Source organism: Sphaerochaeta halotolerans (assembly GCF_003429665.1).
Taxonomy (GTDB): domain Bacteria; phylum Spirochaetota; class Spirochaetia; order Sphaerochaetales; family Sphaerochaetaceae; genus Sphaerochaeta; species Sphaerochaeta halotolerans.
This window is the reverse complement of record NZ_QUWK01000004.1, coordinates 110,665-166,308: the sequence shown is the minus strand read 5'-3', so window position 1 is coordinate 166,308 and position 55,644 is coordinate 110,665. Positions and strand designations below refer to the sequence as shown.

Genomic DNA, 55,644 nt, shown 5'->3' with positions numbered 1-55,644 from the left:
TCTCAAACAAGGATTGGGATTAAGTGAACCATTCTCATAGTCAGCTACCCTATGAGATAACACCTATCTCAAACAACCTCTGTGTCACCAAAGAGAGTAGACACAGTCAGCTACCCTATGAGATAACACCTATCTCAAACAGCATGTACAAGTAAGGCAGGCAACTGTAAGGTCAGCTACCCTATGAGATAACACCTATCTCAAACCAAAGGGTCCCTTTGCTGTTTCAGGCTCTGGGTCAGCTACCCTATGAGATAACACCTATCTCAAACATAGGGATGAGAATTTGATTGAAGAAAAAAGGTCAGCTACCCTATGAGATAACACCTATCTCAAACTGTACATGACGGCCAAGGCCGGCGGGATGCGGTCAGCTACCCTATGAGATAACACCTATCTCAAACTGCTGATAACTGGTAGCGCTGTCAATCTGTGGTCAGCTACCCTATGAGATAACACCTATCTCAAACCCAAGAACCATCGGACGGGAAGGTATCAGTGGTCAGCTACCCTATGAGATAACACCTATCTCAAACATATCGCAGGTTGGGATATGCCGGTGTCAAAGTCAGCTACCCTATGAGATAACACCTATCTCAAACGTGTATGGTTGCAGAAGAACGTGAACGACAAGTCAGCTACCCTATGAGATAACACCTATCTCAAACCGATACCTTGTACATTTTTACAACTTTCGGAGTCAGCTACCCTATGAGATAACACCTATCTCAAACCAAGCAAAGAGTATACTGTCTCACCATAGAGGTCAGCTACCCTATGAGATAACACCTATCTCAAACTCAGAGAGATATCATTTCTCCCTGTTTATCGGTCAGCTACCCTATGAGATAACACCTATCTCAAACCGATCAACTGCTTTGCAGCATGGACTCCCTGGTCAGCTACCCTATGAGATAACACCTATCTCAAACAGAAACAAAACGATACAAAGATTGGTTTAAGGTCAGCTACCCTATGAGATAACACCTATCTCAAACGAGATTTCATCACACTGCTTGGTGATAATTGGTCAGCTACCCTATGAGATAACACCTATCTCAAACGATAAGCACGTTTATAGTTTTTAAGACCCGGGTCAGCTACCCTATGAGATAACACCTATCTCAAACCTCATTGCTCCTGAAAGGATTGTACCTATTGGTCAGCTACCCTATGAGATAACACCTATCTCAAACTGAAAGGCCCTGTTTTGTGCGTCTGTACCCGGTCAGCTACCCTATGAGATAACACCTATCTCAAACCATGGGACAAGCTCATTCCCACAATAAGGGGGTCAGCTACCCTATGAGATAACACCTATCTCAAACAGAAGATTTTCGCACAGTCAGCTTCGGAGGGGTCAGCTACCCTATGAGATAACACCTATCTCAAACCCCATTGTCCTGTCTCCTATTTGCCGTAGGGGTCAGCTACCCTATGAGATAACACCTATCTCAAACATCGGCACTCGGCATCATCACCGTAAGTGGGGTCAGCTACCCTATGAGATAACACCTATCTCAAACAGAAACAAAAAGATACAAAGATTGGTTTAAGGTCAGCTACCCTATGAGATAACACCTATCTCAAACGCAAGGAGGAGTAAAGATGCCTACTATTTTGGTCAGCTACCCTATGAGATAACACCTATCTCAAACACAACATGCTGACCCTCATCGGCAGGCAGGGGTCAGCTACCCTATGAGATAACACCTATCTCAAACTGCCTTGGCGCATCTCGCAATCTACGCGACGGTCAGCTACCCTATGAGATAACACCTATCTCAAACTCCTGGAGAAGGCGATGGACCTTGGCATCAGGTCAGCTACCCTATGAGATAACACCTATCTCAAACCTATGTGCATGTAATCAGAAACGAAGTCGTGGTCAGCTACCCTATGAGATAACACCTATCTCAAACTTACCTTGTTACCTTGTTACCTTTGGAGGTGGTCAGCTACCCTATGAGATAACACCTATCTCAAACTCCATGTTCCCCTCCTATACGACGAGCTGTGGTCAGCTACCCTATGAGATAACACCTATCTCAAACTCAAGACTGGACAAATAAAAGCAACGACAAGGTCAGCTACCCTATGAGATAACACCTATCTCAAACATCAACAACGTGCGTATTTTGATGTTTTACAACAGATGCCTGATTTATGTAAACATACGTTAGCTGTTTCAGTTTGAGCATTTTCAACCTTTCCTTCTCTAGAAAATCTCACATTGATCTATATCTATTATACTATATTTTTCCTTATTATCAAAGGGTTTATGGTAATAACTCTCCAAAAAAAGAACATTACACTTCATTCCATGTATAGTATCAACAAGATAGCTGAGCTCTTCATCAGTAAAAAAACTCTTCACGTTCACTAAAACAAAAAGGTTCTTTTCCAAGTACTTATTTGCAACTTTAACGTAGGTAACGAGATTTTCAATTGGGCTGGGATCATCAAAATCAAACATAAAACTAAAAACCTTCAGCAATGTACCGGTATCTATCTCATCCTTATATGTGAGAGATTCATCGCAATCCTGCATGATTGTCAAAGCATACTGCAACAAAGCAGATTTTATCTGAGCTGTTCGTTCAAAGAAGTCCTCCTGATTGGCAACCATTTTTAAAGATTGTAATAATTTGGAGGCGAATTTCTTGTTGTCGTCTGCAGACACAAACGGATCTATAATCAGTTCACATTCAGCAGCAATATCTACTTCTTTAAGATTATTCTCTGAATATACAAACCCGCCTTCTTCACCCCGAATTTGTGATTTTAGATCAGATACAAGCCTGTTCATGACAATGGGCGATTCAACAACTAGCGTATAGGACGTTTCACAATCGAAGTATATCTGTGTTTCAATTTGGTTATGAATAAGTTTCACAGAATTACAAGCCTCCTCATATCCGAAAGGGTATCAGACTGAACTTCCCCTACAATGAACTCTATGTTCTCATATTGCTTTTCGCTAATCACCATGACCTGAACGATTCCTTCTTTGACTTCTTGACTACGTATTTGTGCTTTCAAGAATTGCGCTGCAGTTGGATTCAATACCAGCTTTGAATAGATTGACTCCTGCAACATAACAAATCCGGCACCAACTAGCCATTTTCGGAACTTCCGATATGCTTTCCGTTGAGCACTGGTCAAAACTGGGAGGTCGAACATTACAATCACTCTCATAAAACGGTACCTATTCATATTCCATACACTGAATCAAATCGAGATTCTGTTCACTTAAGGATTCCAAGACACTACGACAATATATTCCCAGTGCATTCACGAATTGCATACGTTTATCAGCCATATTTACCTGACAATTCATAACATCCACTAGGCGCATCTTTTGATTACTAGTAAATTCTTCAAAGGATCCCCATGAGACAACCTCCTTGTCTATAAGCGATCGCAATGGCTCAATAAGGTCACTTGAAAGATTGAATTGATTAAAAGCATTGTCATGGAATATTCCTAGTTGGGTAAGATATCCATTTATGACAATCTCCCTGTTGATGGCAGATAAGAGAATTGTATACCCATAATTCAATGCAGCGTTGATCGGCGAATCCTTATGCCTAGAAAATTCATTACCAAAGAGTGCATTAAAATATACCTTTGCTGCATGCGCTTCACGGTTTGTCCTATCTCCTGCTGTTATTGAGCTTGCATACCCTGTAAGCTTCTCAGCTAAGTCAGGACGTGTCTGCTTTAATACATTTGCTTGATTTGTAATTTTCTCGTAAATTATTCGTGTCCATACCTGATCTTTGATCTCTCTCTTCCAAGCAATCTGACTTTTCACCTTTTCTGTGGCATTATGGCAACCATACAAAGGAAGAACATTACTCAATGGATTACGATGGTTGTCACAAAAAATGATATTAATCTTGCGCTCCTGTAATTGCGCAACCAACATAGCAGTTAGAGATACTGCTGTTGACTCTATGATCAACGTATGGATCTCACTCAAATGAATCCGAAGCATTTCAGTATCTCTGACCACGAGATAATTCATCTTATACTCAAGCTTTGCACGCTTTGATATAACAACTATTCGCCAACTCATATCTCATATACACGTCTTGACTTAGTAAAAATACCAGTGGGAGATTGATGAATCAACCTAGCTTCTTTATCAGTAATCTGAGACTGGAATTTCACAATACCGGAACTTGACCCTCCTCCTAGTTTCGTTAAGTTTGCACTTTCCGGGGTGCAGGTAAAAAGATTGATGATCTGAACTAATACCTCACACTGTCCCTTTATATCCAAAGACTCAAATATAGATCTTTTTTCTTCCAGAAATTTTGCTTGGTTCGCAGGACGATACCTGTAAATAGAACCTCGTTCCTTGGCTAACAGTAGTTCATACAAAGTGAGATTATCCTGCTTGCAGATATGGAGACTCTCGGCAAGAATCTCAGCATTCTCTTGTACTTCGGGATCCTTCACCTTCTTCAATAGAGAAAGGTATTTTTCTATTTGGGCTACATAGTCATAATCCTCATCTGAAAGTACAAGTTGAATCTCATTATTCGCAACAGTCTGAGGTCCAGTAATACCACTTAAGCTCATAGTATATCCTTTCAATTGCACAAGTTCGTGAAGCAAAATCTGAGGAATTACTATCTTAGCATTAATCAAATCAAGTTCTTCCTCACAGTATTTCAAAAGAGTTCCAGGGTTCTGCTTGAACAGTTCAGCATAAAGGATGGGCACAGGAACAAATTGCCTCACTTCCTTACCTTTCTTTTCATGTTGAACTAATGCGAAGTAGGCCGTCGCAGGCGCATTATATCCTCCATACTTAGTAGTGTCTTGTAGAGTTTGACTTGAACCTTTTAAAGGAAGCAAATTCTTTTTCTTCCTTAGTGGCTGCAACTTGAACAGAGCTCCTGATACCTCCACCGCTTGCCTTGTCACCAAGACCTGATGGTTACGTAACATTTTTCTGATTGTCGCAATGGTACCGGTCTCTTGCTTTTCGCTTTTAGGTCTACCTTTATTAGCGTCATACCTTTCATCAGCAATCCAGGCTAATCTTCCATTACGTTGAATAGAGCGTGAGAAAATGTTACTGGCATTGTAATACTGATCCCCTCTTTTTAGCTCCTTGATGAAATTACGCGCATCCCCTGTAAACTTGGTATGGTATGCATTTCCAACAACAATATTCAGATACGCATCATGTGCATGGTGATGATCATTTACCAATCTTGATTTCTTAATTTCAAAGTCGGTTCTGAAACTTGAAACATTCCTTGCCTTCACATACACAATTTCAGTCCCCTCGTCCTGGAACAGATTCTTCAAGATACTCGCAACAACCTTAGTACTTTGCCGAGTTTCTACTAATTGCCTATTGATGAACGCAAAAAGCTCTTCGTCACTTAGAGGAGTTGTGCGGGTAAGACGAGCATATTTTTCCTTGGAAATAAGACTACGGTCTAGCAACACTTTCCAAAATCCAATCATCGTATTCTGCCACTGTGGATTGATTGGATAGCTATTACCTTTCTCGCCATTACATGCCTTATGCGCTAGTACCCTATTTTTCAAAGAGTCGTCTTTAATAAGCGATTGAGGATAAATATGATCGATATCGTAGAGCTGAGTATTATTCATCTGATCAAGTTCGATTTTACCACCACAATAGGGACATCGTCCCATCTGTGTGTAATAAAAATAGAGTCTGTCATTCCTCAACTCAGTATCAGTCTTTGTATCAAGACTTTCCAGCAATGCTTTATTGAAGGAGATATCATTCTTACAACGATCATAGAGTATGCGAAGACTCTCCTTCCTGCTTGTGGTTCGTTTTTTCTCACGTTCTTCACGAGCCATCTCGATAAACACTCTCTTAGGCGCTTTTCCCATTACTTTTTTCAACTCATGTACGATGAGAAGCGTCTGCCAGATCTGTCGCTTGACAGGAGGAGAGACAGAAAGTGGTCTGACCAATGATTCGTAGGAAAATTTCTTGTTGATAAGTGTTTCATTATTAATTCTCTGAATCTCATCCAGATAGTCGTATTTACTGCTCAGCAACTCCATGAGATTCTCATTCGTTTCCCACATCATATGGATAATTGAGTATCCTTCGCCGGTTGCACGATCTACATGATAGATATCTTCAAGAAAAGCCCGTGACAAACGCCCCCACCCCTTATAATTCCTAACTAGTTTGGTAATATCATCAATTTGTTCTGATGTAAGCTTTTCATGAAGCTCTTGTGTAATTTTCTCTTTTAAAATTGTTGCATCATCAACGTAGTAGGCTTTCCATTCGATAATCTTCTCAACATCTTCTACAGAAAGTATATTCGCCTCAAGATATGGTGCAAAATCAATGTGGCTTTTTAAGGAATTTGCAAAACCGTTATCAATTCCTTCGATCGTTGTAACATCTCCCTTATTAACAATATTATTAACCACCAGGAATTTCTGTAACATCTTCAAAGTAATTGTTTTCTTGCCAGAATGCAGAAACAGCTCATTGTAAATCTTCTGTTTCAACTCAACCGATATGGGTTCGCCATTTACCTTAAGATTATTCAACTCATTCAGAACCATATAACGGTTATATAGCAGTGAGAATTTTGGTAATACTTCCTCGTTGAAGAGATAGGTACAAGAATTAGTCATTCTTGTGATAAATTTCTCTGCCGAAGCATTTTTATCGACCACCTCAGTCCAGTTCCAAGGAAAGATTGGCACATCTTCCTTTCCCTGTTGTCTAACCATCCAGCAGAATCCTTCCTTCCCCTCTTTCTCCATATGAGAGGTATTTAGAGGCCCTACATAGTAAGGAATGCGAAAGGTCATCATGCTGATAATTTTCTGTGTTGGTGTGTATCCATCATCATCTGGAATTGTCAAAAATGGGTAATATGCTTTTGCATTTTCAAGGATGATCTGCAGTTCTTTCAAATGTAGCTGGTGGGGTATCACCCTGTTGTCTCTTACTCGCTGTTTTGGAAGAGCGCTCTTCTGCTCTAGCTTTTCCAGCATATTATCCAAGTCTCTATCCTCATCATTCTGATAGGGCTTCAGGAGATTGTGAAAATATTTATTTACATCCTCTTGCAAACATTTACCCTTGTGAGCAACCTGAACCTTCTTTCCGGATTTATTCCCTGTTCCAATATAGTGGGCGTAGTTGTTTTGTATAGAAGGATCCTTGAACGCCTTGTAGTATGCACTCCCTGCATATTTTTTTACCAATAGCTTTAGCTGCTTCAAGTCATCTTTATGATTTCTGTAGGAAGCTACTTTTGCATCACTGATAAACTTCTCTCCGTTTAAGATATCTGACAAAAGTGTCCAGTTATATATTCCTTCAAGAGTCTCTATCAGGGCGTATTCTTCCGGCTCAAGCAACACCTCAATGGACTCTTTCAAGTCTTCAAAACCTTCTTTATCAAACTCAATCTTGTCTTGTTCACTATCTTTATAACTATCGTTTTCGAAAAGCATAGAAAGTAAAAACGGAGTCCCTGAGAGCGCTTTTATCAACTCTGATGTAAGTTTCTTTGGTGTTTCCTCTATCTCTTCCTCTGTTGTACGGGTGAGTGTTAGAACTTCCTGCAAATCATTCTTTTTATCTGTCCTTCTTTTCTTTTTCAGTATTGTTCCGAAGGTCTCGGGCGTACATGAAACATGAAGTGTGCATTGTAGTGAGGTTTCAATGTTCTTCAGTAACTCGTCAAAAAGGAGGCTGAATGAAGAAATACTCTCCAGAGACTCCCCTGGGAATAAGAAATGACCACGATGCTTCAAGATGCTATGAATAGCCAGATAGAGAATTCTAATGTCAGGTCTTTCCTCAGGATGATGAATAAGATGACTTCTCAAATGGAAGATTGTTGGGAACTTCGCAAAATAGTCAGTATCTTTGAATGATTCATCATTGAACAGAGTAGAAAGGAAGTTTCCACTTCGGTCTTCTCTATGATAAGAACTCTCCTTCAATCGTTCAAAAAAATGAGGGTCTACTTCACTAATTTTATCTTCAAAAATCTCTTTCAAAAGCCTTTGTCGTTGCAGTCTTCTCTGATGCCTACGACGTGCTGCTCGGTGAAGCCTTCTTTCAGCAGCAGTATCTGCAGTATCAAAGAGTCTTACCCCCCAGAGATATTTCCTATGCTCCTTTACCAGCTCATAATCTGTATTTGCCACGGCCCAACCAACAGAGGCTGTTCCAATATCGAGTCCTAGGTAATAATCAGACCCACGGGAATCTTTGCTGACAGCTGTATTCATCCTTGACATCTCCTATCTATTGGTGTAAGACTAACTCAACACCTAGTGTTCAAATAAAAATTTATTCAAACCGTCCTTCGGGACCACGCAATGTGCGTACAGGGAGCTTGCTTTTGCAGGCTTCTTTGTTTGTTAGCCAAATTATACCACTCAAAGTATTGGTTTACCAGTTTAATCACAAATAGCTATATGAACTATTATCTATTACTTTCCTCATTGCATTTGCGTAGATTAGGTAGTATAATCTACGCAAATATTGCGGAGGTTATATATGTATATCTATGAAAATCCAACATGGCCACATTTTACCTGGGAAAAAGAAGCCTTACTTGAACCTCTAGCAAACACCACCTTTTTGCAGGGAGAAGTTCTGGGTCGCATGAAAAGTCTTGGATTTGAACTGCAGAGAGAATCGAATTGGCATGTAGTCTCAGAGAACATCATCAGCTCCAGTGCCATTGAAGGCGAACACTTGAATTATGGACAAGTGCGTTCTTCGGTAGCCAGACATCTGAATATTCCATACGCTCAATCAGAAATTTCTGACCATCATATCGATGGTATTGTATCCATGATGTTCGATGCCATAGAGAACTACAATAGTCCACTTACGCTTGAGAGACTCTTTGGTTGGCATGCCTCCTTATTCCCCACAGGGTTTAGTGGAATAAGAAGGATACACGTCGGGCAACTCAGAGGTGATGAAGAAGGACGTATGCAAGTAGTTTCAAGAAGTCAGGGGCCTATGGAAATCGTACACTTCCAGGCTCCTAAGGCAGTACAACTCCCCTATGAACTTTCTCAATTCTTGTCGTGGATCAATGCTCCATCAGAGGAACACCCTATCGTAAGATCTGCAATTGCACACCTTTGGTTCATCACACTCCACCCATTCGAGGATGGGAACGGAAGACTTGCAAGAGCCATCACTGATATGATGCTTTCCAGATCTGATGGTACAGGAAAACGCTTTTATAGTATGTCAGCACAAATCCAGAAGGAAAAAGATGGCTACTATGCAATCCTTGAGAAAACACAAAAGGGCACACTCGATATCACAGGATGGCTTCTCTGGTTCCTCGATTGCCTTTCACATGCAATAAAGGCATCAACAAGTACTGTAGACAGTGTCCTGATAAAAGCAAGATTGTGGCAGAAAGCAGCGCAATACACTGTTACGGATACCCAAAGGAAAATGCTTTCATTGCTCTTAGAAGATTTCAAGGGTAATCTGTCATCATCAAAATGGGCAAAGATCTGTAAGGTGTCACAAGATACAGCAATACGAGAGATCAAGGATTTGGTGCAAAAGGGACTTCTAGAACAGAAAGGACAGGGACGAAGCACCCACTATGTTTTGAAACATCCGTCTGAAGTGCTGTGAGTGTTAAAGGTAAAGAGTACATAGTTGAGTTGATATCAGGAACTTCTATGTAGATTTTTTCTAAGATTTCAGAATTACTGTAATTGGAGAGGAACGACTGACTACTATAAAGTCTCATATATGCATATCCCTTCACATTCAAAGTAATAATCTTAGAAAAAGCGTTGTCATCAGCTGTAATTATCCTCAGGTTTGCTAATAACCAATTTCTTACCTTTTCCATATCTGACCAACCCGAGTGTTTTTGTCGAAACCGTTATTGATTTGTTGAAGGCATTTTCAAATAGGAATGAAATCAGATTATCAGGCACTTTCCAACTTTCCTTATAGAATAATTTAGGAGTACTCATAATTACTCTACCAGTGAAGAGATGAGACCTCTCTTTCCCATAGAGAGATTGACCGTTCCTCTTTCTTGGTGCAAGCTCATCCCATGGACAGTAATGCATTTGGATTAGACACAGGCCAGCTTCGTGCTATTGAGGATTTCCTGCAATCAAATACGTTAGGCAGAGACCATGCTAAAAGGGTTGCAGATCTCTCTGCTTCCATCTCATACAGAGACACCGGCAAGACAGCAACCATACTAAACGATGCACTACAAAGCTTTGGCGTGCTCTATCCGCTCGTATTAATCCGAGAGACTGAAGATGCAGTCATATCTGTGTACGAAAAGGCTGGAATTGACGATGCTGTCAGGGATGCAACATTGAGTGATGTTCGCCTCTGGGTGGACCAGTATGCATCCCAGCATAATGGAGCTATTGGATTAGACCAAGTGTTCTGGATCTGCAGACATCTCTGTGCAAATATCCTCCGCCTTGGCCGATTGCAGTTTGAGCCAAAGGTATTTGGATATCCGTATCAAATCTTCCTGAACCTCAAAGATGATATGATGATTATGTTTGCCAACAGAGGACTCTTCTGTGATGAGGACGGGTATCTCACAAGTGATCAGAATGCAGTATTTCGTACTACATTACTCGAGGATACAAATCACATTACAGGTCATCTGGTGGATACCAAGCTTGGCATAATCGAGAAGGAGGAAACGCAAAAGATCAAGACAGAACTGTTGCGTATTCTAGGCCCCGAAACCTCAGTATTGCATCTGCACATCCCCTCCGGTAGCCCTCTCACCCCGTCATCTGTTGACGACTCACTAACACTAGCCAAGGCATATTTCCCTTCAATTTCAATAGTAGCTTGCTCCTCTTGGCTCCTGGATCCTGCTCTGGATTTGGTAGCCAGCCAAGAGAGCAATACCAGAGATTTCATGCATCGTTTCAAGAAATTCCCGGTTTCTTATACAGTCCCACAGATTTATGAGCGGGTCTTCGGCTTTGGGCTTGGTGAAACTGAGGTGTTGACATACAATGCAACCACCAGCTTACAGAAGAAAGTGCAGCAAGCGCTGAAAAATGGAGTAAAGTTCCATACTACTGGTGGATATCTCATAAATCTTTGATTAATCATCTTCATGTACGTACACACCATATCAATATCGACAGCTTCTTCCCTGATACAGGAAGACTCAAGTGCTTTGTACTCATCCGTATTTGTCGTAGCTATCCACTGGTTGTTACAGTCGGGGTTCCGGTTCCCCCCATAATTGTGGACGCACCACAACAAAAGAGATTGGGAAATTCAGTTTTGATGTGGAGTCGCTTGAACATGCGGTTTCCCAGCATCTATTTTGGACCGGCTACTGCCCCACCATTTTTCATTGTATACCGTTCAATGGTTCTATTAGTATCAATCTCTACATGTCTTATTATAATTCCTAATCTCTGGCAAATGCTTCTTCCAGACAGTGAGCAATCGTTCTGTTTCCTTCATTTTCCGCTTCTATTTGGTCTTGTCATCCACACGTGGGAGGTAGTCAATCACTTCTGTTTCATTAATCATCATACCCCCATTCTCTTAGCAAGCAAGGTAGCAGCGCTCAGACAACCCCAAACTACCAGTACCTCAGAGTTCATGCACTTCCCCCCTTACTCACTTAGCTATGCTCTTGTACCACACTACATATCGATTCAATCTGTGCTTCATCCCGCTCCTGCGTTTGTTCACTTGGATGTACAAATCTTTCTTCACCCAGAATAGATGCTCCTTTGGCGGTTTTTCGCATTCGCTCGAAGCAACGCTTGGTAGAACCTCCTCTACAGGTGGCAATGAGGAAAAGCTTCTTGGAAGAGAGATCTGTCTGCTTAAGAAAGGAGTACACCGGTGCGCTTGTTGTTCCAGCCCAAACCGGTGTACAGAGCACCACAGTATCGTAGCTTTCAAGTTCGGGAAGCGGTTGTTGTAGTGCAATGTTCCATTTAAGGATGGCATCCCTTCCTGCACAGAAAAATTTCGCGAATCCTTTGGTAGGATACGTTTTTTTTGGTTGAATCGGAACAAGGTCAGCACCTAGCCTCTCAGCAAGCTGCTCTGCCAAATACTTTGTATGACCTTCCAGTGAATAGAAAACAACTGCAACGGTATTCATGTAGTGAGTGTACCATGAGTTATGCTGGCGGACCATGGGATATTTTACTCCCTTGCAACAAAGTTTGGGCTGCGTTATAACAGTGCATATGCAGACACTACCCCTTCATATGATTGATTCTCACTTCCATCTGTTGTCCATTGAGCGTAAAGGCATTGAAGTGGATTCCCTTCTTAACACCATGCAGGAACACTCCATGGAAGGCATCGACATCGGGCTCGAAGCCGATGACCTGACTGCGCGAGCAAAGCGTTTTGCCGCCTATCCTTTTGTGCATCTGAGCGGTGGGATCGGGCCATGGGGAGTGAAAGAAGGAGAAATGCCAGTAGAGAGTCAGCTGGAAACACTGCAAAAACAGCTCGATGAAACCCACGCGGTCGCCATTGGCGAGATTGGGCTGGATAACCACTGGGACTACGGGACCAAAACTGTACAGGAAGGGCTGCTCCTCTCGCAAATTGACCTTGCAGAACAGAGAAACCTTCCCGTTATTTTCCACAATCGCGAAGCAGACGAGCAATTCTTAACACTGCTTAGAAGTCGTGGTTTCTCCAGAGAGGGAGTCTTCCACTGTTTCCAGGGCAGCGAAGAGCTTGCAAAGCTCGCCATCCATAAAGGATTCTTCCTCTCCTTTGCAGGGCCTCTAACCTACAAGGCAAACAAAGGGATGCAGGAACTCTTTGTAAAGATACCTGCCGAGCGCATCCTCTTGGAAACTGACAGCCCTTATCTCAGCCCAAATCCCATGAGGGGGAGACCCAATACTCCCTTGAACATGGAGCATATCTATCGATTTGCTGCTGAATTACGGGGTATGGAGCTAGCTGATCTGATCAGGCAGGTACAAAGCAACTTCCATTCCTTTCTTAGAGGCTGATCATCCTCCACGTAAGTACGTGGATCTCATCTTTGCCTGAGAACAATGCATGTACCCCAGCTACAAGATCTGGTACCAATACCCCACTTTGTTGTTTCTGAGGGATCATGGAGAGATATTCTGCAGGAACCACCCATTGTATGGATTCATCCTTCAGCAACGGGATTGCCCAAGGACCGAGAGACGGGGCTACTATCGTAATCACTTGACGTTCCTTCAACATCCGACTCACACGATCAGCGAAAATACTATCTTGTTCATCTTTCCCTTTGAGGAATACTAAATCACTTGGGAAAAAAGCAGCAAAGCGTTCCGCATCTGCCTCGCCTACCAAGGCAGTGAGCAGGTCGGGATATTGCATAGTATCTAGCATGACTTCTTCGTCAATTTGCCAAAAGTGTTCAAAAAAAGAAGCATACTCTGTACTTCTTCCTTGCCCAACCAGCATTGCCGGAACATTCGTATTTTTCAGCTTCATACTCACCAAGGGGGAAGCAATGATGAATCGGCTTCGTTTATTCACTGAATCAAGCAACTGGTCCGCATCCAATGTGAGAGAGACTTCCTCAACATCGAGCAAATAGCCAGATTGCAACTGCGTGAAAAAGAGTTCGCGTTTTTGGACTGCTAGCACTGTATCACTGTAAGGGACATCCACAAGAAAGGTTACCCGGGGCAAGAAGAGGGGAAACACGAAGAATGTTGCAACAAGCAACAATACAAGGGACAAGGGCAACACAATCCTTCTATTCATGCCAAAAACTGTACCAATCGCGTTGCCTACAGTCAAGAAACAAACGGATACTGGTTGACCAGTTTTGCCATATTGGCTACATTTGTAGCGAAAAGAACCTACCATCATACAAGGAGTAACTAATGACATCCTATAAGGAACTCGGTCTGGTAAACACCAAGGACATGTTCGCAAAAGCTATCAAGGGTGGGTATGCAATTCCTGCCTACAATTTCAACAACATGGAACAGCTGCAAGCTATTATTCAGGCTTGTGTTGAGACCAAATCCCCAGTAATTCTTCAGGTTTCCAAGGGCGCTCGAGACTACGCCAATATTAATCTGCTGAGAAATATGGCCCGCGGTGCTGGTGAATACGCTAAGGAACTCGGTTGTGAGATTCCCATCGTCCTGCACCTTGACCACGGCGACAGCTTCGAAACCTGTAAGGAATGTATCGACAATGGTTTCTCCTCTGTCATGATTGATGGTTCCCACCTCCCTTATGAAGAAAACATTGCAGTCACCAAGAAAGTGGTTGAGTATGCACACAAGCATGATGTAACAGTTGAAGGTGAATTGGGCGTGCTCGCCGGCATTGAAGATGAGGTGGTGGCTGAAGTCAGCCACTATACCAAACCGGAGGAAGTCGTCGACTTCGTCAACCGCACCGGTTGTGACTCACTTGCTATCTCCATTGGAACGAGCCATGGCGCAAACAAGTTTGGGCCTAGCCAGTGCACCCGTAATGAGGAAGGAGTACTTATTCCACCTCCACTTCGTTTCGACATCCTTGAAGAGGTCGAGAAACAGCTTCCTGGATTCCCCATCGTCCTTCACGGTTCTTCCTCTGTTCCCATGCAGTATGTAAACATGATTCTGCAGTACGGTGGGCAGCTTAAGGACAGCGTCGGTATTCCTGAGGAACAGCTTCGCAAGGCTGCCAAGAGTGCTGTTTGCAAGATCAATATCGACAGCGATGGAAGACTTGCAATGACCGCTATTATCCGCAAGACCCTGGCCGAGAAACCCGGAGAGTTCGACCCTCGTAAGTATCTTGGGCCCGCTCGTGATGAGCTTAAGAAGATGTACATTCACAAAAACATCAACGTGCTTGGCTCAGCTAATCACGCATAAGTTTCTATAGATCGAGAAAGGCCACTGGATACCCTAGTGGCCGTTTTCGCATATTCCCTAGGGGAGATACTTTGACATAGTTCCTAGGCATGTGTTATATTGTTTTGCGTCGGCCCTTTAGGCTGACTTACCTTCAACGAAATGGTTTTCACCGAAAACAAAGGAGCTCGATTGGCTACAAAGGATTTGAGGATCAATAAACAGATCCGTGCACGAGAAGTATTCGTCATTGATGCAGATGGCAATCAAAAAGGTATCATGAGCGTCTATGACGCTGTCGCATTTGCAGATGAACAGGGATTGGACTTGGTAGAGGTTTCTCCAAATGCAAGACCACCGGTTTGCAAAATTCTTGATTATGGTAAGTATCGCTATGAGCAAGAAAAGCGCATGAGAGAAGCCAAAAAGAACCAGAACATCATAAAGATGAAGGAAATCCGGATGCAGCCCAAGATCGAAAAACACGATCTTGAGACCAAATCAAAGTTCATCGGTGACTTCCTTGACGAAGGGAACAAGGTCAAGGTAAGCATACGCTTCCGCGGCCGTGAACTTGCCCATACTGAATTGGGTAAGGTTGTCCTGGACAAGATACTTGCCCAGCTCACCGAAAATGGTGTAGGGTACAACCTTGATCGAGGAGCGGTGATGGAAGGAAGGATGATGAGTATGATTGTCAGTCCATCCAAGAGCAACGCCGGATCGACCAAGAAAAAGAATTAGCAACAGTATCCCGCATGGGATGGTGAATATGCAGCTCCAAGGGGTTCTTGTTCCTTGCGAGCGCAACAATGGAAGGTGCAAAACAATGCCCAAGATGAAAACAAGAAAATCCGCTGCAAAGCGGTACCGTGTGACTGGAACAGGAAAGGTCCGCTTTAAAAAGCAGGGTCTTCGCCATATCCTCACCAAAAAGAGCAGCAAGCGCAAGGCTAACCTGCGTGCAACTGGAATCCTAGCAAACATGGAAGCAAAACGAGCGAAATCGATGCTTCCTTACGCGTAAGGAAGGTGGGATATGCCTAGAGCAGTAGACGGAACGAAACACAAAGACAGAAGAAAGAAGATTCTTGAGTTAGCAAAAGGCTATTATGGTCGCAGAAGCACGAACAACCGAGTTGCAAAAGACGCTGTTGCAAAGGCTGGGCAGTATGCCTATCGTGGCCGTAAAGAGAGAAAGCGGGATTTCCGCAAACTCTGGATTGCAAGAATCAATGCGGCTGTGCACGCTGAGGGTCTCAACTACTCCCAGTTTATGCATGGTATGAAACTTGCCAACATTGAGATCAACAGAAAAGCCCTCTCCAATATGGCTATTGAAGATAAGGCTGCATTCTCTGCTCTTGTTGCACAGGTCAAGGTTGCCTTGGAGAATTAGCTCCTGGCAAATCGTTCAAATGCCGTAAGGAGGAACCATGTCAGTTGTCGATTCGGTAAAATTGCTTGAACTGCGAACCAAGAAGGCTGCAGGCCTGATTGCAATGCTCCGCAAGGAGAAGGAAGAGTTGCAGGAAAAGTTTGATTTGGTACATGCACACAATGCTGAACTTGAAGAGTACGTTGAGAGTTTCCAGACGAGCAACAAACTTATTGAAGATAGTATTGCAAACGCCATGGACAATTTGTCTGCCATCGAAGGACTGGATGACGTTCCCCTCCTAGATGATGCTCAGATTGAGTTGGAAGCCGCAGATGGATTTACCAGTGGTGATGCCCTTATTGATGAGGAAGTCGATCTGGATGCCCTTCTAGAGGACAGTCCCTCTTTCTGATCCTTGTCCAAGTGTTTGGACACTGTCGTAAACGGGACCTACGGGTCCCGTTTTATTATCTATGCCCCCTTTTACAAAGTGGGTTCTTATTGTACGATGTAGGTGCAGCAGTCACCTGCTCTGATATTTGACAAGTTATTTTCCTGCGGTGTGCACTTGGAGCCATAGTCTCTTGGCTCAACATACACAAACGGGATGCGGTATAGCTGATTTGCATTGATCCAACTTCCTTGGGAGTTTAACGGAACAGAATTTTCAGCCAAACTAGTTTCCCCCTTGAACCACAGGTTCAAGAGCAATCTCCGGGTACGACACCGCAGGTTTTCACTTGCTTACAGGAATATAAAATCCATGCCAGAACAACAAAACCCTTTGAAGCATTGTATCTTCATTTCCCTTCCCCCCTCCATGGAACGAGACATTGGTGATTTCCATGTCGATAGCTCCATTCAAATCCCAGTCCAACTTCCCGATGGGAAGACCCAGATAGATTCAAAGACCGAAATTTCTTTTGAATTGATCGTTGCGGGAATGTTGAAAGTAATCGCCTTCAACTGGGAACACGAGCATGCCTCATATTACCGGGATTTCGTACTTGCAGTACAACCTGATGCGCCACAAGAACTTACCTTGGCAGCAATTGCCCAGGAAAAAAAAGGCAACTATACCTTTGCTGAAGAACTCTTTCTTTCGGTGATTCGACTTGCACCACAGAGTGCTTCGTTCATCAACCTCGCGACACTCTACAGCAGTATGGCTACCCAAGATAGCAATAAAGGAGAGGTCTACGACTTATACCAGCAGAAGATGATCAACATCCTTCAGGAAGGTTTGGAAGTAGTGGGGGAAGATGCCACTCTCTATAGTGAAATAGGGTTCTTCCACCTCTATCAAGGCAATGTTGAACTAGCCAAAGAGTATCTCGATCACTATCTGGAACTCGCAGAAGATGGTGAGAAAAAGAAGCATGTGCAGAATATTATGAAAGACATCAATACCAAACTGAATGATGATGCAAATCTCATGCAAGCGTATGATGCCATCCAAATGAATGATGAAGAAAAAGCATTGGTGCTCTTGGCTTCCTATATCAAGGACAACCCAAAGGTCTGGAATGCATGGTTCCTCAAAGGTTGGGCACTACGCAGACTCACTCGCTTTCAGGAAGCTGAAGAGGCATTGGTACAGGCCCTTGCCTTGTCTAAGGGAAGCAGCGACATTTACAACGAACTCGCTCTTTGCAGCCTTGAAACCGGTAAGACGGAACTGGCGAAGACCTATCTCAATACAGCCGTTGATCTCGATGATGAAAACATTACCTTGGTAAGCAATCTCGCCTACCTCCATCTGAAAGACGGGGAATTCGATGAAGCACGCAAGTTTCTCGAAATGGCACGCGTCATCGACCCGAAAGATCCTGTGATTATCCAGCTGATGAAAGACTACCAGAACCAGAGCGGAGAAACACTCTCCTCCCCTGTAGTGGAAGAACTTGTCAGCACAGAAGAAGTCATCACACAAAGCAAGGAAGAACACCCCTTCTTTATTCAGGGAAAAGAAGAAACCGACGACATAGAGGCATCCTTTTCTCTGGAGGATGTGGAGCGATGACCGTAACTACCCGCTGTGAAGAGGAGACAAGGAAACTTGGAAGAAGCATTGCAAAGCAATGCAAACCAGGCACTGTCATTTCCTTACGCGGTAGTCTAGGATCAGGAAAAACCGTCTTCGCCAAGGGCTTGGCAGAAGGACTTGGAATCGTGGAATCTATTGTCAGCCCTACCTTCACTCTAATCCAGGAATATAAAGGCTCATTCCCCCTCTATCATATGGACCTCTACCGCATCGAAGGCATCGAAGAGTTTGAAATGATTGGCGGAGAAGAGCTCCTCTATGGCAATGGAGTCACCATCATTGAGTGGAGTGAAAAGATTGAGGAGTTACTTCCCGATTCAACAATTTTTGTGCATATTAACATTATGCCAAATCAAGAGAGAATCATTACCCTTGAAGGGGTCCAGGTATGAACGTCCTCGCTTGTGACACTGCAACAGCAGTGATGCACCTAGCTCTTGTACGCTTTGAAGAAGATACACCTGTTTTCTATGAGACGAGCGCGACTACATTGGGTACCAAACACTCAGAGTTGCTGATTCCCCGGATTCTTGAATTGTGTGCTCGCTGTAACATTGACATGAAGAATCTGGACTTGCTTGTATGTACCAGCGGACCTGGTTCCTTCACTGGACTCAGAATAGCCATGAGCACCCTTAAAGGAATTTCTCTCGCGACTGGCATACCCTTGGTTTCCGTCCCAACCTTGGATGTATACCAAGGGTGTGTCAAAATGTACCCAGGAGCAGTACTTGCAACCATCGATGCAAAAAAACAGAGATTTTACGTAGCCTTGTTTGTAGATGGGAAACGTACAAGTGAAGATCTTGATGTCAGTGTTGAGCAGATTGAACAACTGCTTGCCGGATATCCTACTGCACTGCTTACGGGAATCGATGCACCCCTCCTTGCACAAAAACTCAGCAATGAAACTCAAGATAAAATACGCGTCGATGCCTATGCGGGAACCAATCTTGCTTTGGTGCTCGCAGATATGGGAAGGGCGCAGTATTTGTCACAAGGGAGTGATGATATTGGAAAAGGTCCTTCCTATGTGCGTAAAAGTGACGCTGAAATTGCATTACAAAAAATAATCCATTCATTGGAGGTTTCACATGATTGAACAAGATATACTGATCATCGGATCAGGGGTTGCGGGAATGACTGCAGCCCAATATGCAGCACGTGCTGGTCGCTCAGTTACCCTATTGGAGTCAATTGCTCCAGGTGGACAGACCATGTACATCGATATGATCGAGAACTATCCCGGTATCGATAAGCCGATCAGCGGCTATGAAATCGGTATGAAGTTTCATACCCAGGCAGAGGCTTTTGGCGCCAACCTTGTCTATGCAACGGTTTCCTCGCTCAAAAAAAAGGGAGATATCTTCACTGCAGAGACGGCTGATGGAGAAACCTATCAGGCAAAAGCTGTTATTTTTGCTACAGGAGCAAAACATCACCATTTGGGAGTTGAGGGTGAAGAGAGGTACAACGGCAAGGGAGTCTCCTATTGCGGAACGTGTGACGGGCCTTTCTTCAAAGGAAAAAAAATCTTGGTCGTTGGTGGCGGTGATACCGCACTTACCGATGCCATATACCTTTCTAAACTCAGTGAACATGTCACCCTGATCCACCGTAAGGATCGCTTCAGAGCGCAGGAACATCTCGTTAAGCAAATTGAACGCAATAAGAATATTGAAAGGGTGATGCAGCATACGGTCGAGAGGATTAACGGAGATGGAAATAAAGTCACCTCTGTATTACTCAATGATCTTGCAAATAATAAGCAGTACGAACGTGAATTTGATGCTGTCTTTATCTTTGTCGGAATGATCCCCCAGACGGAACTCCTTGACAAGAGTGTGCTCAATGAAAGCGGATATATTCTTACCAACGAACGGATGGAGACAGCTATTCCCGGCCTTTATGCTGCAGGGGATGTGAGAGACACTGTGTTCAGACAGTTGGTCACTGCAGCCAGTGATGGTGCCATTGCAGCCCACTGTGCAAGTGAATATATTGACGAATTGGAGGGAAATGCATACCGTTAGGGTGCATTTCCTAACTCATATATCACACAAATCTCCTTGACGATGGCATTACGTTAGTGTTCTAATTAAGCCATGAATATATGTATGGTATCAAGTGAATCTGTACCCTTCTCTAAATCAGGTGGGCTTGCAGACGTAGTTGGGGCACTATCGGGCGCCCTCGCCATAATCGGCGAAGAAGTGCGAGTAGTGCTTCCTCTCTATGGAAGTGTTGATAGAACTTCTTTCACTGATTTGCCCTTTCAAGGAGAAGTCTCCCTCTTGGGGAGCATAGAAACAGTCACTTTTTGTGAGACTCGTTTGGGAAAGGTTACCTATTACTTTGTCCAACATCCTTTTTTCACTGACAGAAAAGGAATATATGGAGATACTTCATTCACTCCGTATCACGACAACCTCAAACGTTTCACTATTCTGAACAAAGCCGCTTTAGTCCTTTGCAAGCTTCTTGACTGGAAGGTTGACATCATGCATTGCCATGATTGGACGTGCGGATTTCTTCCCTATCTCCTCTCTCTACATGATGATCCCTTCTTCCAGAAAACAAAAAGTGTAATTACCATTCACAACCTTGCCTACCAAGGGGAGTTCTCTCGACTGGATTTGCTCTGTGCTGACATCATGCCAGACAAGCGGATGTTCAATGGGGAAATACCCTCCAAACGAACCAACCTGTTGAAAACTGGTTTGGAATTTGCAGATCGTATTACCACGGTCAGCCCAACCTATGCGCAGGAGATTCAGAGCAAAACGTATGGTTGCTCTTTGGATGGGTTGCTCGCGGAACGAGCTTCAGTCTTGGAAGGGATCATCAATGGGATTGATCCAGAAGAGTGGAATCCGGAGACAGATCCCTTCATTGATCACCATTTTTCTGCACACTCACAAACAGGAAAGCAAGCCATCAAAGAAGAGCTGCAAGAGGAGTTCAGTCTTCCCAAGGATACCACAGTACCCCTATTTGCCATGATTAGCCGTCTCGCTGAACAAAAGGGATTCGTTGAATTACTCGAGGGTTCTCCCTGTGCCTTGGAACTGATGCTGCAAAACCACACCATGCAGATGATTATTATAGGAACCGGAGACTCCACAATGGAGAGAAAACTAAGGGAACTTGGCGAACGGTATGACAATCTTTCTGTAAATATTCTCTTCAGCAATAAGGCTGCCCACCGTATCGAGGCTGGTGCAGACTTTTTCCTGATGCCCAGCCGTTATGAGCCATGTGGACTCAACCAATTGTACAGCCTTCGCTACGGTACCTTGCCGGTTGCTCGTAAAACAGGAGGTCTTGCTGATAGTATCATCGACCTGGATGAGAGACCAGATGAGGGAACCGGTATTCTCTTTGAGAGTATGAGCTCTCATGGTATACTTGAGGCAGTTGAAAGAGCAATTCATTGGTGGAAGAAGGGACCTGAAACACTTCGAACCATCCGGAAACGATGCATGCTTTGGGACAGTTCATGGGAACGGTCGGCTAAGGCATATCAAACAGTATACAGATCCAGCTTAAGGGGGAAATGACATGCGTACTAGAGAAAAAACGATTGCGATTGTACTTGGCGGGGGCAAAGGTACCCGGTTATATCCTCTCACCATGGATCGTGCAAAACCTGCAGTCCCCTTTGCTGGGAAATATCGGTTGGTAGATATTCCAATCTCAAACTGTATCAACAGTGAAATCAGGCAGATTTACATCTTGACCCAGTTCAATTCGGCTTCCCTTCATAACCACATTTCCAACACGTATATCTTTGACACCTTCTCCAACGGATTTGTTGAGGTTCTTGCTGCTGAGCAGACCCATCAAACCGATACATGGTACCAAGGAACCGCTGATGCCGTTCGTAAGAACATGAAGCACTTCCATGACCAGAATGCTGACTACTATATCATTCTTAGCGGAGACCAGCTCTATCGAATGGATCTTGGACTCATGCTCGAACGACACATCAAGAGTGGTGCTGAACTGACTATTGCGGCCAAGCCCATAAGCAGGGAGCAGGCAACAGGTCTGGGTATCATCAGCTGTGACAAGGAAGGCATGATTACTAATTTCTATGAAAAACCAGCCATCGATCTGGACATCTGTGAATACAAGGTTGATGATGAATTCATGTTCTCTTCCTTGGGGGTGCATGCCGATTCGAGTAATGAGTACCTTGCAAGCATGGGTATCTACATCTTCAATACCAAGACGATGGAAGAGGTACTGAACAACGACAAGACTGATTTCGGGAAGGAAATCATACCTGATGTCATCAAACAGAGAAAAGTAGCCACCTACCTCTTTGATGGTTTCTGGGAAGATATTGGAACAATCAAGGCATTCTATGAGACCAATCTCGATCTTGCCTCGATTAACCCACAGTTCAATTTCTACGATGAGAGGATGCCGATTTACACTCACCGCCGACACTTGCCTGCAACAAAGGTCAATTTCTGCAATATCTCAAACTCACTTACCAGTGAAGGATCAATCATCACCAATGCCTACATAGTGAACTCAATCATCGGTGTACGAACCATCATTGAGTCAGGGGCATCCCTCGATGGCGTTTACTGTATGGGTGCTTCCTTCTACGAAACCCAGGAACAGAAGGCAGAAAATGCAAAGAAAGGTATTCCTAACATAGGTATTGGGCGAGGAACCATTATTCGCAAGGCCATTATCGATCAGAATGCCCGTATTGGAGATGGATGCCGCATCGGAATTGACGACATCCCCCGCCAGGAAGGAGATTTTGCCATGTATTCCATTCATGACGGGATTATTATCATCAACAAGAATGCAATCATTAAAAATGGAACAGTAATGTAATAGCACGTAGGTGTTCCTACTAAGCGGAAGAGATTATTCTTCCGCTGTTTCTTTGTTTGAATACTTTTCATAATCTGCTGTACAGGCTATAATTACCAAAAGGAGTAGCACATGCTGAAGAATACAATCACACAAGAGATTGTCAATGGCCAGACAATGCTCGGTATTGAACTTGGTTCCACGAGAATCAAGACAGTTTTGATCAACTCAGAAAACCAGCCAATCGCCCAAGGGGGACATGACTGGGAAAACACCCTGCTCGATGGTATTTGGACATACAGCCTTGAGGATGTCTGGAGAGGCATCTCCCTAAGCTTTTCTAATTTACAGGAAGCAGTCCAGAGCACCTATGGGGTCCCTTTGAAAAAACTGAAAGCAATGGGAGTCAGTGCTATGATGCACGGCTATCTTGCGTTCGACAACCAAGACAAATTGCTTGTACCATTCAGAACTTGGAGAAATACCATTACGGCCAAAGCGGCAGAAGAATTGAGTGACCTGTTTGCCTATCCGGTTCCTGAACGCTGGTCGATCAGCCATCTCTATCATGCCATACTAAGTGGGGAGGACCATGTCAAAGACATTTCATTCCTCACTACCCTCGCGGGGTATGTACATTGGCGATTGACCGGTGAAAAAGTACTGGGAATCGGAGATGCTTCAGGCATGTTCCCCATTGATACTGAAACAAAGAAATATAACGCAAAGATGCTTGAAAGCTTTGCGAAACAGGTTGAAAGCTACCATTTTCCATGGAATCTACCCAGTATTCTTCCCTCCATCTTACTTGCAGGAGAACCGGCCGGAATATTGAACGAACAGGGCGCAAGACTCCTCGATCCCAGTGGCGTGCTGGAAGCAGGAGTTCCTCTCTGCCCACCGGAAGGAGATGCAGGTACCGGGATGGTTGCAACCAATTCCGTTGCAAAGCGCACAGGAAATGTATCAGCAGGAACTTCAGTATTTGCCATGATTGTGCTTGAGAAACCTCTTTCCAAGAGCTACAACAAGTTCATTGACCTGGTTACTACTCCCGATGGATCCTTGGTGGCAATGAGTCACGGCAACAACTGTACCGGTGAATATGATGCTTGGATGCGATTGTTCAATGAAGTGGTACAGACACTTGGATTCTCAGTCCCCAAAGGTGAGTTCTACGACAAGCTCCTCTTCAAGGCCCTTGAAGGAGACAAGGATTGTGGAGGACTCCTACCCTATAACTACATCAGCGGAGAAACCATGACCGGCATCAGTGAAGGGCGTCCTCTCTTTGTCAGAGAGACCAAGAATTCCTTTACACTTGCAAATTTCATGCGTTCCCAGCTCTTTACTGCACTTGGCGTACTACGCATCGGTATGGATATTCTTTTTGAAGAGGAACATGTTGCAATCGATACTATCAACGGGCATGGGGGATTCTTCAAAACTGCTGAAGTCGGACAGAAGATGATGGCAAGTGCTCTGCATACACCCATTTCAGTGTTAAAAACTGCCGGAGAAGGTGGTGCTTGGGGTATTGCACTGCTTGCTGCCTATATGGCACGAAAGAGTGATGAAACGCTCTCTGAATATCTTAATGAAAAGGTATTTGCCTCTGCCGAAGTTACTACGATAGAGCCAACTGAAGAGGATATTGCCGGTTTCAACGCATTCCTTGCTCGCTACAAGCAGGGTCTTCCTGTTGAAAAAGCGGCAGTAGCACATCTCAAGTAAGACGGAAAGAGGTCGACTCCGCGAGGAATCGGCCTCTTCACTATTATGCAAATTACTTGAGTTTCCAAGCAAGATCAGAAAGGAACAACTGCTGCTTCATGGAAGCAACGGTTACATCCTTATGGATATGCACAAACTCAATATTCATGATCTCGCACCAGTCTTCCAGCATCTCTGCTGTGGCATCATAACTCAGCACTGCATGGTGAGCACCACCTGCGAGCATCCATAGATGTGCTGCCTGGTACAAATCGGGCTCGGGTTTCCACATGACCCTTGCTACCGGGAGATTGGGCATCTTGTAGATTGGCTTTACCACCTCGATTTCATTCACGATAAGACGCAAACGCCCTCCCATGTCGATCAGGGAAGCAAGTATTGCTCTCCCTGGATGACCCTCGAACACAAGACGAGCTGGAGGTTCTTTTCCCCCGATACCTAGTTCATGTACCTCAATTCGTGCTTTCTCATTGGTGATGGAAGGACAGATTTCGAGCATGTGCGCCCCAAGTGAAAGCTCATTACCTTTTTCCATGTGATAGGTATAGTCCTCCATGAAGGTAGTTCCCCCTTCCATACCTTCGGTCATTCTTTTGACCAGACTGGTCATGGCAGAAACCTTCCAGTCGCCTTCACCGCCATAGCCGTACCCTTCAGCCATCAAATCCTGGCTTGCCAGACCTGGTAGCTGACGCATTGCTTGAAGGTCTTCAAACGTGTTCGAAAAGGCAGAAATGCCTTCTCGTTCAAAGAAATGTCGCATGGCGACCTCTTCCCGAGCCTGATAGCGAACTGTTTCCAGATCATTGGTGGAAAATGCATACTTTTTTCGGTAGGATTCCATCTGTGCATCAACTTCTGCATCGGTGACTGCCTCAATCTCCTTGATCAAGTCCCCTACACCCCACGTATTCACCTGCCAGCCAAGCTGCATCTGCACCCCGACCTTATCTCCTTCAGTAACTGCTACATTCCGCATATTGTCGCCGAATCGCATCACTTTCAGCTTCCTGCTCTCTACAGCTCCAATGGCTGAGCGCATCCAGGAGCCAAGTTTTTTTTGCACATCATCATCCTCCCAGAAACCAGTGATGATCTTGCGGCCCATACGCATCCTGGCAGCAATGAACCCATGTTCACGGTCCCCATGTGCCGACTGATTCAAATTCATGAAATCCATGTCAATTTCGGTATCCGGGATCATGCGATTGAACTGGGTATGGAGATGGCAATAGGGTTTCTGCAACAAGGAAAAACCATTGATCCACATCTTGGAAGGCGAGAAGGTATGCATCCAGGTAATAATACCAGCACAAGAATCATTATAATTTGCATCCTTTATGCATTGCTCAATCTCTTCGGGGGTCTTGAGTGTCGCTTTGTACACGACCCTGCAAGGAAGCTTTCCAGAACCATTCAACCCCTCCACCATCTTTTGTGCATGGCGCGCTACTTCATCGAGAGTCTCTGGCCCATAGAGAAATTGTGATCCTACCAAAAACCAGAACTCATACCTATCAATTGTTTTTCTTTGCATGGTTGCCCCCTTAAGCTCATTGCACAAGAATGAAATAGTACTGTGCGTTAACGTAAACGCAAATATAATTCCATTGTTGTCCCTGGATATAATTCTGTCAAGTAAGAATGAAAAAAACCTATAATATCGCTGAATGAAGGGAAATATGGCAAACCATTTCTCTGTACCTACACTGTGATATGGTATACTATAGTTGCGTTATCGTTACCTAATAATAGTACAACAAACATGTAGATGTGCAGGGGATTTATGACTATAGCTGAGATTGCCAAACTTGCAAACGTATCAATTGGGACTGTCGACAGGGTACTCCATGAACGAGGGCGGGTAGCTCCTAAAACTGTCGAGAAAGTGATGAGTATCATTGAGGAACATGGGTACCAACCAAATGCGTATGCCAGAAACCTCAAGTTGAGCAAGCAATTCACTATTGGAGTACTGCTTCCTCTTCTCCACAGCGAATACGGCTACTGGAATTTGATGTATGAGGGAATACTGAAAGCAGCAAAAGAGCTCTCACCCCTCGCTGTATCTATAGATATGCTTGAGTTTGACAGGACGAAGGGAGGATCCTTATTAACACAAGGGAGACGACTTCTGGAAAAGTCAGTGGATGCATTGCTGCTTGCTCCTGTCGTTCCTGCTGAGGCAAAAGCCTTGCTCGCTGACTACCCTTCGCTCGATTACGCATTCATCGACAGCCCACTCCCTGATACAATTCCTGTATGCAGCGTCATACAGAACCCCTATCAAGGGGGGTACCTTGCAGGCAGAATGATGCATCTTCTCCAACCAGGAGGAGGCACACTGCTTGCGATACAGACCCACCGTACTGCATACAACTCATCAGAACGTGTACGGGGTTTTCTCAGCTATTTCGCAGATAAGCCTGGCTACCAAACGTATGACATGGAAATCCATTTCGCAGGGGAAAATCCTCTTGGCGACCTGGATACATTTTATAGGAACCATCCTGACATGAGTGGTATTTTCGTGGTCAGCGATGCAATCCATAGAGTAGCAGAACTCGTTGTCCAGCTTGGCCGAAAAAGTCAGACTGTCATGATAGGGTATGATGCAATTGCACAGAATTGCAAAGCCATGAGAAACAAACAGGTAGATTGCTTGATCAGCCAGCGCCCTGAGTTCCAGGGATATACGGCTATCTATCAGCTGTATCGCAAAGGATTGCTGAATCAGCTTCCTGAAACGACCATCTGTGTTCCTATTGATATCATTCTCCCTGAAAACTTGATGGAAGAACCTGATACCTATCTAAAACCCTGAACCTTGTTATAACCCAAGGCTTGAAATGTTTTATAAGAAAGAGCACGAGAAGACTCCCGACTTTAGGCGGGAGAGTTGTCACGGTTCTTCGTTTTTCTTCGCTTCACGCTTTGTAATCTCTGCTTGCAATCCTTCGATCTGCTTCTCCAGTTTCTCTTTTGCTGTCTTACTGGCTTCCCCGAGTTTCTTGGTGGATTTTTCCAGCTGTTGCTTCAGATCTTCAATCGACTGCGCTTCATCTGCCTTGTCGAAGGCAACCTTCTCAGCAGCAATTGTCTCTTTTGCTGATTTCTCTTTCTTTGTCGAAGCCTTGGGGAGGTATATACTGTCCTTATCCAACTCCCTTCTATCATTCAGGGAAGGAGAGGCAATTTCTATTCTACGCTCATAGAACACATCCAGCACTGTCTTGTGGAGCTCACTGAGCTTGCTCAACCGCTCTCCAGACTCTTTGAGAAGTCCGTACAGACGATAGGAAACTGCATGGTCGAGAAAAGCTTCGATGAAGACAAACCCATCAGTGAGGCCACAACGATTTGAAGCCTCCAATAGAGCATCCTCTACTTCAGTTCTGCTTACCGTGTACCCGATGGAGACTGCAAGGTTGATAAAGGTGCCATCTCTTCGTGTTACATGCACTGATTGCTGGACCAGAAAAAGATTGGGGAGACTTACTACATCACGGTTGATCAATTGGATTTCGGTATGGAAGATTGCCAAATCTGTCACTCTGCCCACCCAAGAGCCGACCTCAATAAAATCACCACCCCGGAATTCACCTGTAACCCGGAGCATTAGGCCAGCCATCGCATTACTTACCAAGGTTGTGGAGGAAAGGGCAATGATTGCACTCAGTAAAATTCCTAGAACACTGAGTATCTGATTCTTGACATCATTGTGGATGGGGAGGAATGCAATAGACAAGAACAACCCCACAAGTACGATCAAGAACACCAAAAATTGACGTTGATATGGCCAACGCTTTGAGCTTTCCACCGTTTTCTTGAATAGGAAATGGATTACCGTCACCAAGATGATGGTAGCGAAAACTACAAGAATCGTACTGGTATAAGAACCTAAAACGTTCATGGCAACCTCCTCAAGGTCAGTCTTGGTTGTTCCTGGCGGCAAGTAGCGTCTTTACAATCTCCTGGTCACTTGGAGCGAAATCATAAGATGACAGATCTTCCAGAGCGACCCAGCGGAACTCACTATGAACCAATAGATCAAGATGTTCTATCATCGGAGCTGAAACCAAGTATGCCTTCAGGTGATACCGTGTATCCTTGTTGGTGAAATCATGGGTATGAATGAGTGGCCCTACAGATATGGAAAGCCCGAGTTCCTCCTGGAACTCACGTTTGAGCGTCTCCTCCTCGGTTTCTGTATAACGGTTTTTCCCACCAGGAAATTCCCAAAGCCCCCCAATAGATCCCTTCTCTTCCCTTTTTGCAACAAGATACTTTCCATTTTGAATCAATATTCCTGCTGTTGTTATCCGCTCTTGCATATCACGCTTCCTCCTAGAGTAGAACCAATTGAGGTGCCAAAAAATGTACTGATGCTACCACAACTGTCAAGACTCCAACGTTCCGTTTGTTCCGTTCCATATAGCGACCGGTTGCATCCAACACTGAATCCCCATCATTGGTTTTCTCCTCTTCCAGTCCTCTCATGGATCTAAATATATAATACAGCATCAGTGAGAAGATGTTGAACATGGGAACAAAATCCCCAAGGAAAACAGGACCTGGGTCCATGGGGAAAAAACACAAACCAAGTGTTATCAGTATTCCCAGGATAATCAGGACTATTCTCAATCCCCTCTTGGTTCTAAATGCATAACGCATTGAGAGCAACAACGCAAAGGAAAGGCCATAGCTATCAGCAAGCAAGAGCCCTGCCCCAAAAAGCAGATAGGCAATGGACAGTACATAGAGCTGCATCAAACCTCAGCCTCCTGGGTTGCTCGCCCTACAAAAGAGATGAGTGTTTCACTGTCATAATACCCGTATTGTGCCGCAGCAAGACTCCCCGCCCGCTGATGGATCAAGGTACCTTCCAGTGCAGCCTGGTCACAATCCTTCAGTTTTGCAAGTAATGCAACAAGAATACCGGAGAGAACGTCTCCACTTCCAGCAACACCCAAGGAGGGGTTGTTTCCCTCCACAACCACAGTCTGCTTTCCTACAGAGGCTATATACACCAACTGACTTTTCACCACCAGCGTAGCCTGCAGATGAGTAGCAATACGCTCCAATACCTGGAAGAACGTAGAAGGGGTATCGCTCTTGGCTACATCGTGTGCATCTTCAGGGAAAAGCGATTGAGCTAGAAGGCGTAGTTCACCGATGTGCGGCGTGAGGATCAAGGGGCCATGCACTGGGGGTTTCCCTCCTTTCAACAGAGATGCATATGCTCTGATTCCATCAGCATCAAGAACTACAGGTAGTTTGGAAGCAAAGAGCGTCTCAAGGAGAGCTTCTCTTCCCTCTCCCCACCCAGGACCTGCAAGAATTGCATCAAAACGACTCAAGGTTTGGCCTGCATACACCTGGACCATGACTGACGGTGATTCAGCTGAAGCCACCGGGTACACCTCTTTATCACAAAACATGGTTACCAATCCTGCTCGTGAGGCAAAAGCAGAACGGGAAGAAAGACGTCCAGCTCCACTGTACAGGCTGCTTCCTCCAAAAATCGCCACATGGCCTCTACTATTCTTGTATTCATGCTCTGCAAGTGAGGGCAGTGATGGACTCACACGCTCACAAAGCTGGGCAGCGGCAGTACACTGGTCCAAGAGAAAAGGAGGAAAGGATGGATTCACCAAGACAATGCGACCGCAGGAAGCACGACTGATGGGGTGGTACATTGCCAACTTTTCGTGGCCCATTGTGACTGTCATATCTGCATGGATATGGACAGAAGAGACAGGAACATCATCGCCTATGGCACTGGGAATGTCGATGGCCAATCGTTTTGCAGGACTCATATTCGCTTGTGAAACCAAGACCTGCATGGATTCCTTCAGAGGTCCTCTCAATCCTGTACCGACCAACCCATCTACAATCCAGGAAGCATGCTCAAACAAGGCATGACGACCAGATTCATCGACAGTATCCCAGTCAACTTGGGGAATCTTGTAGGCTTTGGCGATACTCCGTTGCACTTCACAAGATGGGGAAAGGTGAGAGCTGGTATAGACTAATACCATGTTCCGAAATCCATCATTGTAGGCATATCGGGCGACCACCAAAGCATCTCCTCCGTTATTGCCCCCACCACACAGAAAGACCAAACGGTTGCTGGTATCCAGCTGTGATTTCCACTTCTGGTAGATCTGCAACCCTGCACTCTCCATCAAGCAGAGAGCGGGAATCTTTGCCACACTTTGAGCCTTTGCATCAATGGCTGCAACATCAAGGGAACGAACAAGTCTTTTCATAATCATCACTGTACATGAGCGAACGACAGCGGTCAACAGAACGTATATTGACAGTTTCCCCTCATCCCGTTAGGCTAGGGTTGTCCTGGGGTGGCCTCTTGGCCTGAGATTACACCCGTTAACCTGATCTGGATAATACCAGCGTAGGGAGACAGTCATATCTTACAAAATCAATCCCCATGGCAAACTAAATTATATGGAGGTGCTTATGAAAAAGCATCAGTTCGTATGTGTATTGGTTGCCATCCTTTCACTTTTCATCCCGCTTACAGCACAAGGGGTGCAGGAACAGCAGGAGCTCGTAGTCTATGCCTATGACTCCTTCACTGGAGACTGGGGCCCTGGCCCTGTCTTGGCCGAGCAATTTGAAGAAGAGACCGGCATCAAGGTCAACTTGGTGAGCTCGGGTGATGGTATGGAGATGATGAACAAACTCATCTCGGAAGCAAACAACCCATGGGCAGATGTAGTGGTGGGTATCAGTGACGACATGGCCTCAAAAATCTATAAGGCAGGGTTGTTGGAACCTTATAAGAGCGAGGCCCTCTCAGAAATCCCATCCTTCCTGCATTTTGATCCTACCTATCAGTTGCTCCCCTTCGACTATGGCAACTTTGCCTTTGTAGTGGATACAGAGGCCATGGACAGTGACATGGTCCCGACCTCTCTTGCTAGCTTGACCGACCCAATTTATCGGGACAAGGTTATCCTAATCGATCCCAGAACGAGTTCTGTCGGTCTTGGTTTGTTACTTTGGACAATCGAGGTCTTTGGGGAAGAGGGATACCTCTCATGGTGGGAGATCATGAAGGATCAGGCACTGACCATCACCGATGGTTGGTCAAGCGCCTATGGTCTGTTCACTGAGGGAGAAGCTCCCTTGGTGCTCAGCTATACGACCAGTCCTGTGTATCATGTGACCTACGAGGATACTACCCGCTACCAGGTAGCACTCTTTGAAGAAGGACACAGCACTACCATTGAGGGAGTTGGCCTGCTTGCATCAAGCAATAAGAAGGATGAAGCCCGGCAGTTCATTGACTTCATCTTGACCAAGGGGCAATTGACCATTGCAATAGCAAACTCAATGTATCCGGTCAACAGCAAGACAGAACTTCCTGATGCTTTCAATTACGCTCCTAAACCGGAAAAGAACCTCTCCATGGACAGCGAAACTCTTGCAAAAAACCTGGATAGGTGGCTTACTGAATGGACACAGGTAATGAGTAAATGAGAGAGAACAACAGCATTCAGTACAGACGTTTCTATCGTACCATGCCCATTCCTTCGATGGTTGTCTTGCTGATGCTGTTCTTTGTTCCTCTCTTTTTCACGCTCTCCTCAGCTTTTATCACCGAGGAGGGCTTTTCATTTTCCCGGATTATCAGTGTTTTCAGTGACCCGTATACCCAGAGGATCATGGGGTTCACGCTGTTGCAGGCTACACTCTCTACACTTGCCTCTCTTGCCGTAGCACTGCCTGGAGCCTACTTGATTGCAACATACTCATTCAAAGGCAAACGTATGATTCTTGCCCTGAGTACCATTCCTTTTGTCATCCCTTCCATTTTGGTAGTACTCGGTTTTGTCATCTTCTTCGGCAACAACGGCTTCCTCAATCGTGCATTGATGGCTCTTTTTCAGCTTGAGGAACCACCCCTGAAAATTCTTTACTCATTTCCTGCTATCATCCTCGCACATACATTTTACAACTTTCCGATCATCATGAACCTTGTATCTTCCTATTGGGAGCATATGGATGAAAATTGCGAGGCAGCAAGCTGGACATTGGGAGCAAACAAGGTACGGACCTTTTTCTCCATTACACTCCCCAGGCTTATTCCTGCAATTGTCTCCTCTGCCAGCCTGGTGTTCTTGTTCTGCTTCAACAGTTTTGCCATCATTTTGGTACTCGGAGGTGGCCCTCAGTTCACGACGATGGAAGTGGAAATCTACCGGCAGGCCAGAATGATGGGAAACCCCGCTGCGGCAAGTGCCCTATCTCTGTTCTCCATACTCATAACCAGCCTCTTATTGCTTTGGTACAATGCAACCCAGAAGAAGTTGGGACAGAGCGAAACCTATAGCACTTCCCACCGTAAGGCAGAGAAGAGACCGGCAACACTGGTTGGAAGCGTGCTCGCATTCTTGTACACCATTATCTCGTTCCTTTTTATTCTCGGTCCTATTGTATCGGTAGTGGTACGATCCTTCATGGCAGCTCCATCCCGTTCAGCACAGGAAGTTTTCAGCCTCAAGTGGTATCGTCAGTTACTCAGCTTGGAACATGCAACAGGCCATATGGGATCTGCCCTGGGTGCATTGACGAACAGCCTGCTTATCGCACTTGCGGTTGCCGTTCTAACGGTTCCTCTTGCTCTCACGCTCTCACTAGCCATCAGGAGAAAGAAACATACCAACTCCTTCTTGGAATTGGCAGGGATGCTTCCCATGACCGTCAGTTCCGTAATCATAGGTTTGGGATATTACTTGATTGCAAGTAGGCTCAGGGGAGGTCTTGCATTGAGTTATACCTTGGTTGTATTGGCGCATCTTGTGATAGCAATCCCCTTTGTACTGAGGACCATTCTCCCTGAGTATCGTAAGATTCCCCTCACCTACATGCATAGTTCATTGACGCTTGGAGCTGGACCTTTCAGGACTTTTCTTTCCATAGAACTCCCTTTGCTGAAGGGTGCCATGTTCACAGGGGCGATTTTTGCCTTTGCCTTAAGTATGGGAGAGTTCAATGCAACCCTGACGTTGGCAAACAGTTCAATCATTACCCTGCCCGTGGTTATGTATCGGCTCATTGGAAGTTATAATTTCCAAGGCGCCTGTGCACTGGGAACCATCTTGATTGCTGTCAGTGTACTGGTATTTATTGTGAGTGAATTTGCGAGAGGAGGGACATATGGCCGCTGAGGGTCTGAGTTGTGTACTGAAGGCATTCTATAAGGATTTTTCACTGGATGTGTCATTTTCCGTGCAGGCAGGGGAACTCGCCTGTATCATAGGTCCTTCAGGATGTGGGAAGAGCACATCACTCCAGTTGATCGCCGGTTTACTCCCTCTACACTCAGGGTCCTTGGTCCTCAACGGAAAGGATCTTTCCCAAACCCCGGTCCATCAACGCCAGATCGCCATGGTATTCCAGGATTATGCGCTTTTCCCCCATATGAGCGTGGAACAAAATATAGCCTATCCCTTGAAGCTCCGTAAACTCTCAAAAACAAAACGGGCGGAGCGGATCAACCGCCTCCTTTCATTGGTGGCCCTCGAGGGATATCAAAAAAGACGGAGCCAAGAACTCAGTGGTGGGGAAAGGCAACGGGTTGCCTTGGCAAGGGCGCTTGCTTCACAGCCCCAGCTCTTGTTGCTGGATGAACCACTCTCTGCCCTGGATGCAAAACTCCGCAAGCATCTTCGTGAGGAAATACGAAGAATCCATGATGAAACGGGTATCACGACCATATATGTGACCCATGACCAAGAAGAGGCACTCTCAATAGCTGACCGAATCATCGTGATGAATGAGGGGAAGGTGATGCAGGAGGGACCTGGGGAAGCCATCTACTCCAATCCAGCGAATCTCTTTGTTGCCACCTTCATGGGAGAAGGAAATATACTTCCCTATAGCGTTATTCCCAAGACTTTAGTCAAGATTGGGTCATTCGAACCGTTTGTCTTCAAACCTCAGGAGGGTCAACATACCATTTTCTTCAGACCAGAAGAGGTATCGGTCCAAGATGATGCGAGTCTACCACTGGCTGAATACCTTCCACATCTCAAATTCAAGGATGCAGAACTAGTCAGTTGTGAATTCCAAGGAGACCACTATCGACTCACGTGTAGTTGGGAAGGTCATACGATCATCGCCCATGCGTCTCACCGTCCTATTGCTGACCATGTAACGCTAGGGGTTAGAATCAAGGCAGTCAGTGAATATCTTGATGGGGCACTCATGACAAAATGAAAACTTCCCATGGTTGGGCAATAGGCATGTCCTAGGATTTCTGTATACTAAGAATATGAAAGGCAAACGACTGTATCTTATCGTTCTTCTGATTCTCGTTACAGCCGGCCTGCCTGCTGCAAGTGGAGAGCAATATTATGCTGCGTCTTCCTCACTCTCCTACTACCTTGGCATCCCCCACTTCGAGGATGAGATACCAGCTCGGTCCTCCTTGGCCGTTTCCACTACCGTCGGGTTTCTTGGATATCAGGGAAGCAACTGGGAAACAGTACTTCAGGCACATATCTACTCTGTCTCCGACTCTCTCCCCTTTGGGAACTATCGTGCGCGTGGATTCAACTCCCTCGGGCTCAGTATCCTTGCAAGCTGGTCACTGAGTGATAGATTCTCACTTTTCATCCAGGGTGGGAGTGAAGTAAACTTCTACAAGCAGATTGAAGAAGTATTCGCCTCCTTCTCATTTAAACTAGGCCCCCAATTCCTCATTGCTGAGGAACCTACTTACCAGATGCACCTTATAGTTCCACTCTCAGTGCATCTCAGGAAGGAGATTACTGCACTACAGGCAGGTATTGGTATACGCTACCTGCTCTTCCCTTTTAAAAGAGGTGATACATGAGACGAGTATTCCTTCTGTTACCCATCCTAATACTCCTCATGGCATCCTGTGAGTTGTACTACGAGGAGCCAGTACAGACAGGAACCGTTCACATTGTCTCGATAGGAATCACGTATGAGAATGAACCTGATGGGCATGACTACCTGGGAGACCTCCCTGGTACTGTCTTTGATGCAAGGGAACTTTCAGATGCACTCAGTCAACAGGCTATGAGAGCTGGCTGGGATAGTACAGATATTGAAGTAACCCTGCTCCTTCAGGAAGGGACTGATCATACCCAAAAAACCTTTGATGACCTAGGATATGCCTCCAGGAATCATCTGGAGAACACGCTTGCTACCATTGCAGGAGTGGCAACAGCAGATGATCTGACCATCATTACCTACAGTGGTCACGGAATTGAAGGGACAGGGGAACTCCTGATGGCACATACTCAGACCTCTGGACCAGTGGACATATCAGAAGACTCTCCAATTGTGGTAACCCCAGAGTGGTTGCATGCTCGTATAAGTCCTATCAAGGGGAAAAAACTCCTAATCCTCGATAGCTGCTACAGTGGCGTCTTTGTCCCTGAGTCCCCTTCGAGTTCAAGCTGGGTCTATGATAATGGTATCGATGATTGGTATGGCAAGTACTTCTCGGATGAAGAGTATCAGATACCTTCGTTTGTAGTATTTACCGCCAGTGCTGATTCTGATTCGTATGAAATACAATTCGGTGACCATAATCATGGCGTGTTTACCTCAGCACTGCTTGCAGCATTGGGATGGAACCATACTACCAAAAAGATTGCAAACGGTGCCCCACCTGCAGCGCAAAATGAATTACTGAGTATTGACTCCCTCTACAAATATATCAAGAAGCATCAAGCGTTCCCAGTACGCTGGTCGTTGTTTACCATCGGGGAGAATGTACAACACCCCATGATTACCGGTGGAGCCATGGATATGGTACTCTTCAGCTACTGAAGCAAAGGAACAGAGAATTGAACTTTAGAAATATGAAACTCCATTTTCTGATGCTTCTGTCCCTATCACTTTTTTTGGGTTGTGAGTTGATAACCCCGTCACCTACAGAAGGGAAAACCCATCACCTTGCCATTGCGCTCAGCTATGTAGGTACAAATATCAGAAGCGACGATTACCTTGACGGTACACTTCCTGATGCCATAGAACTGGAGAAAGCATTTGATGCTCTGTTTGCAGGAAAGGAACATACATCCACCCTTATGCTCCAAGATGGCAATGATGATTTGGATGACCTTTTGCTTCCTACCAAAGCCCATGTAATCGAGAAAATTGAGTCTTTATCAGATGCAATGGACGAGCAAGACATCCTCATCATCAGCTACAGTGGTCATGGAATGGAAGATGGTTCGTTGGTGTTGTATCCCCCACGTAATGATGGGTCCATCTTCTCCAAATCAGGCTCTATGTACACAGATGTGCTTCTGACCGTTGAAGAACTCTATGATGCCCTTGATTCCGCTAAAGGGAGTGTTCTCTTACTAATGGACAGCTGCTATAGCGGAAACTTTGTGCTGGAGAGTGAAACCTCCTACTCTCTCATTGAGAGAAATGCGTACTTACAGAAAATATATGACCAATACTTCACTGAAGGTTCATATACCCGTCCTGTATTTGTACTGGCTGCTACTACGTATGACAACACGGCTAGTGAAACAGCATCACACGGTCATTTCACACAAGCTCTACTTGAAGGACTCGGCTGGGATGAAGAAAACCAAAGGCAGCGAGAAGTTGACCAAACCATTTCTGTGGACTACCTCTACCAATATGTGTACTACCATCAGGATATTGCACTAAACAGTGTGAATTCATGGGAGTACCAGCACCCCACCATCACTGGGGGGCCGCTGGATCTGATCCTCCGCTAGCTGGTGAATTTGCCTGCCTTTACGTCCTGAATCTCATCACGAATGACTGCTGCACGTTCGAACTCCAGATTCTTTGCTGCTTCTAGCATCTCTTTCTCCAGTGCCTTGATGTAGTTCTTTCTATCCGTTGCACTAAGCAGGTTGTAACCGCCTTTAAGAAGCTCGAGATCGTGTTTCTGGATCTCATGCTGTTCATGCTGTTCACGTTCCAGCATATCATGAATTGCTTTGACGATGGTCGTAGGAGTAATATTATGCTCCTCATTGTAAGCCATCTGGATTGCACGGCGTCGGTTGGTTTCTCTGATTGCCTCTTCCATTGCTGGACTCATACGGTCTGCATACATGATAACCCGTCCCTCTGCATTACGGGCAGCACGGCCTATGGTCTGGATCAGGGAAGTAGCAGAGCGAAGGAAGCCGATTTTGTCTGCATCAAGAATGGCGATCAAGGCAACCTCAGGAAGGTCCAGGCCCTCTCTGAGTAGGTTGATTCCAACCAACACATCATAAACACCCAGGCGCAGATCCCTGAGGATCTCCACCCGTTCAATGGTCTCTATCTCGGAGTGCAGATAGCGAACTTTCAAACCGAGGGAGGCAAAGTAATCGGTAAGATCCTCGCTCATCTTCTTGGTCAACGTTGTAACCAGTACTCTCTGTTTTTTCTTGATAACAGAGCGAATCTCTCCGTACAGGTTCTCCATCTGGCCTTCGGTGGGACGAACATCGATTTCTGGGTCAAGCAAGCCGGTGGGCCGAATAATCTGTTCTACTACACGTGTACTCTCTTCCACTTCCTTCTGATTCGGTGTTGCTGAAACATAGATTCGTTGTTTCACGACCTGTTCAAACTCGGAGGCCTTTAAAGGGCGGTTGTCCAACGCTGAGGGCAGTCTGAACCCAAAGTTCACCAGATTCAATTTCCGTGAGCGGTCTCCCTCATACATCGCCCCTACTTGAGGAAGCGTAACGTGTGACTCATCGATGAAGGTGATGAAGTCTGGGGGAAAGTAATCCAACAAAACAGCCGGTCTCTCACCTGCCTTCCGGTCAGAGAGTGGACGTGAATAGTTCTCGATGCCTGAACAGTACCCGATCTCCTCAAGCATCTCCAAATCATATTCTACTCTGGTCTTGATTCGTTCGGCCTCCAGCGGCTTACCCATGGAGGTGAAATACTCAACCTGATCTTCCATTTCACTCCGGATTTTCGAAATGGCTGCCTTGACCTGCTCATGCGGCATAACAAATTGTTTAGCGGGGTATAGGGAATAGCTATCGACTATCTCCTGCTTTTCCCCACTTACTGGATCAAACCATTGAATGGAGGCAATTTCGTCCCAATCGATGGAGATCCTTACTGCATTTTCCAGGTAGGATGGGCAAATCTCCACTACATCTCCACGAACTCGGAATGAGCCTCGCTGGAGAATAGCATCATTTCGTTCATATTGCATACGCACCAACTGTTCAAGTACTTCACGATGGTTGAAGGCATCCCCGGTGTGAAAGGTGTATACCATATCACGGACTGACACCGGATTTGCCAGTCCATAAATGCAGGAAACTGTAGAGACTACGATGACATCACGACGCTCCATCAAGGAGAATGTGGCAGAAAGCCGAAGCCTGTCAATCTCCTGGTTGATCGAGGCATCCTTCTCGATATACAAATCTTTCCCTGGAACATATGCTTCAGGTTGATAGTAGTCATACGTTGAAACAAAGTACTCTACCGCATTCTCCGGGAAGAAGGTCTTGAACTCCCGATACAATTGTGCTGCGAGTGTCTTGTTGTGCGAGAGCACCAAGGTAGGTTTCTGCACTTGTTCAATGATTTTCGCCATCGTGTAGGTCTTACCACTGCCGGTAACACCCTTGAGGGTCTGAGAGCGGTCCCCAGCAAGCAAGCCAGCACTCAGTGCCTTGATTGCTTCTCCCTGATCCCCTGCAGGTTCATAGGACGATACTACCTTGAAAGGTTTACTTTGGTAGGAAACCTGTCCATGGATATTGGAAACGGCTTCACCTCCCCATTTTTCATCAACATATACTGTATCTTTCATCTTATCGTACCAATGCGCTCACATGTTGCGCTGTTCGTTCAATCAGCTGCACTTCCATCTTCTTTACATTTCCGTCACGATTGATTGTCACCGAGACTTTTTCCCCACTTCTCATCGGGAGTAATGCCAGATAGAGATCGTTGAGATCTTCAATCGTCTCACCATTGATAGCGGTGATCACATCACCTCCTAGATTGATAACCGAGGATCCATACTGGACCTTTCGGCTCCCACCCTGTATGCCTGCTTTCTCAGCAAACCCTCCACTGGTGACTTCACTGACCAGAACACCTTTTTCAACAGGAAGTTTTGCATAGGCAACCAGCTGGGGAGTAAGTTGTACTGCAGCAAGGTCGAGCCATCCCCGGCTGATCTTTCCTTGCTTGATCAGATCCGGTATGACTGCAATGGCAGTATCAACAGGAATTGCAAAGTTTAACCCCTGTGAGCTCCCTGAAGTAGTGAATATTGCAGAGTTTATCCCTATGACTTCCCCACGGGTATTGAGCAAGGGCCCACCGCTGTTTCCAGGATGGATTGCGGCATCGGTCTGGATTGCGTTCATAATCACCTTGCCTTCGCTGGTTCTTACCGGACGATTCAACCCACTTACCACACCTACACTCATCGTACGGTCATACCCGAAAGGATTTCCAATTGCAATTACCCGTTGCCCAATCTGCAAATCCTCACTGGTCCCTAAGGAGGCAGGATACAACACAACATCCTTGGCTGAAACTAACTTGATTACTGCTAGATCATCCTCACTATCCATACCAACCAAAGTTGCAGCATAGGATTGGTTGTTATACAAACCAACCTGCAGGCTTGCACTTTTCTCTACCACATGGGCATTGGTAAGGATGTACCCATCCTTGGAAAGAATGATGCCACTGCCAGTCCCTTTAGCGGGGAGGACATCCATGAAAGCGCTCACCGCTGTCTCTCCCACCGTAGTGATATGTACAACGCTCTTGTTCACGTTTTCATAGACACTCATCTGTTGTTTCTCTGTAGCACTATAATAGATGGCGTCATTTTCTTCAAATAATATCAAGCCATCTTCTCCTGAGAGAATGTCTGCCACATGCAATCCAGAAAGTGCAAGCACTCCTTCTGGTCCCTGTTCCTCGGCAATGGTATGGAGCACTTTTGAGAGTTCTTTTCTTTGCTTATCTTCCGCAATACTGTCTGTCCAACGGAATAGCAACAAGCCGATGAATACACAAAACACACCCCCTACAATCAGGAGCAATGTGCGTATAATTCTGTTACGGGTATTCTTCAGCATAAGGCTTAGTGTACTTCCAAAGAAGATGCTAAGGCAACCTAGAGGCTGGAGAGCAAGGAACGTATCTCCTCGGACCGAGGAGGATCACACCCCCTCCTGGAGCAGGTGATGGCACTGGAGGCTGTCGCCCAAACCAACGCATCCTTGATTAGATCAAGTGATAGGTTTTTTAGTTGTGGGATTTCCCCATCCTTGCCGAAACAGTCCCTCTCATAGAGATAGGAGAGGAGACCTCCACTGAAGGTGTCCCCAGCCCCCACCGTATCGACAACCGGAAGGTCAATAATCTCCATGGAAGCTGATTCCCCTTCAGGGGTGTACCAAATGCTTCCTTTCCTGCCAAGAGTAAGAATGATATGAGCCTGCTTCTCCCTGGCAAGGGACTGAGCCATTTTCTTTGCATCCTTTCCTTCGTAGAGCAACAGAAGATCCTCATCACTAATCTTGACCAAGGATGCCAAGTCCATTGCTTCTTCAATCCTACTTCTCAATGCATTCATATCGGTAATAACATCTGGCCTGACATTGGGATCGAGGAATATCACAGGTTTTGGTTCATAGGATTGCAAAGCCGAGATGATTACCTCAGAGAGAGGCTCCAGAGCCAAGGACACTGAACCGATGTGTACCACTTTCAAATCGGTATGTTCCTGGAGGGCAGCTAGCAATTCTGCTTTGGTCATACTGGCCACTGCTGTTCCTTCTGTATAAAAGGTGTAATTTGCTTTCCCTTCTGCATCAAGGCTTGCCATGGCAAGTAAAGATGGCTGGGGTGCAGCACAGAGACTTGGATCGAATAACACCTCACTCTCGATGAGATGGTTGAGCATTCGCTGCCCGAAAATGTCTCCCGAGATTTTCCCTATATACACAACAGGAGAATTCTGCCTAGAGGTAGCAACGGCCGTATTCAAGGCACATCCGCCAACCACCGAGTCATAGGGAACCGATGGTCCCAGCGTTCCCTTGGCAATAAAGTCTATCAATGCTTCTCCAATTACACCTATCATGATTCCTCCTACAAGTACTTCTTTCGCTCTTTTCCGATTACCCCAGCATGAACCTGTACATATACCTTGGCAGGGCTCATTGAAATCTTGGGTAGCAATACTTCTTCAACTTGGAAAAATCCTACATCACTACTCATGGCGATATCGATGAGGATGGGGACCGAATCACCTTTTGTAATCGTCACCTTCTCAATTGCATTGGAAGAGTATTTATGGATATCACCAACCTTTGCATGGCTCATGATACTCATAGGAATTCTAGCTCTTCCCTTTTCCATGTCACATCCATCAGCAACCAGAAGCATTCCTGCCTCCAAGGAGTGTACTCTCCTATTTGCCATATGCCCGAGCACTCCTTCACTGGCAACCGAAATAATGGCTATCTTACGGGTCAACTGGTCGCCGAGAAGCTGGGTGAGAATACGATTCATGATAGGACGTGCAATCACCAAGCCAGTCAATTCATGATCACTTCGCCCAATACTCATACCAAGATCGTGTACGAATGACGCAAGCAATAAAGCAAGCATACTATCTTCGAAACTGCCACTCTCCTCTTGTTCCAAGGACGTCTTGATACCTGCATCCTTGAGGAGGGTGAGCATCTTGACTCCGTTGATGGCCACTTGGCGCATATGTACCGGACCGTGGTCATTGTAGTTCAGCCGCTTGATTGAAACACTGTTCGCATACTCTTGCAATGCCTCGATCTCAGGGTCCTGTACGAGCAGTGTTGCCAGACGATAGCTGTCAGAATCCCTATCCAGCTGTGACAGTAAATACTTTTCCAATGCGTATTCTTTTGGTGACTTCATACACTATAAGGTACAACAACTTCTTCCGAACATAAAGTGGTTATGGATAAAATGAAGCAACTCTCCTATACTGCGTATATGAGAAAGATTACGATGCGCGATTTTAGATGGATGGGAAAACCCAGATCATGGGATAAAGACCATCGAACGGTTTCCCTCTCTGTTGAACCTCAGATGCACTTGCCTGATGGGCCTCTGTTGCTTGCAGTTTCTGATGATGACTTTTCTTGCAACATGACACTCTCCAGCTCTGGGAATCATGTCTTTGCAGGAGTTTGCTTCTACCATCTGGATACCGATTACATAGGCATTGGAATAAGCACAGAATCCTTGGAAATACACGTGATGATCAATGGTTTCCTCAACTATAGTAGAATTCCCTTAAAGGAAGGAAGCAACCAAGCAATATGGAGTATGAAACGCAGAGGTTCCCATCTATCGATCGGATACAGGAGACAGAGTTCAGACTCTGTAACCTGGGTAGGCAGTTACACGCTTCCAGGGATCCAGAAATCCGTAAGTTTCGGTCCCTATTTTGCTAACGAAGGGAGTGAGGATGCAAAGGCATCCATGAGCGCATTGGATTATAAGAAAGAAATCTGATAGCCACTCGCACAACCACTAGGGTTGTGCTACTATGTGCTATCCTCAGAGAAGCCCCTTTGAAAGGGTATAAGGAAGGACCATGATGGAAGAGAACAATGAAGTGGGGATGAAAGAAAAAACACCCCTTAATTTTTTGGAACGAATCATCGAAGATGACCTGGCGAGCGGCCGGGTTCCTAATAACACCATTGTAACCAGGTTCCCCCCTGAACCCAATGGATACCTGCATATCGGACACATCAAGTCGATTTGCATCAATTTCGGGCTTGCTGAAAAATACCAAGGCCGCTGCCACCTCCGTTTTGACGACACCAATCCCGAGAAGGAAGATATGGAGTACATCAACTCCATCAAGCGTGACATCAAATGGCTTGGCTACGACTGGGGTGAATACGAGTACCATGCTTCAGATTATTATCAGCAATTATATGAGATAGCATTGGAGTTGATAAAACAAGGCAAGGCGTATGTGGACAGTCTGACAGCCGAGCAGATGAAGGAGTACCGGGGAACGTTGAAGGAACCCGGGAAAAACAGTCCCGACAGAGAGCGGAGTATTGAAGAAAATCTGAGATTGTTCCATGAGATGCATGAAGGCAAACACCCAGAGGGGAAGTACATTCTCCGAGCAAAAATTGATATGTCCAGTCCCAATCTCAACTTGCGAGACCCGGCACTCTACCGTATCAAGTTTGCTTCACATCCACGAACCGGGGACACCTGGTGCATCTATCCTATGTATGATTTCACCCATCCCATCAGTGATGCCATTGAAGGCGTGACCCACTCTATCTGTACACTGGAATTCGAAGATCACCGACCTGCTTATGATTGGGCAACCAGCATTGATGGTATTGAGCATACTCCACATCAGTATGAATTTGCCCGCTTGAACATCAACTATTTTGTGATGAGCAAAAGGAAACTTCTCAACTTGGTTAAGCTGGGAATCGTGGATGGATGGGATGACCCTAGAATGCCTACCATCAGCGGTATCAGAAGACGAGGATACTCTCCTGAATCGATGAAAGATTTCATCAGCCGCGTTGGAGTGGCAAAGGTTGAGGGCGTTGTTGACTTCTCCTTGTTGGAGTTCTGTGTTCGGGAAGATTTGAATAAACGTGCACAGCGCTTGATGGTGGTACTGGACCCTCTAAAACTGGTCATCGACAACTATCCTGAAGATAAGGTCGAATACTTTGAGGCTGTGGACAATCCTGAAGACCCAAGCAGCGAAACACACCTGATACCTTTTTCACGGGAGCTGTACATCGAAAGGGAAGACTTTATGGAAGATCCTCCGAAGAAATACCACAGACTCTATCCCGGCAATGAGATCAGACTTAAGTATGCTTACTATGTGACGGCTCATTCAGTAGTAAAAGATGACGAGGGAACCATCGTTGAAGTCCATTGCACCTATGACCCTGAATCAAGAGGGGGTTCCACTCCTGATGGGAGAAAGGTCAAGGGAACCAGTCACTGGGTCAGTGCCTCTGAAGGGGTCACCATCGAGGCTCGCCTCTATGACAAGCTCTTCCTCACTGAGTATCCAGGGAAGGAAACAGGCAACTATTTGGATGACTTAAACCCCGATTCCTTGCAGATTATAAGCAATGCAAAAGCAGAGCCATATATCAGGCAAGCACGGGAAGGGGATTATCTGCAGTTCATCCGTAATGGATACTTCTGTGTTGATAGCAAGGCAAGTAGTGAAGACCATCTCGTTTTCAACAGGACAGTAACACTCAAGGATTCTTGGGCAAAGTTGAAAAAGAAGATGGGTATGTGATTCCTTGAGGGGTCGTATAACCCCCCCATTACCTTCTGAGGAGGGTGGTATGCATTACTTCTTTGACCAGCATTTTCATGTGATGAATATCGTGCATCCAAATTTGCTGTCGTTCTTTTCCTCATTGGAGGGAGGTATCGGGGACTTGGTGACCAGCGGGACCCTTTCCCCGAGCTATATCTTGACCAACAAGAATCGTAAGAGCGCAGCCCTGCTCAACCGCATCACCAATACATTGACCACATTTGAACAGACCATCGGAGAGACCCTGGTAATGATGGAAGATGATCTCATGGGGAAATTTTCCAGTCATGATGAAGAAGCCATCCGACCTGAAAAGCCCTATATCCACGATGGGAAAATGCACATGCGTTCCCGTACTTACGACAAGATGGCAATGTGCCCACTCTTGATGGACTTCTCCAGCAGCAAAATTAGGAACGACTCGCTCTACTATCCTGCCCCCAAAGAAGAAAAAATCCTTGATTATGTGAAAGACACCCTAGAGGGTTTTGATTATTATCGGACAACCCATCCAGATGGATTGTTCGAGTTCTTTCCCTTTTTAGGCATCAACCCACAGGTTCATTCCCCTTCCTTCATTGAAGGACTACTGAATACCTATATTCGTACAGGTAATGAGAAGAAACAATTCTACGGAGTCAAGCTCTATCCCCCACTGGGTTATGACCCGTGGCCAACAGACCCAGAACAGCGTGACAAAGTCATCATGATCTATGAGTTTTGTACGAAACACGACATCCCTATTATGACCCATTGTGACGATCAAGGGTTCAGAGGAGTACCAGCGAAGGAGGCATGGAAATACACTGCCCCATCCTCCTACAAGCCGGTACTTGCACGTTACCCTATGCTTAGGATTGATTTTGCCCATTATGGTTGGCAGTACAACCAACTGCAAAAAAATCCCTTGTCACTACTATCTAGCTTAACAAGCAGAGTACCCGACTCTCCGTGGTTTTATGATCTTGTTGAACTCATGCTACTCTATCCAAATGTGTATGCAGATGTCTCTTTCAGTGGCAGCAATCCTGATTTCTACGTGTTGCTTTCCAATTACATGAAAACACTGGATGTAGAAAAAAAGCAGACGGTACTTTCCAGGAGCCTGTTTGGTACTGACTTTTCGGTTAACCTTGTGAAGGTGGAATCATACACATCCTATTATCGGATCTTTGAGGAGTCACCTTTCAGTGATGACGATATTCATGAGATGGTTCATAGCAATCCACTCCGGTTCATGCATCTAGACACCGATGGGTAGGAAAAGAGCAGGCACTGCGGCCTGCTCTTTTCTAAAAACTACCAAAAGTTTAATAGTTTTTTGCTACAATCTCGAAATATGCCTGGGGATGGTTACATACGGGGCAAATGCCAGGAGCCTTCTTGCCAATAACGATATGGCCACAGTTGGAACATTTCCACATCTGGTCTCCATCACGACTGAATACCAAGCCACCATCAATATTCTTCAAGAGATCAAGGTAGCGCTGTTCATGATGTTTCTCGATGGCAGCAACCATTTCAAACAAGGTAGCAATCTTGGTGAAGCCTTCTTCCCGAGCTTCCTTTGCAAAGTTTATATACATGTCGGTCCATTCATAGTGCTCTCCTGCTGCAGCATCCTTTAGGTTGGAAGTTGTAGTAGGGATTTCACCAGCTTCCTGCAGAAGTTTGAACCAGATTTTTGCATGTTCCTTCTCATTTGAAGCAGTTTCTTCGAAGAGATTTCCAATCTGTACATACCCTTCTTTCTTTGCCTTGGAAGCATAATAGGTATACTTATTCCGAGCCATTGACTCGCCGGCAAAAGCCTGATGCAAGTTCTTCTCTGTTTTTGATCCTTTCAATTCCATTCATTGCTCCTTTCAGTAGCTGCCTATTGAGCAGCACGCTTATTTTTACATTCGGGACAGATCCCGTTGAAGACTATTTCATATGATTCCAGAGTATATCCAGAGGTGTCGATATTCTGTTCGGATAGATTGATATCCTCAAATAACTCTATATCGTCTACACGTTTACAATGAATGCATTGTATATGGTAATGGTTCCGCAACGTGTGATCAAAATGGTCAGGACCGCCAAGTACCCTAACACGCTTTACCTTACCTTCTTCAACAAGTGAGTTTAGATTTCGATAGACTGTAGCTCTACTAATCGATGGATGTTTCTCAACAATACGCTCGTAGATTTGTTCAGCATTTGGATGGTTGGTAGTGTTGGTTACGGCATCCCACACCAGTCCCTTTTGTATTGTTTGTCGCTTATCTTTCATGGGTTTTTCCTAAATGATATTTTATCTCAATAGTTATCTTACTCCAAGTGAACTACACTGTCAATATGATACAATCTGAAGAAAATAATCTTTCATGTAATCAGCATAGAACCCCCAAAACGGGGGTTCTAAACATATTTACACTATAGGTAACAAAATCATTCAGAGAGGAACGGATCGTCTTCGTTTTCTCCTCTGGTCTTGGTCTGCCGGAAAGAGTCAAACCCATAAGGCTTCGGACCAGATTTACGTTGACGACGTTCATCACTGCCACCATCTCTCCCACTTTTTTCCTTGGAGAATGGGGGGCGTCTGTCATCCCTGTCGCGGAAGGAAGGTCGGTCACCACTTGGGCGTCTGTCATCCCTGTCGCGGTAGGAAGGACGATCACCGCTTGGGCGTCTGTCGTCTCTGTCTCGGAAGGACGGGCGGTCACCGCTTGGGCGTCTGTCGTCTCTGTCTCGGAAGGACGGGCGGTCACCGCTTGGGCGTCTGTCATCCCTGTCGCGGTAGGACGGACGGTCACCACTTGGGCGTCTGTCATCCCTGTCGCGGAAGGACGGACGGTCGCCACTTGGGCGTCTGTCGTTTCTGTCATGGTAGGACGGGCGGTCACCACTTGGGCGTCTGTCATCCCTGTCACGGTAGGACGGGCGGTCACCACTTGGGCGTCTGTCATCCCTGTCACGATAGGATGGGCGGTCACCACTTGGGCGTCTGTCATCCCTGTCACGATAGGAAGGGCGGTCACCGCTTGGGCGTCTGTCATCTCTGTCATGGTAGGACGGACGGTCACCACTTGGGCGTCTATCATCTCTGTCTCTGTGGGAAGGCCGGTCACCGCTTGGGCGTCTGTCGTTTCTGTCATGGTAGGACGGACGGTCGCCGCTTGGACGTCTGTCATCCCTGTCACGATAGGACGGACGGTCGCCGCTTGGACGTCTGTCATCCCTGTCACGATAGGACGGACGGTCACCACTTGGGCGTCTGTCATCTCTGTCTCTGAAGGACGGACGGTCGCCACTTGGGCGTCTGTCGTTTCTATCTCGGTAGGACGGGCGGTCACCACTTGGGCGTCTGTCGTTTCTATCTCGGTAGGAAGGACGGTCACTGCTTGGGCGGTCATCTCTACGAGGTTCCCGATTTTCAGTCTCTCTTTTCTCAGAGGACTCTTCAGATGGAGCTTTCTGCATGAAAGGGACAAACTCATGGTCATCCCAACTAAGCGTTAGAAGGTCATCCTCAACTTCATTTGGTTCAACCACAGGGGTTTCTTCATCATTAGAATTGTCAGTTTCTGTTTCAACTTCTTCATCATCAGATTGTGCTAATTCTGCGTTCTCATCTTTGAGATCTTCAACTGCCTGGTCTGCTTCATCATTGAGAAGCACCATATCTTCTTCTGCCTGTTCGGGTTCTGCTACAGTTGTGTTTGCTGCTTCTTCCTCTACGGTTTTTTCTTCTGTTTCCAGTTCTACTGGTTCTTTCTTTTCTTCTTTCATAATCTTTTCTTCTTTGTTTAGTATACGGGCTTCTTGCCCATTCTCATCGTGCTGGTCATTTTTACCAGCTTTTTCTTGTACGGTAACTACCCAACTTTCTGGTATCCGTATATCTTCGTGTTTCGTCAGCAACCACGTCCTCGCAGTTCCCAGACGGCGGGTGAAGCCCGGTGCTGCAACTCGTCTGGTAATTTCTTTGATCTCAAATCCACGTATTGCTTTCTCATCCATCTTGAATGTTCCCAAGTTTGTTGAAAACACCAATTTTCCACCCATCGCAAGTAGTGCATTCAGCACCTTCATCCATCGCAAATAGTCCCTTTGGACATCAAAATCATGATCCATTTTTCGACTGTTCGAAAAACTCGGAGGGTCGAAAATGATCAGGTCATACTTCTTGCCTAGTACATATGCTTCCATCACATATGTCCATGCATCGGCAGCAATGCAAGGGAACACTGTCAGGGGGAATCCGTTGTCGGCAAGATTTTTTTCTGCCCATGCAGTATAGGTACTGGACAAGTCCACCGATTCTACACGTTCAGCTCCACCACGGGCAGCATATACCGAGAAGGATCCTGTGTAGGAGAACAAGTTCAACACCTTGCACCCCCGACTCATTCCTTCAACCACCATTCTCGTAAGCATGTGATCCAAGAATAAGCCGGTATCAATCCGTTTGGTCAGGTCAACAGTAAACAAAAGTCCATTTTCATTGACCTGCACTTCCAGGGATTGTTCGCTCTGCAAGCTGTGCTGTTCCTTCCCTGTCCGCTTTGAACGTCGGTGGAACACCACATGGTTGGTCTGTACGTAGAGCATTCGTGAGACGATATCGCAGCAAATCCTCTCATCCTCTTCATCCAACCCATCATCGCTGTAATCGGTGATTCTTGCATAGGGACCATAGAGATCAACAGTTACAGGAAAACGTTCCAGGTTTCGATCATACACCCTCATACAGGTCGTGTTGCTTTGCAACATCATCCGACGCATCTTGAGAGCATTTTGCTTTAAAATCTTTCCAAAATCCTTTTCTGTATAATCCATGACAATCCCAATAGCTCTTTCTGCAACGCAGTGTATATGGTACTATAGAAAAAAGCTAGAGAAGCAAAGGAAAAATTCATGGAAGATGATGCACAGGCTTTTATTGAAAATCTTGAGAAACGGCACGAAGCTCCTATTACCTGGAGAACCTATGCTACATGGTATGGTAATAACAAGGAAATCATGCGGGAATTTGGAGTATTTCTCTATAGAGTAAGAAACACATTGTATTTTGAAGATTTTGAGCGAACTCCATCAATGTTTGGAATCAGTCTCAAACCAAAAAAGAAAAAGGAACCATTCAGCAAGTACGAGGGTTCTTTTGCTGTAGATGAGGTTGCTACCACCCGTCCCATTCCCAAAGCTATAGCATATAAGGTTTCGCAGGGAACAGTTTCGGTGGACCGAGTCCGTCAAGCAACATCTCTGGATAGACTATTCAGACAGATGGTAGAGATGGTAGTACTCAAAAACGGAACGGTTCACTTTTTTGAACTTATGGATCGTAAGCAATTTATCAAAGAGCTGGAAGCTATCAGCAAGGAGGACTAATGCATGGGCGCATTCAAGGCGTATGATATCAGAGGAATCTATAACAAGGATTTCAATAAAGAAACTGTCTACAAGATTGGGTACTTTCTTCCCAAACTATTGAAAAGCAAGGTGGTTCTTGTAGGTCGTGATGTAAGGACCAGCAGTGAGGAAATATTCGAGTCTTTGTGCAATGGAATCACCGACAGCGGAGCTGATGTATATGATATTGGACTTGCAACCACTCCCATGGTGTACTTCTCCACGGTACATTTCAACGTTGATGCATCTGTTCAGATTACCGCAAGCCACAACCCTGCAATCTACAACGGATTGAAGATCAGTAGGGCAAAGGCCGTTCCCGTTGGTTCTGACAGTGGGTTGAAAGAACTGGAAATGATGGTGAACAATGACCCAGTGGTTATTTCTGAACAGAAGGGGTCGATACAAAAAAAGGATGCAAAAGAACCTTATCTTGCCTTCCTAAAGCAATACGTTCCAGACACCAGTGGGTTGAACCTCTCAATCGACTGTTCTCATGGGATGGCTAATCTCTTGGTCAAGGACCTCCTTGGTAGTGATCATCACTATCTGTACGACCATTTCGACGGCACCTTTCCGGCCCATGAACCCAATCCTCTTGAAATAGAGAATTGCGAGGATTTGCAGAATGCGGTCCTGCAGAACAAGAGCGATATTGGAGTTATTTATGACGGTGATGCCGACCGAGTTATGTTCCTTGATGAGAAAGGCAGGTTCCTCCAACCCGATTATATAACCGCCGTACTGGGATATTACTATCTACGCAAGGAAAAAGGGAATGTCCTTGTCGATATTCGCACCAGTCGTTCAACCACTGAATACTTGACAAACCTTGGTGCTACGGTACATGTCTGGAAGGTAGGCCATGCATTTGCCAAGACAAAACTCCGCGACCTCAGGGCAATTTTCGGAGGAGAACTTGCAGGACATTACTACTTCAGGGACTTTTATAACTGTGACAGTGGTTTCCTAGCCTCCCTCTTGGTATTGCAAGTGGTCGCAGAGCTCAAGAAACAGGGAATGACTATCGGAGAATTCATTGATACTGTTATCGTCTACGCGAATAGTGGTGAGATGAATTTCAAATTGGAACAAAAAGATGAGGCCATGCAGGCCCTCTTTGATCGCTATGTCACCAATGACAAGCCGGAAAAGGTGATGGACTTTGATGGGTATCGCATTGAATTCTCTTCTTGGTGGTTCAATGTTAGAAAGAGCAATACAGAACCCTATCTACGCTTGGTGGTAGAGGCAAAAACGAAGGAAGAACTCCAGGAAAGAACAAAAGAACTTTCCACGATTATCAAACAATTCAACTAAGTAAGGAAGATACACAATGAAAGTATTACTATTCGGAGGTGCCGGTTATATTGGCACCCATGTAGCTCTAGAGTTCCTTGACCGCAAGGATACTGTTGGTATTTTTGATAATCTTTCCAGTGGCCTCAAGAGCAATGTCGATGACCGGGCTTTGTTCTATGAAGGTGACGTCATGAATAAAAAAAGGGTCGTTGAAGTACTGCAGGAAGGATGGGATGTCGTTATTCACCTTGCTGCTTTCAAGGCAGCCGGAGAATCGATGATAAAGCCCATCAAGTATTCAGAGAACAATATTACAGGTTCATTGAACTTGATCACCGGTTGTATAGAAACTGGAGTGAAGTATTTCATCCTCTCCTCCTCTGCCGCAGTATATGGAGAGCCTTCATACCTACCCGTGGATGAGAAACACCCAAAAAATCCTACTAATTATTATGGATATACAAAGCTTTGTATTGAAGAAAATCTAAGGTGGTACAGTGAACTCAAGGGACTCCGATATGTCTCTCTACGATACTTCAATGCTGCTGGTTATGACGGTGAAGGACGTATGCTTGGATTGGAAAATAACCCAGCCAATCTCATCCCAGTTGTTATGGAGGTTGCCAGTGGTATCCGCCCCAACCTATTGGTCTTCGGCAATGACTATGACACAGTGGATGGGACCGGTGTTCGTGATTACGTTCATGTTACTGATTTAGCAAAAGGCCATGTGCTCGCGGCTGAACATCTTTTGGCAGGAAGCGATAGCTTGGTGGTGAATCTGGGTAGTGAGGAAGGACTGAGCGTGCAACAAATTATTGATACTGCAAGAGAGATAACCGGTAAACCGATTGAAGCACAGTATGTCGATCGTCGCCCAGGGGACCCAGCAAAACTTGTAGCTTCCTCTAAGATGGCCTATAAGGCCCTCGGATGGAAGGCTGAGCATTCTTCTTTGGAGAATATCATCAAGACTACATGGATGGTCTATGAGGCCAACCAGAAGCATGTATATAGATAGACTTCACTAGAAATTCCTCACTTTCAGAAACGACAGTTTGTTGGCTGTCGTTTTTTATTTGATGAAGGGCTAGTCCTGAGGCAAACATACCAGAGGAGCACAGTATAACATTCATATTCCAACCTGCCATTAAAAACCTCAATCGGGAAAAGCGAACTACCGCAATACAACAACAGCAATTTCTGTAGGGACTATGTCATTCTTAGCTGTTATCTCTATCTTCTTGGGAGCACTACTGAAATCTAAGAAAAACTTTCGGTGGTATAAAACTGCCTCACGTAATTCTACCCGTGAAAGTGCTTAAAGATACTTACCTCCAACTAAACTGTTAGCGCTATACAGAAAGACGACAGAGATTGGAATGATGTGTGGCAGTGGTTATACATGAACATCATCTATATTACTCCTACTCATTGAAGCTGGGGGTATTGGCATCCTAGGCTTTCTGTTTGGCAGTACTCCTTGATGTCTGAGACAGGAATCAATTTCGGATTCATGTTCAGAGACATGGATTTTGCACATTTGGTTTAAAGTATTATGCGTATTGCCTGAAGTATCACAACAACATCCAAGGCCTTTCTTAGTGGCATTCTGCTTTCAATGATCGTTACATTCTCTTCAATACTACAATCTCATGGCTATACTTTCAGTAAAAGTAGATGTCTAAACAAGCGAAAAGGTTTGATTTCTTCATGATTTTTGGTTCTGGATTTATCCATAAACGCATTGATGTGAAAAAAGACAACCCTATTAGGATTGTCTTTTTTCCTTGCTCGCCCGGAGGGATTTGAACCCCCGACAGGGTGGTTAACAGCCACCTGCTCTACCGACTGAGCTACAGGCGAATAACGTTTCGAACGATAGGAACATTACCCGATAGTACTAGTTATGTCAAGCATTTTGAAATAAGTTATACCAAAAAATCCATGTAGTACTGGAGCATGTTACTTTGTCTACCTAAATAGAGCGGCTATCCAAAGATAGCCGCTCTTGAACTTGTAATTCTACCTTACTTTGCGGGGTAGTTCTCCGAGAGGAACTCGATGAACACATCGCTTAGCAAGGAACCTTCAGAAAGGACCTTACCGAACATGGTATATCCATCACCACCGGCAGCCATAAAGTCATTAGTTGCGACCTTATAGGTTGCATTCTTATCAATCGGCTTACCGTTGAGGAGGACTCGCAGGATACGACTACCGGGCTTACCATAACGGTTGTAAACAACCTGTAGGTCAGTCTGGGAGAACGCCCCGTTGGTCTCTGGCAACATGCTGTAGCCATGCTCAAGTGCGGCATAGACATCTGCTCCGGTTGCCTCGACAACAGTGATGATGTTAGTGAACGGCAGAACATTAATCACTTCGCCGATCGTAACCTCTCCAGCATCTATGGATGCACGGATACCACCACCATTGGTAATGGTGAAGTCTGCACCACTCGCAGCAGTCATTGCTCTGGTAATCAACCTGGAAAGGTTGGTCGGCTTGGTACGAACGTTTGCACGCTCACCATCAAGCTTTTCCGGTACCGTTGCGATAACTGTATTGAGCTTAGAATCGAGCTTCGCGGTCATATAACCGAGGTACTCATCAACTTCAGCATCGTTTGGTACTTCAGCAATACCATACTGTTTGGCCAGATCAGAATCCTTGGCATTCCATACATCTGCAGCAGGAATCACCATCGGATAAACAGCAGTCACCTCATCGTTCTTGACATGGATTTGGACTAAGCCAAGATTTTCCATGTATCCACCGGTTGAGACAACCATTGTATCACCAATCTTCATCCCCTGCTTCAGCAAGGTGTGGCTATGACCGTCAACAAACAGGTCGATACCCTTAATGTTGTTAACAATCTTATCCGTTGTCAAACCACTTGCACCATCAGGATCCATACCAATATGACCGAGTACGATGATGTAATCAACATACTGCTTAGCAATATCAATTGCCTGCTGGCCAATCTCAAAGATTTCTTCGTTGGCGAAATACACGCCTTCAACATTCTTCGGATGGGTCTTGGTAGCAGTGTCTGGGGTGGTCAAGCCAACAACTCCAACAGTAAAGTCGTTGAAATTATAGACCTGATAAGGCTGGAACAACATATAGCCGTTCTCATCCAATACGTTGGCACTCAGAACCTTGATGTCAGTATATTTCTCTGCAAGCTCAGCAGCTTCAAGCAGACGATCTACGCCATAGTTGAAGTCATGATTGCCTGGAGCTACTGCATCATACCCAAGCATATCAAGTAAGACGCCTACTGTTTCACCTTCAAACATATTGACAACATTGGTGCCATGAGTCACGTCACCTGCATCAAGCAATAGGATATTGTCGGTAATACCGCGTCCAACCTTCAGCATGGTAGCAAGTTTTGAATACCCAACGCTGTTTTCACTGGAATACACACGACCATGAACATCGTTGGTGTGGACTACAAAGAGGTCAAACTCATTTGCGCCATCAGCGTTTTTCATAATCTCAAATACACCAAGTGGGTATTCAACAGGTTTGGGCTCCTCTACTACTGGTGCTGGTGCTGGTGCCGGGGCTGGTGCCTCTGCCTTTGCAGGGACCGCTGCCTTTACCTTCGGCTTCGGGGTTGCTCCAATCATCGATACAATGGCCGGATCCTCAGGTACGCTTACCTGCAGCGTGTAGCCC

Annotated in this window: 47 protein-coding genes, 1 tRNA gene, 1 CRISPR repeat array and 1 riboswitch; of the genes, 28 read left to right on the top strand and 20 right to left on the bottom strand. The window is 45.4% G+C overall.

Translation table 11 applies throughout. From position 1 onward, the window contains the following. Positions 1-38: 38 nt before the first annotated feature. Positions 39-2,120: a CRISPR direct-repeat array (repeat unit 36 nt; unit sequence GGTCAGCTACCCTATGAGATAACACCTATCTCAAAC). Between the two features lie 98 nt (positions 2,121-2,218). From csn2 to cas9, 4 genes are read right to left on the bottom strand one after another with little or no spacing between them, the layout of a single operon-like run. Further along, the gene (csn2, locus tag DYP60_RS05135; protein ID WP_117329813.1) at positions 2,219-2,896 is read right to left on the bottom strand and encodes a type II-A CRISPR-associated protein Csn2; all 678 of its coding nucleotides are present in this window, start codon (positions 2,894-2,896) and stop codon (positions 2,219-2,221) included. Then, complete coding sequence (cas2, locus tag DYP60_RS05130) at positions 2,893-3,198, bottom strand: CRISPR-associated endonuclease Cas2 (RefSeq protein ID WP_117329812.1); 306 nt, start codon at positions 3,196-3,198, stop codon at positions 2,893-2,895. The genes csn2 and cas2 overlap by 4 nt, the downstream gene beginning before the upstream one ends. 10 nt (positions 3,199-3,208) lie before the next feature. After that, complete coding sequence (gene cas1 / locus DYP60_RS05125; RefSeq protein WP_117329811.1) at positions 3,209-4,081, bottom strand: type II CRISPR-associated endonuclease Cas1; 873 nt, start codon at positions 4,079-4,081, stop codon at positions 3,209-3,211. Next, positions 4,078-8,277 (bottom strand): type II CRISPR RNA-guided endonuclease Cas9, encoded by a 4,200-nt coding sequence (cas9, locus tag DYP60_RS05120; RefSeq protein WP_165849503.1) that lies wholly within the window; start codon positions 8,275-8,277, stop codon positions 4,078-4,080. Before cas9 ends, cas1 begins: the two co-directional genes overlap by 4 nt. A gap of 271 nt (positions 8,278-8,548) precedes the next feature. On the opposite strand from cas9, the gene DYP60_RS05115 reads away from it, so the two are divergent. Beyond that, complete coding sequence (locus DYP60_RS05115) at positions 8,549-9,661, top strand: Fic family protein (protein ID WP_117329809.1); 1,113 nt, start codon at positions 8,549-8,551, stop codon at positions 9,659-9,661. A gap of 433 nt (positions 9,662-10,094) precedes the next feature. Beyond that, positions 10,095-11,129 carry an acyltransferase domain-containing protein gene (locus DYP60_RS05105; protein WP_117329807.1) on the top strand — a complete coding sequence of 345 codons (1,035 nt, stop codon included), beginning with the start codon at positions 10,095-10,097 and terminating at the stop codon, positions 11,127-11,129. A 534-nt stretch (positions 11,130-11,663) separates the two neighbouring features. Here DYP60_RS05105 and DYP60_RS05100 read toward each other — a convergent pair. Further along, entirely contained in the window at positions 11,664-12,155 is a 492-nt protein-coding gene (locus tag DYP60_RS05100; protein ID WP_165849502.1) for a flavodoxin family protein, read from the bottom strand. Between the two features lie 88 nt (positions 12,156-12,243). Here DYP60_RS05100 and DYP60_RS05095 point away from each other — a divergent pair, with 88 nt between their 5' ends. Beyond that, positions 12,244-13,032, top strand: coding sequence for a TatD family hydrolase (locus DYP60_RS05095; RefSeq protein ID WP_117329805.1), 789 nt, complete (start codon positions 12,244-12,246; stop codon positions 13,030-13,032). On the opposite strand, the gene DYP60_RS05090 is transcribed toward DYP60_RS05095, so the two are convergent. After that, positions 13,022-13,786, bottom strand: coding sequence for a hypothetical protein (locus tag DYP60_RS05090; protein ID WP_133299288.1), 765 nt, complete (start codon positions 13,784-13,786; stop codon positions 13,022-13,024). The genes DYP60_RS05095 and DYP60_RS05090 overlap by 11 nt on opposite strands. Positions 13,787-13,908: 122 nt before the next feature. On the opposite strand from DYP60_RS05090, the gene DYP60_RS05085 reads away from it, so the two are divergent. The 12 genes from DYP60_RS05085 (at position 13,909) to DYP60_RS05030 (ending at position 24,878) form a co-directional block, all read left to right on the top strand. Next, positions 13,909-14,901 (top strand): class II fructose-bisphosphate aldolase, encoded by a 993-nt coding sequence (locus DYP60_RS05085; protein WP_117329803.1) that lies wholly within the window; start codon positions 13,909-13,911, stop codon positions 14,899-14,901. 171 nt (positions 14,902-15,072) lie between these two features. Then, a complete protein-coding gene (gene infC, locus DYP60_RS05080; RefSeq protein ID WP_117329802.1) occupies positions 15,073-15,624 on the top strand; it encodes a translation initiation factor IF-3 in 552 nt (183 codons plus the stop codon). Between the two features lie 85 nt (positions 15,625-15,709). Then, on the top strand, positions 15,710-15,907 hold the full coding sequence (rpmI, locus tag DYP60_RS05075; RefSeq protein WP_117329801.1) for a 50S ribosomal protein L35: 198 nt from the start codon (positions 15,710-15,712) through the stop codon (positions 15,905-15,907). A 12-nt stretch (positions 15,908-15,919) separates the two neighbouring features. Then, positions 15,920-16,279, top strand: coding sequence for a 50S ribosomal protein L20 (gene rplT, locus DYP60_RS05070; protein ID WP_117329800.1), 360 nt, complete (start codon positions 15,920-15,922; stop codon positions 16,277-16,279). 37 nt (positions 16,280-16,316) lie between these two features. Further along, positions 16,317-16,673, top strand: a complete 357-nt coding sequence (locus DYP60_RS05065; protein ID WP_117329799.1) for a hypothetical protein — start codon at positions 16,317-16,319, stop codon at positions 16,671-16,673. Positions 16,674-17,024: 351 nt separating this feature from the next. Next, on the top strand, positions 17,025-18,284 hold the full coding sequence (locus DYP60_RS05060; protein ID WP_117329798.1) for a tetratricopeptide repeat protein: 1,260 nt from the start codon (positions 17,025-17,027) through the stop codon (positions 18,282-18,284). Then, positions 18,281-18,700, top strand: coding sequence for a tRNA (adenosine(37)-N6)-threonylcarbamoyltransferase complex ATPase subunit type 1 TsaE (gene tsaE, locus DYP60_RS05055; protein WP_117329797.1), 420 nt, complete (start codon positions 18,281-18,283; stop codon positions 18,698-18,700). Before DYP60_RS05060 ends, tsaE begins: the two co-directional genes overlap by 4 nt. Further along, on the top strand, positions 18,697-19,410 hold the full coding sequence (tsaB, locus tag DYP60_RS05050; protein ID WP_117329796.1) for a tRNA (adenosine(37)-N6)-threonylcarbamoyltransferase complex dimerization subunit type 1 TsaB: 714 nt from the start codon (positions 18,697-18,699) through the stop codon (positions 19,408-19,410). Before tsaE ends, tsaB begins: the two co-directional genes overlap by 4 nt. After that, positions 19,403-20,341 (top strand): thioredoxin-disulfide reductase, encoded by a 939-nt coding sequence (trxB, locus tag DYP60_RS05045; RefSeq protein ID WP_117329795.1) that lies wholly within the window; start codon positions 19,403-19,405, stop codon positions 20,339-20,341. The genes tsaB and trxB overlap by 8 nt, the downstream gene beginning before the upstream one ends. A gap of 84 nt (positions 20,342-20,425) precedes the next feature. After that, positions 20,426-21,868: a glycogen synthase gene (locus DYP60_RS05040; RefSeq protein WP_240622824.1), complete on the top strand. Its 1,443-nt coding sequence runs from the start codon at positions 20,426-20,428 to the stop codon at positions 21,866-21,868. Position 21,869: 1 nt separating this feature from the next. Then, positions 21,870-23,165 (top strand): glucose-1-phosphate adenylyltransferase, encoded by a 1,296-nt coding sequence (locus DYP60_RS05035; RefSeq protein WP_117329793.1) that lies wholly within the window; start codon positions 21,870-21,872, stop codon positions 23,163-23,165. A 111-nt stretch (positions 23,166-23,276) separates the two neighbouring features. Further along, the gene (locus tag DYP60_RS05030; protein WP_117329792.1) at positions 23,277-24,878 is read left to right on the top strand and encodes a xylulokinase; all 1,602 of its coding nucleotides are present in this window, start codon (positions 23,277-23,279) and stop codon (positions 24,876-24,878) included. A gap of 52 nt (positions 24,879-24,930) precedes the next feature. Here DYP60_RS05030 and araA read toward each other — a convergent pair whose 3' ends face one another. Beyond that, a complete protein-coding gene (araA, locus tag DYP60_RS05025; RefSeq protein WP_117329791.1) occupies positions 24,931-26,415 on the bottom strand; it encodes an L-arabinose isomerase in 1,485 nt (494 codons plus the stop codon). Positions 26,416-26,664: 249 nt separating this feature from the next. Here araA and DYP60_RS05020 point away from each other — a divergent pair, with 249 nt between their 5' ends. Continuing rightward, positions 26,665-27,702, top strand: a complete 1,038-nt coding sequence (locus DYP60_RS05020) for a LacI family DNA-binding transcriptional regulator (RefSeq protein WP_117329790.1) — start codon at positions 26,665-26,667, stop codon at positions 27,700-27,702. 78 nt (positions 27,703-27,780) lie between these two features. Here the strand turns inward: DYP60_RS05020 and DYP60_RS05015 are convergent, their stop codons facing one another. The 4 genes from DYP60_RS05015 to DYP60_RS05000 are packed head-to-tail and all read right to left on the bottom strand — an operon-like array spanning position 27,781 to position 31,150. After that, positions 27,781-28,791 carry a mechanosensitive ion channel family protein gene (locus DYP60_RS05015; RefSeq protein WP_117329789.1) on the bottom strand — a complete coding sequence of 337 codons (1,011 nt, stop codon included), beginning with the start codon at positions 28,789-28,791 and terminating at the stop codon, positions 27,781-27,783. Positions 28,792-28,807: 16 nt separating this feature from the next. Further along, positions 28,808-29,212: a (deoxy)nucleoside triphosphate pyrophosphohydrolase gene (locus DYP60_RS05010; protein WP_117329788.1), complete on the bottom strand. Its 405-nt coding sequence runs from the start codon at positions 29,210-29,212 to the stop codon at positions 28,808-28,810. Positions 29,213-29,225: 13 nt separating this feature from the next. Beyond that, a complete protein-coding gene (locus DYP60_RS05005; RefSeq protein WP_237446218.1) occupies positions 29,226-29,648 on the bottom strand; it encodes a hypothetical protein in 423 nt (140 codons plus the stop codon). Continuing rightward, positions 29,648-31,150, bottom strand: a complete 1,503-nt coding sequence (locus DYP60_RS05000) for an NAD(P)H-hydrate dehydratase (RefSeq protein WP_165849501.1) — start codon at positions 31,148-31,150, stop codon at positions 29,648-29,650. Before DYP60_RS05000 ends, DYP60_RS05005 begins: the two co-directional genes overlap by 1 nt. Positions 31,151-31,225: 75 nt before the next feature. Continuing rightward, a riboswitch (TPP riboswitch) is annotated at positions 31,226-31,317 on the top strand. 41 nt (positions 31,318-31,358) lie between these two features. On the opposite strand from DYP60_RS05000, the gene DYP60_RS04995 reads away from it, so the two are divergent. The 6 genes from DYP60_RS04995 to DYP60_RS04970 are packed head-to-tail and all read left to right on the top strand — an operon-like array spanning position 31,359 to position 37,642. Continuing rightward, positions 31,359-32,384: a thiamine ABC transporter substrate-binding protein gene (locus DYP60_RS04995; protein WP_117329785.1), complete on the top strand. Its 1,026-nt coding sequence runs from the start codon at positions 31,359-31,361 to the stop codon at positions 32,382-32,384. Continuing rightward, positions 32,381-34,075: an ABC transporter permease gene (locus DYP60_RS04990; protein ID WP_117329784.1), complete on the top strand. Its 1,695-nt coding sequence runs from the start codon at positions 32,381-32,383 to the stop codon at positions 34,073-34,075. Before DYP60_RS04995 ends, DYP60_RS04990 begins: the two co-directional genes overlap by 4 nt. Beyond that, a complete protein-coding gene (locus DYP60_RS04985; RefSeq protein ID WP_117329783.1) occupies positions 34,065-35,126 on the top strand; it encodes an ABC transporter ATP-binding protein in 1,062 nt (353 codons plus the stop codon). The genes DYP60_RS04990 and DYP60_RS04985 overlap by 11 nt, the downstream gene beginning before the upstream one ends. A gap of 55 nt (positions 35,127-35,181) precedes the next feature. Beyond that, positions 35,182-35,745 (top strand): hypothetical protein, encoded by a 564-nt coding sequence (locus DYP60_RS04980; RefSeq protein WP_117329782.1) that lies wholly within the window; start codon positions 35,182-35,184, stop codon positions 35,743-35,745. Continuing rightward, positions 35,742-36,713, top strand: a complete 972-nt coding sequence (locus DYP60_RS04975; protein ID WP_117329781.1) for a caspase family protein — start codon at positions 35,742-35,744, stop codon at positions 36,711-36,713. Before DYP60_RS04980 ends, DYP60_RS04975 begins: the two co-directional genes overlap by 4 nt. Before the next feature lie 32 nt (positions 36,714-36,745). Next, positions 36,746-37,642: a caspase family protein gene (locus tag DYP60_RS04970; protein WP_117329780.1), complete on the top strand. Its 897-nt coding sequence runs from the start codon at positions 36,746-36,748 to the stop codon at positions 37,640-37,642. Here the strand turns inward: DYP60_RS04970 and uvrB are convergent. Genes uvrB through DYP60_RS04950 form a run of 4 tightly spaced genes read right to left on the bottom strand, consistent with a single transcriptional unit; the run spans position 37,639 to position 42,827 of the window. Continuing rightward, positions 37,639-39,711, bottom strand: a complete 2,073-nt coding sequence (gene uvrB, locus DYP60_RS04965) for an excinuclease ABC subunit UvrB (protein ID WP_117329779.1) — start codon at positions 39,709-39,711, stop codon at positions 37,639-37,641. The two genes, DYP60_RS04970 and uvrB, sit on opposite strands and share 4 nt — an antisense overlap. A 1-nt stretch (position 39,712) precedes the next feature. Then, positions 39,713-41,002, bottom strand: coding sequence for a S1C family serine protease (locus DYP60_RS04960; protein ID WP_117329778.1), 1,290 nt, complete (start codon positions 41,000-41,002; stop codon positions 39,713-39,715). A gap of 38 nt (positions 41,003-41,040) precedes the next feature. Further along, entirely contained in the window at positions 41,041-42,012 is a 972-nt protein-coding gene (locus tag DYP60_RS04955) for a carbohydrate kinase family protein (protein WP_117329777.1), read from the bottom strand. Between the two features lie 8 nt (positions 42,013-42,020). Further along, positions 42,021-42,827: a phosphohydrolase gene (locus DYP60_RS04950; protein ID WP_117329776.1), complete on the bottom strand. Its 807-nt coding sequence runs from the start codon at positions 42,825-42,827 to the stop codon at positions 42,021-42,023. Positions 42,828-42,905: 78 nt separating this feature from the next. Here DYP60_RS04950 and DYP60_RS04945 point away from each other — a divergent pair, with 78 nt between their 5' ends. The 3 genes from DYP60_RS04945 to DYP60_RS04935 all read left to right on the top strand — a co-directional run bounded on the left by DYP60_RS04945 (position 42,906) and on the right by DYP60_RS04935 (position 46,510). Next, complete coding sequence (locus tag DYP60_RS04945; RefSeq protein WP_133299287.1) at positions 42,906-43,430, top strand: DUF1349 domain-containing protein; 525 nt, start codon at positions 42,906-42,908, stop codon at positions 43,428-43,430. 85 nt (positions 43,431-43,515) lie between these two features. After that, positions 43,516-45,225, top strand: coding sequence for a glutamine--tRNA ligase/YqeY domain fusion protein (locus tag DYP60_RS04940; protein WP_420820480.1), 1,710 nt, complete (start codon positions 43,516-43,518; stop codon positions 45,223-45,225). Positions 45,226-45,274: 49 nt separating this feature from the next. After that, on the top strand, positions 45,275-46,510 hold the full coding sequence (locus DYP60_RS04935; RefSeq protein ID WP_117329774.1) for an amidohydrolase family protein: 1,236 nt from the start codon (positions 45,275-45,277) through the stop codon (positions 46,508-46,510). Positions 46,511-46,559: 49 nt separating this feature from the next. On the opposite strand, the gene rbr is transcribed toward DYP60_RS04935, so the two are convergent. The 3 genes from rbr to DYP60_RS14630 all read right to left on the bottom strand — a co-directional run bounded on the left by rbr (position 46,560) and on the right by DYP60_RS14630 (position 50,076). Next, positions 46,560-47,102 carry a rubrerythrin gene (gene rbr, locus DYP60_RS04930; RefSeq protein ID WP_117329773.1) on the bottom strand — a complete coding sequence of 181 codons (543 nt, stop codon included), beginning with the start codon at positions 47,100-47,102 and terminating at the stop codon, positions 46,560-46,562. A 23-nt stretch (positions 47,103-47,125) separates the two neighbouring features. Next, positions 47,126-47,524 (bottom strand): Fur family transcriptional regulator, encoded by a 399-nt coding sequence (locus tag DYP60_RS04925; RefSeq protein ID WP_117329772.1) that lies wholly within the window; start codon positions 47,522-47,524, stop codon positions 47,126-47,128. A gap of 158 nt (positions 47,525-47,682) precedes the next feature. Further along, on the bottom strand, positions 47,683-50,076 hold the full coding sequence (locus DYP60_RS14630) for a class I SAM-dependent methyltransferase (RefSeq protein ID WP_117329771.1): 2,394 nt from the start codon (positions 50,074-50,076) through the stop codon (positions 47,683-47,685). Between the two features lie 78 nt (positions 50,077-50,154). Between DYP60_RS14630 and DYP60_RS04915 the strand changes: the two genes are divergently transcribed. The 3 genes from DYP60_RS04915 to galE are packed head-to-tail and all read left to right on the top strand — an operon-like array spanning position 50,155 to position 52,972. Then, a complete protein-coding gene (locus DYP60_RS04915) occupies positions 50,155-50,628 on the top strand; it encodes a hypothetical protein (RefSeq protein WP_117329770.1) in 474 nt (157 codons plus the stop codon). Positions 50,629-50,631: 3 nt separating this feature from the next. After that, positions 50,632-51,969: a phosphomannomutase/phosphoglucomutase gene (locus DYP60_RS04910; protein ID WP_117329769.1), complete on the top strand. Its 1,338-nt coding sequence runs from the start codon at positions 50,632-50,634 to the stop codon at positions 51,967-51,969. Positions 51,970-51,985: 16 nt separating this feature from the next. Continuing rightward, positions 51,986-52,972, top strand: coding sequence for a UDP-glucose 4-epimerase GalE (galE, locus tag DYP60_RS04905; RefSeq protein WP_117329768.1), 987 nt, complete (start codon positions 51,986-51,988; stop codon positions 52,970-52,972). Between the two features lie 772 nt (positions 52,973-53,744). Here galE and DYP60_RS04900 read toward each other — a convergent pair. After that, positions 53,745-53,817 (bottom strand) — tRNA-Asn (locus tag DYP60_RS04900). A gap of 164 nt (positions 53,818-53,981) precedes the next feature. Further along, positions 53,982-55,644 (bottom strand): bifunctional metallophosphatase/5'-nucleotidase (locus DYP60_RS04895; protein ID WP_206363105.1); only part of this gene is annotated, 1,663 nt, incomplete at its 5' end.

Excerpts from the sequence above, each read along its gene's own strand:
- cas2 (WP_117329812.1), bottom strand. The coding sequence starts at position 3,198 with ATGAGAGTGATTGTAATGTTCGACCTCCCAGTTTTGACCAGTGCTCAA.
- cas1 (WP_117329811.1), bottom strand. The coding sequence starts at position 4,081 with ATGAGTTGGCGAATAGTTGTTATATCAAAGCGTGCAAAGCTTGAGTAT.
- cas9 (WP_165849503.1), bottom strand. The coding sequence starts at position 8,277 with ATGAATACAGCTGTCAGCAAAGATTCCCGTGGGTCTGATTATTACCTA.
- DYP60_RS05115 (WP_117329809.1), top strand. The coding sequence starts at position 8,549 with ATGTATATCTATGAAAATCCAACATGGCCACATTTTACCTGGGAAAAA.
- DYP60_RS05105 (WP_117329807.1), top strand. The coding sequence starts at position 10,095 with ATGGACAGTAATGCATTTGGATTAGACACAGGCCAGCTTCGTGCTATT.
- DYP60_RS05100 (WP_165849502.1), bottom strand. The coding sequence starts at position 12,155 with ATGAATACCGTTGCAGTTGTTTTCTATTCACTGGAAGGTCATACAAAG.
- DYP60_RS05095 (WP_117329805.1), top strand. The coding sequence starts at position 12,244 with ATGCAGACACTACCCCTTCATATGATTGATTCTCACTTCCATCTGTTG.
- DYP60_RS05090 (WP_133299288.1), bottom strand. The coding sequence starts at position 13,786 with ATGAATAGAAGGATTGTGTTGCCCTTGTCCCTTGTATTGTTGCTTGTT.
- DYP60_RS05085 (WP_117329803.1), top strand. The coding sequence starts at position 13,909 with ATGACATCCTATAAGGAACTCGGTCTGGTAAACACCAAGGACATGTTC.
- rpmI (WP_117329801.1), top strand. The coding sequence starts at position 15,710 with ATGCCCAAGATGAAAACAAGAAAATCCGCTGCAAAGCGGTACCGTGTG.
- rplT (WP_117329800.1), top strand. The coding sequence starts at position 15,920 with ATGCCTAGAGCAGTAGACGGAACGAAACACAAAGACAGAAGAAAGAAG.
- DYP60_RS05065 (WP_117329799.1), top strand. The coding sequence starts at position 16,317 with ATGTCAGTTGTCGATTCGGTAAAATTGCTTGAACTGCGAACCAAGAAG.
- DYP60_RS05060 (WP_117329798.1), top strand. The coding sequence starts at position 17,025 with ATGCCAGAACAACAAAACCCTTTGAAGCATTGTATCTTCATTTCCCTT.
- tsaE (WP_117329797.1), top strand. The coding sequence starts at position 18,281 with ATGACCGTAACTACCCGCTGTGAAGAGGAGACAAGGAAACTTGGAAGA.
- tsaB (WP_117329796.1), top strand. The coding sequence starts at position 18,697 with ATGAACGTCCTCGCTTGTGACACTGCAACAGCAGTGATGCACCTAGCT.
- trxB (WP_117329795.1), top strand. The coding sequence starts at position 19,403 with ATGATTGAACAAGATATACTGATCATCGGATCAGGGGTTGCGGGAATG.
- DYP60_RS05040 (WP_240622824.1), top strand. The coding sequence starts at position 20,426 with ATGGTATCAAGTGAATCTGTACCCTTCTCTAAATCAGGTGGGCTTGCA.
- DYP60_RS05035 (WP_117329793.1), top strand. The coding sequence starts at position 21,870 with ATGCGTACTAGAGAAAAAACGATTGCGATTGTACTTGGCGGGGGCAAA.
- DYP60_RS05030 (WP_117329792.1), top strand. The coding sequence starts at position 23,277 with ATGCTGAAGAATACAATCACACAAGAGATTGTCAATGGCCAGACAATG.
- araA (WP_117329791.1), bottom strand. The coding sequence starts at position 26,415 with ATGCAAAGAAAAACAATTGATAGGTATGAGTTCTGGTTTTTGGTAGGA.
- DYP60_RS05020 (WP_117329790.1), top strand. The coding sequence starts at position 26,665 with ATGACTATAGCTGAGATTGCCAAACTTGCAAACGTATCAATTGGGACT.
- DYP60_RS05015 (WP_117329789.1), bottom strand. The coding sequence starts at position 28,791 with ATGAACGTTTTAGGTTCTTATACCAGTACGATTCTTGTAGTTTTCGCT.
- DYP60_RS05010 (WP_117329788.1), bottom strand. The coding sequence starts at position 29,212 with ATGCAAGAGCGGATAACAACAGCAGGAATATTGATTCAAAATGGAAAG.
- DYP60_RS05005 (WP_237446218.1), bottom strand. The coding sequence starts at position 29,648 with ATGCAGCTCTATGTACTGTCCATTGCCTATCTGCTTTTTGGGGCAGGG.
- DYP60_RS05000 (WP_165849501.1), bottom strand. The coding sequence starts at position 31,150 with ATGAAAAGACTTGTTCGTTCCCTTGATGTTGCAGCCATTGATGCAAAG.
- DYP60_RS04995 (WP_117329785.1), top strand. The coding sequence starts at position 31,359 with ATGAAAAAGCATCAGTTCGTATGTGTATTGGTTGCCATCCTTTCACTT.
- DYP60_RS04990 (WP_117329784.1), top strand. The coding sequence starts at position 32,381 with ATGAGAGAGAACAACAGCATTCAGTACAGACGTTTCTATCGTACCATG.
- DYP60_RS04985 (WP_117329783.1), top strand. The coding sequence starts at position 34,065 with ATGGCCGCTGAGGGTCTGAGTTGTGTACTGAAGGCATTCTATAAGGAT.
- DYP60_RS04980 (WP_117329782.1), top strand. The coding sequence starts at position 35,182 with ATGAAAGGCAAACGACTGTATCTTATCGTTCTTCTGATTCTCGTTACA.
- DYP60_RS04975 (WP_117329781.1), top strand. The coding sequence starts at position 35,742 with ATGAGACGAGTATTCCTTCTGTTACCCATCCTAATACTCCTCATGGCA.
- DYP60_RS04970 (WP_117329780.1), top strand. The coding sequence starts at position 36,746 with ATGAAACTCCATTTTCTGATGCTTCTGTCCCTATCACTTTTTTTGGGT.
- uvrB (WP_117329779.1), bottom strand. The coding sequence starts at position 39,711 with ATGAAAGATACAGTATATGTTGATGAAAAATGGGGAGGTGAAGCCGTT.
- DYP60_RS04960 (WP_117329778.1), bottom strand. The coding sequence starts at position 41,002 with ATGCTGAAGAATACCCGTAACAGAATTATACGCACATTGCTCCTGATT.
- DYP60_RS04955 (WP_117329777.1), bottom strand. The coding sequence starts at position 42,012 with ATGATAGGTGTAATTGGAGAAGCATTGATAGACTTTATTGCCAAGGGA.
- DYP60_RS04950 (WP_117329776.1), bottom strand. The coding sequence starts at position 42,827 with ATGAAGTCACCAAAAGAATACGCATTGGAAAAGTATTTACTGTCACAG.
- DYP60_RS04945 (WP_133299287.1), top strand. The coding sequence starts at position 42,906 with ATGAGAAAGATTACGATGCGCGATTTTAGATGGATGGGAAAACCCAGA.
- DYP60_RS04940 (WP_420820480.1), top strand. The coding sequence starts at position 43,516 with ATGGAAGAGAACAATGAAGTGGGGATGAAAGAAAAAACACCCCTTAAT.
- DYP60_RS04935 (WP_117329774.1), top strand. The coding sequence starts at position 45,275 with ATGCATTACTTCTTTGACCAGCATTTTCATGTGATGAATATCGTGCAT.
- rbr (WP_117329773.1), bottom strand. The coding sequence starts at position 47,102 with ATGGAATTGAAAGGATCAAAAACAGAGAAGAACTTGCATCAGGCTTTT.
- DYP60_RS04925 (WP_117329772.1), bottom strand. The coding sequence starts at position 47,524 with ATGAAAGATAAGCGACAAACAATACAAAAGGGACTGGTGTGGGATGCC.
- DYP60_RS14630 (WP_117329771.1), bottom strand. The coding sequence starts at position 50,076 with ATGGATTATACAGAAAAGGATTTTGGAAAGATTTTAAAGCAAAATGCT.
- DYP60_RS04915 (WP_117329770.1), top strand. The coding sequence starts at position 50,155 with ATGGAAGATGATGCACAGGCTTTTATTGAAAATCTTGAGAAACGGCAC.
- DYP60_RS04910 (WP_117329769.1), top strand. The coding sequence starts at position 50,632 with ATGGGCGCATTCAAGGCGTATGATATCAGAGGAATCTATAACAAGGAT.
- galE (WP_117329768.1), top strand. The coding sequence starts at position 51,986 with ATGAAAGTATTACTATTCGGAGGTGCCGGTTATATTGGCACCCATGTA.